We start from the raw sequence: 57,671 nt of genomic DNA, 5'->3' as shown, positions 1-57,671 counted from the left end.
ACCGACGGCACCCCGATCGACTCTGCCGTCGGTATCTCGCATCGTCGCGCCGGCCGTGAAATGGCCCGCGCCATCCTGCGGGCTGGCTATCGCAAGATCGGCTTCCTCGGCACCAAGCTCGGTGCGGATCACCGCGCGCGCAAGCGCTTCGAAGGGTTCACCCAGGCGCTCGCCAAGAGCGGCGTGGAAATATCGGAAACCGAGTTCTATTCCGAGGGCTCTGCCCTTGGGAAAGGTCGCGAAATGACTCAAAAGATCATGGCCCGACGTCCTGATCTCGATTGTCTTTACTATTCCAACGACATTGTCGGCGCGGGGGGGCTGCTCTGGATGATGGAGCAGGGCTATGACATTCCGGAAAAGATCGGCCTCGCCGGCTTCAACGACGTGGAATTGCTTAAAGGCCTGCCAAAGAAGCTGGCCACGATGGATTCCTGCCGCGATGAAATCGGGCGCAAGGCCGCGGAAATCATCCTCGAACGCGCGGCCACCCCCGACCAGCCCCCAGCCGGCAAGATCGAACTGAGCCCGCGCATCAACTTTGGCGACACGCTGCGGATGGGCTGACGTGAGCCTGCCGGTTCTCAGCAACGCCTCTGCCCGCCGGCTTTTCCTGCATCGACATGAACTTGGCACGCCCCCATCGGGCCCCGGCAAGGGCGAAGATCTGCTCGGCCTGATCCACCGGCTCGGCTTCGTGCAGGTCGATTCCGTGAACACTGTCGCACGTGCCCACGACATGATCCTCTTTTCGCGGCGTTCCGCCTACCGGCCTGCCAACCTCGCGCCGCTGCTGGAAAGGCAGCGCGCGCTCTTCGAACATTGGACCCACGACGCCGCCATTCTGCCGATGGAATTCCTGCCACATGTCCGCATGCGATTTGCACGGGATGCCGAACGGATGCGCCAGCGGTGGCCCAGGTGGCAGGGCAAGGCTTTCCTCGATGAATTGCAGAGAGTTCTCGATCACGTCACCGCACATGGCGAGGTCTGCTCGGCGGACATGAAGGCGGCCGAGGCCGAAAAATCCACCGGATGGTGGGATTGGCACCCGTCAAAGGCCGCTCTCGAGTATCTCTGGCGGAGCGGCGCCCTTGCCATTTCCCGGCGCCAGTCCTTTCGCAAGTATTATGACCTGGCCGAGCGGGTCTATGGCACCATGGGTCCGCCGCGGCCCGAGGCGCAGAGTATCGCCTGGCTGAACGATGCCGCCATGGACCGCCTCGGCTTTGCGACAAGCGGCGAGATTGCGGCCTTCTGGGATGTCGTTACCCCGGCTGAGGCCAGGGCATGGGCCACGGCTGCACTGGCTGCTGGCCGCCTGGAGGAAGTCGACGTTGTCGCAGCCGACGGGAAGTTGCGCAGATCCCTGGTACGGCCTGGAACACTGGAAAGCCTCTCACATCTGCCCGAGGTCCCCGGCAGGCTACGCGTGCTATCGCCTTTTGATCCTGCGTTGCGGGACCGGGCCCGTGCTGAACGCCTTTTCGGCTTCTGCTACCGCATCGAGATCTTCGTGCCGGAGGCACAGCGCAAATACGGCTATTACGTCTTTCCGCTGCTCGAAAAGGAACGGCTGGTCGGGCGGATCGACATGAAGGCAGACCGCAGCGCGCAGGTTCTTCGTATCACGCGCCTCTGGCCCGAGCGCGGGGTGAACTTTGGCACCGGAAGACTGCAGCGGCTCGAGGCAGAACTGGACCGAGTCCGACGCTTCGCCGGCCTCGACCGGGTGGAATTCGAAGCCGGTTGGCTTGCCACCCCGCTCTGAGTTGCGCACGCCTCAGTGTGCCGCCTTAACCGCCCTGGCCGTCATCACCTTTACCAAGTGGGCGCGATAGTCTCCCGATCCGTGCAGGTCGCTGATCATGCCACCCCCGGAGAGCGACAGACCGGCAATGGGATCAGGCGTAAAATCGGCCGAGAGCGCCTCCTCTGCCTCGGTCCACCGAAACACTCCCTCCTCCGAGGCACCAGTGACCCCGACACGCACGCCATCGGCAAACTTCGCCACGAATACCCCCGCCAGGGCAAAGCGCGACGCCGGCTGCTCGAACTTCTGATAGCTGGCGGCCTCCGGGATGGGGAAACGCACGGATGTGATGATTTCACCTTCTTCCAGATCTGTCGTGAACATCCCCTGGAAGAAATCATCTGCCGCAATCTCGCGCCGGTCCGTGACGATGGTCGCGCCAGAGGCCAGGGCTGCGGCTGGGTAGCACGCCGCCGGATCGTTGTTGGCAAGGCTGCCGCCTATGGTGCCACGGTTGCGAACGGCCGGGTCGCCGATGCCACCCGCCAGCGCCGCCAGCGCCGGATAGCTCCCTGCCTCTGCGGCAACCACGGCATGGGGTGTGGCCCCTCCGATCGTGACGGTTCCGTTCTCTGCCGTGACGCCTTTCAGGCTGTCGATTCCGAGCAGGCTGACCAGTTTCGATGGCATGTTCAGGCGCTGTTTCATCGTCGGAATCAGCGTTTGCCCCCCGGAGAGCGGCTGCGCCTCCTCTTCCTTCAGGGCGGCGACTGCCTCCTCCACCGTCGCGGGTTTCACGAATTCGAAATTGTACATTCTCTCTCTCCCTGCACGGCAGGCGGCTCCGTTCAGAAGACCACCGCCGCAGACCGTTCAACCGTTCATCGCTTCCCAGACTCTGGCCGGCGAGACAGGCATGTCAATATGATCGACCTTCCTGCCCGCCCGGTTCATGGCGTCCAGCACCGCATTGATCACCGCGGGGGGCGATCCGATCGCTCCGGCCTCTCCGCACCCCTTCACGCCAAGCGGATTGTGCGTGCATGGGGTCTGACAGGAATGATCGACCATGATCATCGGAACATCCGAAGCCCGCGGCATCGCGTAGTCCATGAAGCTGGCTGACAGAAGCTGCCCGTCCTCGTCGTAGATGCAATGCTCAAGAAGGGCCTGCCCGATCCCCTGGCCGACACCCCCCTGCACCTGCCCTTCGACGATCATCGGATTGATCACGTTGCCGAAATCATCCGCCGCGACAAAGCTTTCGATGGTCACCTTGCCGGTCTCAGGGTCCAGCTCGACCTCGCAGATGTAGCAGCCAGACGGATAGGTAAAGTTCGCCGGATCGTAAAAGGCCGTTTCCTCCAGGCCCGGTTCGATATCATCCAGCGGATAGTTGTGCGGCACATAGGCGGCGAGCGTGACATCGCCCCAGGCAACGGACTTGTCGGTGCCGGCGACGGTAAATTGCCCATCCTTCAGCTCGATGTCGCTGTCAGAGGCCTCCATCAGGTGGGCCGCGATTTTCTTGGCCTTGTTGATGATCTTTTCCGTGGCGCGCACCATGGCGGAACCACCCACGGCTATGGAGCGCGATCCGTATGTGCCCATCCCCATGGGCGTGTTCGCTGTATCACCATGGACAATCTCGACCTGCGAGGCCTCGATCCCGATCATCTCGGCTATCACCTGCGGAAAGGAGGTCTCGTGCCCCTGCCCGTGCGAGTGCGATCCGGTCATCACCACGATGCCACCGGTGGCGTTCACCCGCACGGTCGCAGATTCGTAAAGCCCCGCCCGAGCGCCCAGTTGTCCGACAAGGTTCGACGGCGCTATGCCGCAGGCCTCGATGTAATGCGACAGGCCGATGCCTCGCCACATACCCCGCGCCTTGGAGGCCTCTAGGCGCGTAGCGAAGCCGGCGTAGTCGGCCATCTCCATCGCCTTGTCGAGCGTCGCCTCGTAGTCGCCCGTGTCGTATTCCACGGCCACCGGGGTGGCATAGGGAAACTGGTCCTTGCGGATGAAGTTCTGCCGCCGGAGGTCCGCCGGATCCACCCCAAGTTCTCGCGCGGCCTTGTCGACCACCCGCTCCAGCTGGAAGGTGGCCTCGGGGCGCCCGGCACCACGGTAGGCATCCACCGGCACCGTGTTGGTGAACACGGCCTTGACGTTCACGTAGATCAGCGGCGTGCGGTAATTTCCGGCCATCAGCGTGCCATGCAGCCAGGTCGGCACCGAGGGAGCGAAGGTCGACAGATAGGCCCCCATGTTCGCATAGGTTTCCGTGCGCAGCGCGGTAAAGTTGTTCTCTTCATCCAGCGCCAGTTCGATGCGGGTCACGTGATCACGTCCGTGGGCATCCGACATAAAGGCCTCGGAACGAGAAGACGTCCATTTCACAGGTCGTTTCAGAGATTTGGCGGCAAAGGTGCAAAAGGCCTCCTCGGCATAGTGGAAGATCTTGGTACCAAAGCCACCGCCCACGTCCGGCGCCACCACCCTCAGTTTGTGCTCCGGAATGCCAAGGACGAAGGCCCCCATCAGCAAACGGATCACGTGCGGGTTCTGCGAGGTCGTATAGAGCGTGCTCTCGTCGCTGTGAGAGGCATAGTCGCCTACGGCCACACGCGGCTCCATCGGATTGGCCACGAGACGGTTGTTGACCAGGTCCAGCGTGGTCACATGAGCCGCCTTGGCAAAGGCCTCCTCGACGGCTGCCTTGTTCTCCTCCACGAACCCCCAGTCATAGCAGAGGTTGGACGTCAGATCGTCGTGCACCTTGGGCGCGCCGTCCTTAACAGCGGCCTTCATGTCGATGACGGCAGGGAGCTCATCGTGATCGACACTGATCGCCTCGGCTGCATCACGCGCCTGATCAAGAGTCTCGGCCACGACGGCAGCAATGATCTCTCCCACATGCCGGATCTTGCCCTCTGCCATGATCGGATGTTTCGGCTCCTGCATCGGCTGGCCATGCCTGTCGGTCACCTGCCAGCCGCAGGGCAGCCCCCCGACCGCATCGAAATCCCTGGCGGTAAAGATCCTCAGCACCCCCGGCATGCCCTCGGCAGCCCCTGTATCAATGGAGTTCAGAGTGGCATGGGCCACGTCCGCCCGGAGGAAATGCACATGGGCCTGCCCACGCAAATTGATGTCGTCGGTGTACCGGCCCTGGCCGGTAAGAAAGCGAATGTCTTCGCGCCGCTTCGTGCTGGCGCCGATGCCGTCCTTGGGCATGGTATCCTCCCTGAGATAGGTCGGGTCACGCGACCCTGCGCTTGGGTTAGGTCCTATTCTGCGGCAACGGCCGCCACCGGTTGCCCCGATGCGGCCATGATGGCCTTGACGATATTGTGGTAACCGGTGCACCGGCAGAGGTTGCCTTCCAGGTGGTGACGGATCTCCGCCTCGCTGGGCCTGGGGTTCTGCTTCAACAGCGCCGCCGCCGCCATGACCATGCCCGGCGTGCAGAAGCCGCATTGCAACCCGTGATAATCCTGAAACGCCTGTTGCAGCACCGAAAGTGAGCCGTCGGCGGTGGCCATGCCCTCGATCGTCACGACCTCGGCGTCTTCCGCCTCGACCGCAAACATCGTGCAACTCTTCACCTGAAGACCGTTCACATGCACGGTACACGCACCACACTGGCTGGTGTCACAGCCGATATGCGTGCCCGTCAGCCCCTGCCCCTCGCGCAGGAAGGCAGACAACAGTGTCCGCCCCTCGACATCGCCAGAGAGCAGCCGGCCATTGACCGTCATCGTGACCTTCATGATTTTCCTCCCGTCCTTGCGGTTTCGACAGGTCTCCCCTCCTGTCGAATCCCGCTCTCCTGCACTCAGGGTAGGCGCGGATGCCACTGGCTCGCTATGCGACCAAGGTCCTGTGATCGGACGCGTGTTGCGAAAAGGAGACTGGCACGGCAATATCCATTGGCCGGGCCGGGTGTCGCAAGGACGTCCGCTCGGGACGCGGTGGGAATGGAGGCTCTCTGCGGCCCGTGACAGGCCCGAAAGGGAGGAACGGAATGACCGATTACCTGTTGCGGTCGGCGCTGGTCGTCGACGACCACCCGCTGTTCTGCGAAGCACTCTCCATGACACTGGAAAGCGTCGCGGGTATAGAGGAAATCCGCACCGCTTCGACGCTGCAAGGCGCGCTCGATGACCTGCGGGCAGGGAGTATCCCCGACGTCGTCGTGCTCGACCTGCACCTGCCAGACGTTCGCGGCTTTGACGGGCTGATCCGCATCCAAAATGCGGCATCTGTGCCCGTGGTGGTGGTCTCGTCCATGTCCGAAGACCGGCTGATCACATCCGCCTTGAAGGCCGGAGCTGCGGGTTTCATCCCGAAAAACAGCGACCGGGAGGCTTTCCGCACCGCGTTTGCCGCGCTTCGGCAGGGCCGACCCTATACCCCGGAGGGCTACCTCGCCACCGATGACGACGATGGCCTCAGCCGGGACGAAACCCTGGCACGAATGGCGACCCTTACCAGTCAGCAGGCGCGGATCCTCGACCTGATCACCGACGGCAAGCTGAACAAGCAGATCGCCTATGACCTCTCGATCGCCGAGACGACGGTCAAGGCGCATGTAACGGCGATCATGCGGAAACTGGGGGTCCAGAGCCGCACCCAGGCCGCGCTGATGGCGAATGAAGCCAGCTTTTCCTCTGTCCTGCAACGAGAGGCGTGACGGAACGCCCCCCCTGCCCCGCAAGGAGGAACCAGCAAGATGACGGCGCAAGCCAACGGTCTTACCGAAGCCGCGCAAAACAGGATCATCAGGACGGCCTGCGTGCCCATCGATCATCCCCAACCTGCGCGGGCGCTGGTGCGCGAGCTTGGCTCCACTCCCTTCGACACCGTCATCCTCTTTGCGTCGCCACGCGCAGACACGGCACGACTTCTGTCCGAGATGTCGGCCCTGCTTCCGGCGACGCGCATTGCAGGCTGCACAACCGCGGGGGAAATCGGGCCGGAGGGCTATACCGAGGACACCATCCTGGCTCTCGGCCTCGCACCGGAAACATTCCGCAGTCGTGTTCTGCTTCTAGAAGATCTAAGCATTGCACCGACCGAAAGCCTCGTGCGCGACCTGCTTGCCGCCCGGCACGAGTTGATGCGCGAGGTCCCGGACTGGAATCACGAGTTCGCCTTCCTCATGGTTGACGGCATGTCACTGAGAGAAGACGAGCTGGCGATCCGTATTTCCTCTGCACTCGGGCCGGTGCCGCTCTTTGGCGGATCCGCGGGCGATATGCATCGTTTCAATCGCACCCAGATTCTTTCTGGCAACAGCATCCTCCAAGGCGCTGCCGTGCTGTTGATCCTGCGCACCCGCTGCCCGGTGAGGGTCTTTCGCACCGATCATTTTCACCCAACCCGCCGCCAGATGGTGGTGACCCGCGCAGCCCCGGAGAAACGCATCGTCTCCGAGATCAACGGCGCCCCGGCCGGACCTGAATACGCTCGCATTCTCGGCATGGACCCGCACCAGCTGGACACATTCACCTTTGCCTCGCATCCCGTTGTCGTCCGGATCGGAGACCAGCATCACGTGCGCTCCATTCAGCGCGTAGCTCCGAACGGAGACCTGCATTTTTTCTCGGCCATCGGAGAAGGGCTGGTTCTGACACTCGCCGACATGGAAGATATGGCCGGGCACCTGAGCCGCGAACTCACATCGCTCTCCTCTCCGACACCACCCGACCTGATTCTGGGATGCGACTGCCTGCTACGTCGCATCGAAGCCGAGGAAAAACAGGCCCTGCCGAAGCTTTCGCGGATCCTGTCAGGGCACCGGGTGTTCGGCTTTTCAACCTATGGCGAACAGTACGGTGCCATGCACGTCAACCAGACCTTCACCGGAGTTGCGATCTATCCGCCCACGCCAGAGAGGCGACCATGAGCTCGAGCGACCTGATCAACCCCGCCGATCCGCCGGCCCGGCAGATCGAAAAACTGCTGGTGATAGCCGATGCCCTCATGCGCCGGGTGGAAGATGACACAGAGAAATCCGGGGCGGCCTATGCACAGTTTCAACGCGCCGCGATGCTGGAACAGGAAGTGCGCGCGCGCACCAGTGACCTCGAAAAGGCCTTGGGCCTGCTGAACAAGTCCAACGAACGCCTGGCCGCTGCCAATGCGGCGACCGAGGCCGCGCGCGCAAATCTCGCCAACGCCATCGAAACGGTTCAGGAGGGCTTTGCGCTGTTCAACCCCTCGGAGCAACTCGTTCTCTGCAATTCCCGATTCGGCATGCACATGCCCGATCTGCGCCCGGCTCTTCTGCCGGGTCTGAGCTTTGTCGACTACGTGACCCGCGTCAGCGAAAGCCGCCATCTGTCCCTGCCCCCGGACGAAACGCCGGCACGCTGGCTGGAGCGACGCCTGCAGCGACACAAGGACACGCACGTGATGTTCAACGTGCGACTGAACCGCAATCGCTGGGTCCAGGTCAGCGAGCACCGCACGCCGGACGGCGGCACCGCCATCCTGCAGACCGACGTCACCGACATCATGCGGATCGAACGGCGCGAGCGGGAACGTATGCTGGACGACCAGGCCCGACTGATCCGCGCTACACTCGAGCATCTCGACCAGGGGATTTGCATTTTTGATCCGCGCGGCAGGCTGGTTGGTTGGAATCAGCGGGCCGGCACTCTGCTGCAGTTTCCCATGCGCAATTTCTACATGGGCATCCCTGCAGGGCAGTTCGTGGACTGGCTCGCCGACAACTTCGCCCTGTCAGCCAACGTCAACCGGCGGGAACTACATGACTGGATTCGGAACAAGGGAACACGGCGCCCTCTGGACCTCGAAATCATGCGTGGCAGCACCACAACCCTCACCGTCTTTGCACAACAGACGCCGGACCGAGGGTTTGTCATCAGTTTCAGCGATGTTTCTGCCGAGCGGGCAGCGGTGCGCGCCATCAGGGACGCGAATGAACAGCTGGAGCTGCGCGTGCGCGAGCGAACCGAGGAACTCGAGGCCGCGCTGGCCGAGGCCGAGCGCGCCAATGCCTCGAAATCGCGTTTCGTGGCCGCTGCTAGCCACGATCTTCTTCAGCCACTCTCCGCAGCGAAGCTCTTCCTGTCCTCCATCGAAGCCTCCGGCCCCGAAACGGCCCCCGTCCTCGGAAAGGCCCGCCGCGCATTGGAAAGCCTGGAACACCTGATGGGGGCACTGCTGGATATCTCTAAGCTGGATTCCGGACGGGCCGAGATCAACGTGACCAGCGTGCCGTTGCGTAGGCTGATGAGCCAGCTCGGCGACGAGATGGCGCATCAGGCTCGTGCAAAGGGGCTCTCGTTGCGCATCGTGCCGAGCTCGGCGATCATTGCGAGCGATCCGACCTACCTGAGGCGGATCCTTCAAAACCTCTTGAGCAACGCGATCCGTTATACTGACGAGGGACGGGTCCTGCTTGGCGCACGCATCAGTGGTGGCTGCGTGCTCGTACAGGTACATGACACCGGGCCCGGCATCCCGGAAGACCAGCGCAAGGTAATCTTTCGAGAGTTCCAGCGTCTGAACGCCGCCGTGAACCCGGAAGAGGGCATGGGCCTTGGCCTCGCGATCGTTGATCGTGCCTGCACCCTGCTCGGCCATGACCTGCGACTGCATTCCGAACCGGGGCGCGGCACCTGCTTCTCGGTCGAACTGCCGCTCCTGCGCTATTCCCGAACAATTCCCGGCACGTGAGCGCCCGGCTGCTTTGATCGCCGGCGCGTGGCGTCTGCGAGACAGATGATCCCTGTGCGGTCCGACAGTTCAGGCCCCTGCGGATCGGGCTTCGGACAGATCCTGTCCAAGTGCTCGCGCATGGACACGGCCCAGACCGGAAAGGAATAGCTTGCTTTCCAGCAGTCCCGGATCACGGATGACAGAGCCAGCCTGCGCGGCAGATATCCTTCGACCAACCCCACAATGCGAAGCGCATCCTCGGTTGGATCTTCGGCCTGATGGTCACCGCTCAAGGCCACGTGATACGGATGGCGGGACAGTATATCCTGAGTGCCGGCGATATCGGCCAGGGCGACCGGCAGGCCGGCTTCAAAGGCCTCGATTGCACCGATCGGCGCACCTTCGTACCGGGACGTCAACAGATAGCAATCTGCCGAAGCCAGCAAGGGCCGGACATCCTGAAGCGCCCCCGCAAAACTGACGCGTCGAATCTTTCCTGGTCCGAGGATACGACGCGCCCTGTTCCGAAATGCCTGGGCCGCAGTTCCGGGCCCGCAGAAGGTGAGATGGTAGTTTCCGGGCAAGGCTGCGAAAATCCGGAGCGCTCGCTCCGGATTCTTCTGCCAACCGTCGCGCCCGGTCATGACGATCCGCCGCAAAGGATCACGCCGGCCGGAGACGATCACCGGACCCAGATCCGAACAATTCGGTTGCACGAGCAATGTATGTTGCCCGCAAACCTCCGCCCCCACTGTTGCAATGAAATGATCTCGCGCGGCCTCGGAGAGAAAGATCAGCGCCTGCGCCCTTCTTCGGCACAAGGCAAGGCGCTCAATTCGGGCAGACAGTGCACCGAATCCAGCACGATGCCCCTGCTCGAATGGCAGGCCGTGATAGGTCACGGCCACCCTGACCCCAGGGTCCAGAATACCCGCAAGGATCATCATCCTGACAAGTACCACACCCATCCGTGAATGCGCCCACACAAGATCTGGCTGCTCACACGCAATGATCCGGGCCAGTCGACGCATAGCCGCCAGACAGCGCAGTGGCGACAGCGCGGTTGCGAGCCCATCCACTTCTGCATGACGTACTCCAAGTCCCCCGAGAAAGTTGTACCCCCCCTTGTTGCGATCACTGAGAACGAGGAAATCAGCCTGGTCAGCGCATGCGGTGACCAGGTGCTTGATATGCCGAGGCACGCCGGAAAACCCGCCATCCCCCCCGATCAGAACAATCTTGCGTGGCATCCTGTCACCGCTAGACCTTGCCCAGGGCCACGGCCCCCCAGAAGCCAATCCGCCCCTGGTAACTCTGGCGGTAGACGCCGGTCGCCTTCATTCCGGCAAAGCGCTGCCGCCACGGAGCCTGCCGCGCATGCAGGAATGCCTCGAGCAGCAATCGGTTCTCGGGCAGCAGAAACTCGGCCCCCCGGGCAAGGGCCTGCAATTGCGCATCGATCCTCTGGGCATAGTGACCGCGCATCACGTGAACTTTGCGCGAGAACCACTCGACAGCCCCTTGTCGGGCCCCAATAGCATTTGCAGCATGCTGGCGATAGAGAACGGAAGGCTCCCGATCAATGAGACAGATTGCACCAGCGCCCGTGAGCAGCTGATAGAGCCACCAATCATGCGAGTAGATGCCCTCTGCAGTGGGCGCCGCCGTCTTGGCAAGACGTGCGGCGGCCTTGTTCATCACGATGGTATTTCCAAAGGCGACATTCTCGACCAGGGCATTGGCGAAACTTGCCTGGGATCGAGGCAGAGCCGACATGCGCATATGCCTCGGATGCGGCCCCCAGTTGATCCGGCGCCCACAGACGAAGGCCGGGACATGCGCCGGCAGACGGTTCAACATACCCGTGGCCCGACGAAGGCGTTGCGGCAGCCAGATATCGTCCTGATCCGCAAGCGCGACCGGTCCGTGCAGATCGGGCAGGCTTTCCAGCATCGCGATGTAATTTGCCGCAAAACCCTTGCGCGGCCCCTGCCGGATCACGACGCGGCAGCCGGATGGAGCTTCGAAGTTGCCAAAATCTTTGAGGATCGCGATGCTGCTATCTGACGAACCATCGTCACTCGCCCATAACGTCCAGTTGTCGCAACCGCTGGAAAGCAGGCTCTTCAGCTGAGGCTGCAGAAATTGCGCCCCATTGTACACGCCCATCAGGATCAGCATCATCGCCTCCGAAACCTCGCTGGGCAAACCCTGCAGAGGCGGCGTTAAGATCTGGTAAGCCGAAGCGTTCAACGGCCGCGGCGGGCGAAATTTTTCCACGCCCTACTTCATACACCTTTCATTCACAGATTGCGCCCTATCACGGGACAGCTATCCAGAATGGAAGTACCATGGTGATCCGCAATATCTCCTTCCATCACATGCGTCGTGCGGCGTTCTTTCTGCGTGAGGAGGGCCTGAAGAGCACGTTGCGCCGAAGCCGCTTGTGGTTGCAGACAAACGGACGGGGGCAGGCACGATCCATCATTCCCTCGACGTCCGGGAAGCAAGCGGGGCCGGCCGGCTTTGGCGGAATCTCCGCGTTTTGGGCGGATATCGCGGCGCAATGCTCTTTTGACGTTTCAGCTCCCGATGTCCTGCGGCAACGCCGCAAGGTCGCCGTCATCGCTGATCTCAACCTGCCCCAATGTCGAAAATACCGCGTGGAGCAACTGGCTGAGATCTTTGCCGAAGCCGGGGCGGATTTCACCTATTCCCACCACGAGGACCTCCCCCGCTGCATGGACATCATGCAGGATGCGACGCATCTTCTGCTCTACCGCCTGCGCAGCACTCCCATGGTCACTCAGCACCTCTACGAAGCGCGGCGGCTGAAGCTGCCGATCCTTTACGACATCGACGACCCGCTGTTTTCCGTGCCCGCCTATGCGACCTATGGAAACATGGCTGCCCTGCCCGCCGATCTCAAGGCCCATTTCATGGCAGAAGCCCCGTTCTATGCCGACGTGATGAACATGGCCGATGCCATGTCGGTTTCGACACCGGCGCTACAGGAGCATGCCCGGTCTTTCACCTCACGGCCCGTGTTCCTGAGACGCAACTTTGCCGATCAATCCACCCTCGCCGCCCGGCCGGTTAGAGACGGCTCGTCAGGCGACGGAAAGTTCCGAGTGGCCTTCGCCAGTGGCTCGCACGGGCATGAGATCGACTTCGCCGAAATCGGCCGCGACATCGAGTGTTTCCTGGCAAACGACACGAAGCGTCGCCTGGTGATCCTAGGCCACTTCGACAAGTCACGCCTTTCCGAAGGGATCCGCGCGCAGGTCGAGATGCATCCTTTCTCCGGCTACGCAGATTACCTGGGACACCTTTCCGCCTGCGATGCTGCGATCATGCCGCTAGCCGATGATCTCTTCAATCGATGCAAGAGCGGCGTGCGTGTCATCGATGCGAGTTCCGTTGGTGTCGCGAGCCTGGTCGGAGACGTCTCCGATATGCCCGCCCTTGTCGAAGATGGACGAACCGGGCGCGTCCTGCCGAAAGGCTCGAATTGGGCAGAGGCCCTGGAAGAGCTTGCGCGCACCCCGGGCAGAGTACGCGCAATGGGTGACGCCGCACGGCAGCACCTCGAAAATCAATGGTCCGCACGTCTCGAAGCACCGGTCGTGGACGATGACATGGTCCGATGGGTGATGGCATGACCGGACCAAGCGTTCTCCTAGTGAACATTTTCTTTGCGCCCTACACCTACGGGGGCGCGACCGTCGTGGCCGAGGAGGTCGCGCGCCATCTGGCAAAGGATCACGGCTGGACCGTGTCGGTCCTCTCCGCAGTTAGCCGGTCTGACATGCCCGCCTATGCCATCCGCAAGATCGAGCAGGATGGTATTGCCAATTACATCGTGAACCTGCCCGACACCCGCCCGTTCGCCCAAATGTACGCGAACCCCGAAGTGGCAGAGGTCGCCAGCCGGCTTGTCCGTGCCCTGCGGCCTGATCTCGTGCATCTTCACTGCATTCAGGAGCTGGGTGTCGGTGCGCTCCATGCAGCACGCAGGGCCGGGGTGCCCACGATCGTATCCACGCATGATTTCTGGTGGATCTGCGAGCGGCAATTCATGATCCGCGCCGACGGCCGCTATTGCGGACAGGCGCCGGTGCGGATCGAGAACTGTCGGACATGCGTGGTCGACATGGCCCGCTCTGAGGCGCGTTTTCGACAGCTGCAGGACGATGCCACCGTTGCAGACCTGATGACATTTCCTTCGGCTTTCGCTCGAGATCTCTGCCTCAACTCGGGCCTCAGGCCACGGGCGGAAGCCGTTTGGAGCAATGGCGTCACACTTCCCGCGGAGGACTTCTTTGACAGGCAGGCGCAACGGCGTGCCGGGGACGCGCGCCTCGTTTTCGGGTATTGCGGGGGGCCGTCCGACATCAAGGGATGGCCACAGATACGCAAGGCATTTCAGGGTCTGGGCCGGGATGATTTTTCCGTGCGCCTGGCCGATGGAAGCCCGGATGGCAGCTGGTGGAACGATATCCGCCTGGCCGACCTGCCTGGCGCATGGGAAATCTATCCCCGCTTCGCGCAGTCGGAGATGGACGACTTCTGGGCCGGGATCGATGTGCTGCTCTTTCCGTCGCAATGGAAGGAAACCTTTGGACTGACCATCCGCGAGGCCCTAGCCCGGGGGATCCGGGTGATCCAGACCGACAGCGGTGGTGCAACGGAACACCTGGGACCGGACCGCGACCGCATGCTGCCGATCGGCGCCCCCGCCAGTGCATTGCGCGAGGAGCTTCTTCATGCGCTGGACCGCCCCGACCGCCACGCCACGCCGGTTGCGGTCACCAGCTTCGCCCAACAGGCCCGCAGTTTCATAGCCCTGGCCAGGCCGCTTCTGCAGGAACGGCAAAACCGGCAGAGATCCGTGCCGCTGCCTCGCAGCACCGAACGGCGGCGCGCAGTCTGAACGACTTCCAAGAAGCAGATACCGTCAAGGAGCGACACCTCGACGGTCATTTTCCTGACAGGATCGCCGGTGCCCCTTGGCATAAAACATGGCCATCCCGCCGCGCCATCGGCCTGAACAAAGTGTCAGCCGATCCAGGACTGCGGCGGTTCCAGCCCGTAGTCGCGGATCTCTGTCTTGATACGCGCGACATCCCCGGCAATCAGCTCCGGAAAGAAATCCGGCATGGGTATCGACGCCGATTCATTGACACTCCGGCTGACGAGGGCTTCCGGATAGTCGAACCTGCGAACCCCGAGAAAATCCTCGATCCGAGCAAGGCTGCCGCGCGGGTCGCTGCGCATGTCCTCGTAGAAAAAGGGCATGAAGCATTCCTGCGGCAAGGTCCGCCCGATGCGACGCAGGGTTTCACCGTATTCTGCATTTTCCCAGATGAACCGCTGCTTCATGAAATCATGAAACTGCCCGGGCGACCATGTATCCAGACGCCCCAACTGGTTTGTAACCTGAAGATGAAATTTCACATGGCTCCACAGACGTTTGACCGGATCACGCATGGTGTAGAGCACCTTCAGCTGCGTGCAGGAGTTGTGGATATGCGTCCAGGCCTCGGCCGGCAGCAGGGCGTGCAGGTTCGAAAAATCACAGCCGTAGAGCTCTCCGCGCGGGCGTGTGAACAGGTTGCGGTACCAAAGGTCATCGACGGGGCGTGACAGGTAATTCGCAACCCAATGCAGGTTCACCCGAACGCGATCCGGGTTCGCCCGTTGAGGATCGAACTTCGTGAGATAGCGGTCCCGAGCAAGTGTCAAACGCCTTACATCCGACAGGTGGTGCTCCTGGACGTAGCGGTGATAGAAGTAGTGGATCTCCTTCTCCGGCGTAAAGTTCAGCTCCGGGTGCCGCTCCAGCACGGTGAACAGCCAGGTGGTACCCGCCTTCATCGCGCCTACGCTTAGGAAGAGATGGCCAAAAACCCCGGGAGCCTTGCCGTCTGATGTCATGTCCGCCTGCCATTCTGAGCACGTGTCGACTCACGGTCTAGCGGCAAAGAATCAACCAATGGTTTACCGAGATGAGGAGCGGCCAAAGTGCCAACCGGTTCTGCCGCATTTCTGACAGGTTAACCGGATCACTAAAGATCTGTGGAAAGAACGACCGTTATGCCGCGCCTGTTGCGATGGCATTTACCTGTAGCATTTTAGGTTCCGGCGTCATCAATGACCGGAGGCCAAGATGCCAGTTGGCAGCAATTCCCTGTTCTCGAGCCAAGGCTATCTATCTCTTCTCGGAGGGCTGGAGACTGTCTGGAGAGACTTCACCGGCCAGGGCGTAACTGTCGCGATCTATGATACCGGAGTCGAGGCCTCGCATCCCGATCTCGTGGCAAACTACGATGCGTCGAGAGAGCTCACCTTGGTCGACGGTGCTCCCAACAGCAGCAGTGCCACTGCAGGACACGGAACGGCAATCGCAGGGATCATCGGCGCCGCCAATAACAGCATCGGCGGCGTGGGTGTCGCCTATGACTGCACCCTCGTCGGCATCGACTATCTCGGCGACGCGTTCTCGTTGCCCGCCAGCGGTTACGTCAGGGTCTTGCAGGCCATGTCCCAGTACGAGGTGGTCAACTGCTCCTGGGGCGTCTTTCCCAGCTACAGCGATTACAACAACATCGGCAGCACGGGCGTACAGGCCAGCTTTGAGCGGGACGCCGTAGAATACGCCGCGGCCAATGGTCGTGGTGGCCTGGGCACGATCATGACGAAGGCTGCCGGAAACTATGCAAACGACAGCTACATGGCCGATCTCGGCCTGCACGGCAACGCCCAGGGCGACGGCCTGAACAACCTGCACGAATTCATCGTTGTCGGTGCCACGGATGCACAGGGAAAGGTCGAGGACTACTCGAACTGGGGCGTGAACCTCTTGATCGCGGCCCCTTCGGCGAGCGTCACGACCGACATGAGCGCTACCGCCGGCTACACCAGTAGCGATTACGTTACCAATTTCAGCGGCACCTCGGCCGCGACTTCGGTGGTTTCTGGCGTCGTGGCCCTCATGCTGGAGGCCAATCCAGACCTGAACTGGCGCGACGTGCAGAGCATCCTCGCTTCCAGTGCCGCACAGACCGGATCCGCCTTTGGCAGGGATGCCGGGGGCTTCGAGGCCGATGCCTGGGTCGCAAACGATGCCAGCACCTGGAACGGCGGCGGCATGACATATCACGTCAACTACGGCTACGGCATGATCGACGCCCTCGCCGCCGTCCGCATGGCCGAAGTCTGGTCGCTGATGCGACCTGACACGGGCGATGCAATTGTCTCGCGCAGCGCTGAAAGTTCCGAGACGAACAGCGCGGCGATCAGAGATTTATCCTCGGCTTCGCTATCCGTGACCCTGGACGCTCCGACCATGTTCATCGACCACCTCTACGTCGATGTAGAGATAAGCCATTCCTGGCTTCAGGATGTAGCGCTTGTCCTGATCACGCCGGGCGGCACGGAACTTCCGCTCATGATCAACGACCTGCCCAACTTCGACAGCCATTGGACCTTTGGCGTCAGCGCCCTCCAGGGAATGACGGACGCCGGCACCTGGACGGTGCGCGCAACCGACAATGCCTCGGGCGACACGGGCATCCTCCACGGGATATCTCTACAGTTCACGGGACAGGCATACAGTCCGGACGACATTTATACCTTTACCGATGATTTCCTGTCTCTCGTCGCCCAGGAAAGCAGTCGTGCCGAATTGGCGGATACCGATGCCGGGGAAGACTGGCTGAACATCGCGGCACTCTCCGGTAACGTCCACCTTTCGATGCGGGGGACGACCTCCTATCTCAAGGTGAACCAGGCCGACTGGGCAACGATTAGCGGTGGGATCGAGCATGTCGTTGCGGGCGACGGACAGGACACGCTCAGCGGGAGCGCCGCAGACAATCTGTTCTACGGTGGCAGGGGCCATGACATCCTTATCGGAGCAGGCGGTCAGGATACCCTGGACGGCGGAGCCGGCGACGATAGCCTGGAAGGCGAAGAGGGTGACGACAGCCTGGAAGGCAACCATGGGAACGATACCCTCTCTGGCGGTACCGGGCGGGATCATCTCTACGGCGGTTCGGGGCATGACCTCCTATACGCGGGCGGCGACGATGACCAGGTTCAGGCTGGCACGGGTGACGATGACGTGCGCGGAGGGGGAGGCAACGACTCGATCACAGGCGACATCGGCATGGACACGCTTTACGGCGATGCCGGCAACGACGTCGTGAACGGCGGCAACAACTCGGATGTCCTCTACGGCGGCTCTGGCGACGACCGCCTTGTCGGCGAGAGCGGCTTCGATCACATGCATGGGGGTCGCGGGGCTGATGTGCTCCTCGGCGGCACGGAAAACGACTGGCTTTACGGCGATGGAGAGGGAGACATTCTCCGTGGCGGCACCTCGGAGGATCGCCTTTTCGGCGGCGCGGGAAATGACCAGTTGTTCGGCGAGGGAGGCTTTGACCGCCTCGAAGCCGGAAGTGGCGATGACTATCTTTCTGGCGGACGCCAGGCAGACAATCTCTTTGGCGGCGATGGCAGCGACCAGCTCTATGGCGGTGACGGCCTGGACCGGCTGTTTGGCGACGGCGACAACGATCTGCTCTGGGGCGAAGGCACAGGCGACGGCCTCTTCGGCGGCACCGGCGAGGACACTCTATATGGCGGCACCGGCGGTGACCGGTTCTTCGGGGGCCAGGGCAATGACGCGATCTACGGCGGCAGCGGTGACGATACCGTCTATGGCAGCGCGGGTTTCGACACGCTCTACGGCGGCGCGGGTGACGACTGGCTCATGGGCAATTTCAACGCCGATACCTTCGTCTTCCGAGAAGGCTTCGGCAACGACACGCTCGTCGATTTCGACAGCCTGAACCCCTTGGAACAGATCGACCTCTCGGGGATCGCCGCCATCACCGATTTCCAGGACCTGCGCGACAATCACCTGACCGATCTGGGCACAGATACGCTCCTGCATGATGGTGCCGGCAACACGATCCTGCTGTCAGGCGTATCGATCAGTGACCTGGACAACGGCGACTTCCTGTTCTGACCCTCAGCCAAAGATCTCCGCCCCGGAGAAGAGAAGGATAACCCCCTTTTCCGACTTGTCGTCGATGTCGCGCTCGAAGGGGACGGCCTGGATGGTAAGCTCGGCGTCGTTGTACTGCCCGGAATGGGTGGCCGGCTCTCCACTGTCCAGCACCTGCCGCACCAGGTTTGCCAGGTTCACGAAATCCGGTCTCGGCCCCACCACGCCCAGCGTCCGGTCCACGTCGTGCGACTCCAGCTTGAAGGCCTCGCTGACCAACTGCGAGAACCGCCTGATCCTCTGGTTCTCGTCGAGCGCAATCACGCCCACCTTCAGGATGCTCAGGATCAGCTCGGTGTCACGGTTCAGCTCGGAGAGCATCTCGATCTTGCGCTCATGCTCGGAAGAGACCGACAGGAGCTCCTCGTTCACGGCGTGCAATTCCTCATTCGAGCTGTGCAATTCCTCGTTGGACGCCTGCAGCTCTTCGTTGGACGCCTGCAGCTCCTCGTTCGACGCCTGAAGCTCTTCGCCGCTGGTTTCCAAGCGTTCGGTGACGTGCTGAAGTGTCTCCTCGGTCAGCCGAAGATCACGCTCCAGTTCCCGGATCCGGCGGGTGAGCAGGGACTGATCCTCGCTCGGGCTCGCCTCTTCTGGCCCACCAGCTTCGGCGGGGGTGCTATCCTGCTCCTCGTCCGAACCGTCCCGCTTCAGACCAACCAGCAGGAACCGGGTGGTGGCATAGAGCTCCAGCGGTTCGATATGAACGGTCAGGCGATGACGCTCGCCATTGCCCATGTCCACGGTCACGATCCGCTCATAGGTTTCCAGTTGGCCCTGGCGCAAGCGCTCCATGCCCACGTTTATCGTGAAATGCAGATCAGGATGGACAATGTCCTCGACGGTCCAGTCCGCCAGGTTGTTCATCGTATCGACATAGGCGCTTGCAGCGCCGAACCAGGCCAGCACGCTGCCGTCGGATGTCAGCAGGATCGAGGACGGCGCATAGCGTTTCAACAGAGCATCATAACTGCGGATCAGGTTCTCGCGGTCGCGTCGCCCGCCATATTCATGCATCGGGTGATCGTGGGCGGTTCTCTGGGGCATGCGGCGCTCCGGCATGACACTCTCGGCCTTTGCCGGCGACGTCCGGCTCGTCGACAGCATCGCCCGGTCGACGACACGCTTGGTCGAGGCATTTCGGAACAGCCGCCAGCGCCCGTTGATAACCTGGAATTCCTGAGCGTAGCGTCCTAGGCTCTCGGAGGGGCCCAACAGCAGATAGCCGGAGCGCCGCAGCCCGAATAGGAACATCGAGATCACCCTCAGCTGCGCCTCGTCGCTGAGGTAGATCATGAGGTTCCGACAGGAAATCATGTCGAGTTGCATGAACGGCGGATCGCTCAACACGTCGTGCACGGAAAAGATGATCGTCTGCCGCAGGACCGGGTCGATCACGAACTGGTCGCGATGGCGCGAAAAATAGCGCTCGCGGATATCTTGCGGCACCTTCTCCAGCGCGGAGGCCGCGAATATGCCAGCCGACGCCAGGTCGATCGAGCGTCGGTGCACGTCGGTGGCGATGATGCGGAACTTGCGTTCGACACCTGCTGCCCGCATCGCCTCGCTCAGCTCGATCGCGATGGTATAGGCCTCTTCCCCGCTGGCACAGGCGGGAACCCAGATCCTGAGAGAACTTTCCTCGGTGGAATTGGCCACCAACGGATCCAGCGCCTTTTCCCGAAGGATGGCGATTGCCTCCGGATCCCGATAAAATTCGGTCACGCCGATCAGCAAGTCTTGGTACAATTCGTCCAACGCGCCGGGGCTGGCCACCAAAAGGTCCCGATACTCCTCGATTGTCGCCATGCCGCGCAGGTGTTGCCGCCGCTCGATGCGCCGCAGGACGTTCTGTGCCTTGTAGGACGAAAAATCCACGTGATGCTGATGTTCGAGCAGTTCCAGGATGCTCTGTGCCGTATTCTTCGCCAAGCCGACTCTCGTGATATCTATCTTGCCGCCGCCTTCGATGCAGGCGCGGATCGCGTCCGGTATTTCGCGTGCGATGACCACCCGGTCAACCGCACCGGTGTTGAGGACCGAGTTCGGCATGGAACCGAAGCTCGCCTCCTTCGGAGATTGAACGATGACAGTGCCGCCGGCGGCGTGCAGGGTCTGCGCGCCGCGCATCCCGTCAGAGCCCGAGCCCGACAGCACGACCGCAAAGGTCCGGGCCGTGTCCAGCCGCGCCATGGACCGGAACATCGCGTCGATCGGCAGATGCGGCAGGGTTTCCTCGGGATCGAATGGCTTGACCCGAAAGGTGTCTCCCTCCAGCCACGACAGGGAGTTCGGCCGGTTCAGGAAAATCGTGTTCGGCTGAAGCACCTGTCCGTCCTCGATGTGGCGGATCTTCAGCCGCGAGCGCCGCCCGAGCAATTCATCCATCATGGAGCGGTAGTCCGGCGAAAGGTGCTGGATGATGACATAGCACCAACCATCGTCTTCCGGTGCAACGCCGAAGAAATCCTCAAGGGGCTCCAGCCCTCCCGCCGAAGCCCCGATCACGACGAGGGGCATTGCCTCCTCTCGCTCTTTCGATTTCGATCCGCTACTGTCCATTTGCCATCGCTTGCCCCGGGTTCCCCTGCACCGTCACATTTTTTCCGCCCGCGCCGCAACCTCGCCATTCAACGTTAAGGAGATTCGCATGGCACGCATTCTGATCGCCGACGACGATCCCGAATACCTTGCGGCATTCTGTGACGGATTGAAGGTGCTGGGCCATGAGGTTGTCGGCCTGAGGGACGGGCAGGACGTCGTCCCCAATCTTCAGTCACAGCCTTTCGATATCGTCTTTCTCGATGTCATCATGGAGGGCGGCGGGGCGATCACGCTGGTGCACCAGGTCCGGTCCGTCGATCAGAGAATTCCGATCGTGATCATTACCGGCAAGGTCGAGATCCTCGAATCGCCCATCATGCAGGAGGGCCTCCGGATGGCTCAGGCCAAGGTTCGCAAGACCGCGACCCTCGTCGAACTGGAGCGTCTCGTCCTGCAACTGACCAGCCGCTCGAAATGAAGCGTGGCGGCAACAGCCCACGCGTTGGCTCCGCGACCGCACTGTTCGGCCACCCCGGGGCCCCGGTCGTGCCTCCGTTGCGCGCGCCAGGCCGCCGCCAGAGCCTGGTCTGGTCGCTGGGCATCTCGCTCGGCGTTCTGCTCCTGACCCTTCTGGTCCTGCTCGGATGGTTCCTCGGCATAGACAGCCTGGTGCGCATCCTGCCCAGCTTTCCGGCGATGGTCCCGAGCACGGCAATCAATCTCGCCCTGATCGCCGTCGCACATCTGGTCCACCTGACCTCAGCCAACCCCAGATTGCGCCAGCTGGCCGTCTACTTCGCCGCTGCGGCAGGGATCTACGCGGCTTTCAGGCTTGGCCTTCAGGTCGCCTACCTCCTCATCAGCACGCCGCTTGCCCCCATCGAAGCGGGCGACAGCATGGCCTTCGGGACGGCGCTCGGCCTCATGATGGCCTCCTTCTGCGTCAGCACGCAGGCTGTGCCGGACCCGCAGATCAGGCGGATCGCCCGCGGCATGGCCACGACCGGACTACTGATGACGCTCTTGGCGGTGGACGGTTATCTCTTCAACGCACAGCTGCTCTTTTCGATCTTTGCCTATACGTCCATGGCGCTTCATACCGCTCTCTGCCTGTTCGCGCTGTTTCTCGCCGTGCTGCTGGCCCATCCGGAACACGGCTGGGTGTCAACGCTGCTCGGACGCGGGCCGGGCAGCCGCTTGGCGCAACGCATGGTCCCGATCGTCGTCATCGGCCCCACCGCCGTCTGCGTCATCGCCATTCTCGCCGATCCGGCCAGCCCGGGCGAACGCGCCTTCCTGCTCGTCGCCCTCACCCTGCTGCTGGTCACGCTGACCCTGATCGCCGTTCTCCGCTGTGCAGCGCGCGAAAACAGCGCCAGCCAGCACGACAGCGTCGCCCAAGAACAGATGCAGATGGTGCTGGATGGCCTGCCGACCGCGATCTTCGTGCTTGATCAGCTCGGCGATGTCCGCCTCTTCAACGGGGCGGCCAGCCGGCTCGCGGGGCAGCACCTCGGCCCCGAGCGCTGGCTCTATGAAACCCGCTTTCACATGGCCGACAGCCGCGCCGCCCTGCGGCCTTCCGAACGCCCGGCCTCGCGCCTGCTGCAAGACCCGGACCTCGGAGAAATCACCGTCGCCTATTTCGACGAGAACAGGACGGAGCGGGCGGTGAACTTTGCCGCCGGGCGCACGTCGGATGCGCTGGGAGAACCGCTCTGGATCATCGCAGTGACAGACGAAACCGATGCATGGACGCTGAAAACCCATGCCGCGCCGGCGCCTCTGCCGCAGGTGCAGGACCCGGACAAGGGCGCCTCGCACAAGTTCATCCACGATATCTCGAACATTTTCGGTGTGATCCGCCTGTCAGCCGACACCGGCGCCCTGGCCCGGGACGAGAGCGCCAAGCAGCGGCATTTTGCGGCCATTCGTGCGGCCTGTGATCGTGGCGTCCGCCTGATCACTCCCGGCCAACAGCCCGAACAGGCCACCATGCTGTTGGACGACCACCTTGCCCTCGCGCCCCTGCTACGGCAGGCGACGGACCTGGCGCGGCGCAGCCTGCCGGCCGGCGCCGAACTTACGCTGGCCCCCTTGCCCGAAGGTATCATGCTTGCCTGCGACCGCGAGGCCCTGCGCCGCGCCCTCCTCACGCTGATCAACGCGGCACACGGAGAGAGCCGCGGCCAAAGCAGCCGGATCACCGTGTCGGCGCGGCCCGAACGGGCCGAGGTTTCCATTCAGGTTGCCGGCAATGCCCCGGACAGTTTCGCGTCCGGCCGAACAACCGCCTGGCTGAGCGCGGTCGAAGAATTCCTGGAACAGGCCGGGGGCCGCCTTGTCCTGCACCAGGCGCCGGAGGCTGGTGGCAGCGCTGCTGCGCTGATCCTTCCCTGCACCCATGATGCGGCGACCTCGGACACGGCATCGCTCGCCGCAGATGCACCCAGGACGCTCGAAGGGCTTCGCCTCCTCGTGGCCGAGGACGACCCCCTCTTCGGCGACGTCCTGACGGATTCGCTGAGGATGCTCGGCGCCCATATCGCCTGGGTCGACAACGGGGCCGATGCCCTGGCTCTCGCCCGGACCGAAGAGCCCTTCGAGATGCTGATCACGGACATCCGCCTGGCCGGCGACATGAACGGCTACGTCCTTGCCCGCGATCTGGGCCGCCTCTGGCCTGACCTTGCGGTGATCTACCTGTCGGGCCAGGCAACACCTCCCTCAGCAGAGATGCCCGGGCAGGTCATGCCTGGGACGTTCCTGCGCAAACCCGTTGGCGTGGCCCTGCTGACAGAGACCATCGCACGACTGCGCGAGTCCCGGCAAACCACCTCCGTTCGCTGACACGCGCCCCTCAGACCGGGTGGATTGTCTCGTCCCGGCGATCAGTGACCTCACTCAGAAAGCTCTCCGCACCCTGCGGCTTTCCAAAGGCATAGCCTTGCGCAAGGTCGCAGCCCATCTCGCGCAGCACCACGATCTGGTCCTGGGTTTCCACGCCTTCCGCCACCACGCGAAAGCCCAGCTCCCGCGACAGGGTCACGATAGAGCCGACAATGGCACGGTCCCTGAAATCGGAACTCAGGTTGCTGACAAAGGACTTGTCGATCTTCAGGATATCGACCGGCCAGTTCTTCAAGTGGCGCAGGCCGCCATAGCCCGTCCCGAAATCATCAAGGGCAATCTCCGCGCCGCGGCGCCGAATTTCCTCAAGTGAACGAAAGATCTGGCCATTGGTCTCACCAAGGACGACGGTCTCTTGGACCTCCACGATCACCGCATCCCAGGTCAGCCCGCAATTGGCCAGAACGCTCTGGAAATCAAAGACGAACTCGCGGTCCATCAGGTCGAAATACGTCAGGTTGAGCGAGATCTTCTCGGTTCCGCCACTGGCGCGTCGCCTGGCTGCAAAGTGCTCCAGCGAAGTCTCCACCATCTGCCGGGTCAGCACTGTCGACAGTGTGTGATCGGTAAAGATCGACGAGAAATCCTGTGGCGACAGCAACCCGTGCTTGGGCGTATCCCAGCGACAGAGCACCTCGTAGGCCCGGATCTCGCCGGTCTGCAAGTCCGCCATGGGCTGGAAGTAAGGCACAACCTGCCCCTCCTCGCAGGCGCGCCGGAAACTGCGCGACAATTCGGAATAATCGAAGCGATCTCCGATCTGTTCCGAATAGATGTTCGAAACCCCGCGCCCCGAGGTCTTGGAGGCATAGAGCGCCAAGTCCGCCCGCCGGTAGAGCACATCGTATTCCGCTGCATGTTCGGGAAAGACCGCCGCCCCGATGCTGACCCGTCCCAGGTCGGGCTTGTTCAGATAGGCGGTGGCCCGCAGGATCGTGTTGCGACAGCGGGCCAGTGTGGCGCGGAGGTAGTTGCCGTTGCTGGACGGCAGCTCCATCAGCACACCGAATTCATCGCCACCCAGACGCCCAACCACGGCATCCCAGGAGAAGGAATCCACGATGGCCTGGGCCACGGTCTTCAGGAAAAGATCACCAAATTGGTGCCCATAGAGATCGTTGACGCTCTTGAAGTGGTCAATGTCGATCAGCACGAACGCCATCGGCGTTTCGGCCCCCCGCTGCGACAGCTTCTCCTTGACCTTGCCTTCAAAGGTCGTGCCATTGTCCAGCGCCGTCAGCGCGTCCAGCTCCGACAGCCGCTGCAGCCTGGTGATGCGCTTTTGACATGCAATGACCTCGCGTTCGAGGTCTACGCGCGCCATCCAGGTCGCGACGATGAACTCGATCGCCTGCACCTCTTCGCTCAGGTCACCCATCTCTTTGGGCGTCTTGCCGTCAGGGATCTGCATGCAGACACAGCCGAGGCAACGGCCGTCCGAACCGGTCAGTGCCCGCGCGATCCCCTCGGCGCCTCCGCCGGCAGAAATCGCGCCCGACAGCAACGGATCGCCAGAAATGTCGCGCGACGACGTGGTCAGGCGCCCTGCCCCCGGCCGATACCGTCGCATCAGTGCCGAGCCCAGGACCTGAAGCGCCGTGGCAACTTTCGTCTCGCCGAGCATCACTCCGGGCAGGCTCAGCCCATCCTCTTCTATGCCCGACAATTGCACCACGATCGCCTGAACCCCGCTGCGTGTGTGCAGATCCAGCACCGCAGCCCGCAGGGTTCGCAGGAAATCGCCCGTCGCGCCCCTGAGCTCGGAAGGATCGACCGGAGTATCAATGCGTATCATGACACGCGTGACCTCCACTGTGAGAGGCAGACGAGCGGACAGGCGCACGCGCCTTCCGGCGACAGCCAGTTGACTGTGCCGCGCCCCCCCATGGTCCTGCCAGAGCCAGACCTCCGCCTCTCACGATCCCGTCGCGTCATAACTACTGCTCACTCGTCCCGGCGCACACCACCCCGTCTGATCGCACCTGTACCGGCACCAGGCCCCGGGGTAGACATGCCCAAGGGGACCGTCCGCAGAATACGTTAACATTTGATTAATCCTTTGATTGCGCCGCTGCGGCGCAAATGCAACCCCGCCCTGCCCGCACTGCGCATTTGCAAACACGACAGTCGGTCAAAATCGGACACGGAACACCGCTTGGGCAGCTCGAATACCCCCTCTTTTACGGGACGAAGGCGCCGGCATTTCAGAAGCTGTTAGCTCTTTGGGTTCTTAAAGGAGATCATCCAGTCTTGATGAACATTTCGGGGGAATGATGCCCTTCAGGGAGAAATTCGGCATTTTGCCAGGCGCGCTTGTCGGCGGACAACACGCCGGATCGTCCGAGCGCGCGACTTCAAAGGACTGGATTTCTGCTGAGCTGGACATCGTCCATGGCATCTACACCGATTCCTCGCTGCTTGGCGTCGACGGCCCGATCCCCGCGGCCGCGCTTCAGGAAGGCGACCTGATCCACACCTTCGATCATGGTCTTCAGCCCATCAAATCCATCAAGAGCCTTCACTTTTCCATCTTCAAGTCTCCGCCGCCCGAGGAGACCTGGCCCTTGTCGCTGCCCATGGGTACGGTGAGAGGGGCAAACTATCGCACGCTTGCCCCCAAGCAGTGCCTCGTGATCGAGAGCGATACCGCCGAAGAGATATTTGGCGACCCATTCATCATCGTGCCGGCCACGGCGCTCGAGGTCCTGCCAGGTATCGAGAGGATCCAGCCCGGGCGTCACCGGTCCCTCTACCAGGTCCAGTTCGAGGAACCGCAACTCGTCCTGACCGATCAGGGCGGCGTGCTTCTGTTCGAATCCGACTCGCTCCTGGATCACTGGCGCAACATGCGCCAGGAGGACGACGGCAACCCGCTCGACTACACGGTTCTCACCTGCGAATACGCCCGCGAACTGATCCTGCGCGATCTGGCTCATGCGGGCGGTGTCGACGCCTACCTGAGCGCGAATATCATGAACGTTGCGCAAACCCCGCACTGACGACCAAGCGGCTATTCCGGCGCCCTCGCCTCGAAGGCGCGCGCCATGCCGAAAAATGCGTCCACGATATCCCCACCACCTACGGACAGCGCAAAGACCGTTTCATGGGTCTCCATGCCGTCCATTTCATCGATGCGCAGCCGCTGCACGCCGTCACTACGGCTGGTGCCATGGTGCCAGACGAAACCGACCCCCAATCCGTTGACCACCGCTTCATAGAGACCGTCCCGCGCGTCCAGCGTCAGGAATGGGTCGGGCACGCCTCCGGTCCGAGCAAACATGCGGTCCACGGCGCGCTGCGTCGAAGATCCTCTCGCCCGGAAGATCAATGGCTCCCGCCTCAGTTCCTCCGCCGTCACCTGGCGGCGATGGGCAATACGGTGCCCGGCCGGCACGATGGCCACCACGTCGTTGCGCACCAGATCCTGCCGCCGAAAGCGACGGTCGAGCGGCACCTCCGGAAGCACGCCGACATCCACTTCATGCACCATGACCGCGCGGGTAATCTTTTCATGAGAGCCGGTCTCCACCCGTATCGACACACCGGGATAGGCCCGGTGAAACGCCGCCACCAGGGCCATGCCCGGCATCACGTTGCCCAGACCTACGGTGATTTCCCCCTGTGCGAACGAAGACCGCCGGCGCAGCAGCCGTTCGGCTTCTCCGCGCGCCTCGGCCATCCGCTCGCCCGCATCGCAGATCCGCTGCCCCAGGACCGTCGGCACGAGGCGCAGGCCCTCGCGGCGAAACAGATGCACCCCGAACTCCGCTTCGAGCCCCCTGACGAGGGTCGAAACGTTCGGCTGCGTCACCCCCAGCAGCCTCGCGGCCCCCGCGTAGGATCCGGCTTCCGCGACGCAGCGCACCGCATTCAGACGTTCGATGGAGAGACTCACCCGGCTTCCCTTGGTCGTACTTTGGATTGGCCCAAGTTCGACTTTGCCTCGTCAATGTCACGTCACAGTGACAGGTCATTCACGGCTCCGAAGACGGCGGCGCACCACGGCCCGCCCAAAGGGAGCCCGAGCCTTGGACATCGCCACGCCGCCTGCACGTATCTGCACCACCCTTGATCCTGCCTTCGTCGCCGGGGCCCGTATCGTACTCTGCGACCTCGACGGGTGTTTGATCGCGGAAGGCCGTGCCTTTGCGGACGCCGCCGAATTCGTCCGGGGCTGCGGCAACAGGCTCTGGATCATCTCCAACCGGTCCGACACCACGGCCCGCGACCTCTCGCGGTTTCTCGCCACTCTTGCCCTGCCGGTACCGGAGGAACGCATCCTGCTGGCAGGCGAGATCGCGCTTGAACATCTCGCCCGCACCCGGGCCGCTGCGCGCCTGCGCCTGCACGCAACAGAGGCACTGGCTGCCCGCGCCGCCGCACTGGGCCTCGAAACCGCGGATGCCGCTCCGGATACCGTCCTGCTCTGTCGCGATCCGGCCGTGAACGTCGATCACCTGGGGGCACTTCTGGCCGACGTCAGTCGCGGCGCCGAGCTCTGGATCTCGAACGAGGATCTCTCGCACCCCGGGCACGACGGCCACCCCGTCGCAGAGACCGGCGCCCTCCTGGCGGCCCTGCGGGCCATCCGCCCCGAGCTGACCTGGATCAGCCCCGGCAAGCCCGATCCCCTGATGCTGCTCAGCGCCCTGCAACGCAGCGGCCTGTCTCCCCCAGACGCCATCTTCGTGGGCGACAATCCCCTGACCGACGGCCTGGCCGCGACGGCCGCGGGCATCGCCTTCCTGCACCTGCAAAGGAGTGCTTCCGCATGACCGCCTATCTGCTGCGCGTGCTGGTCAAGATGATCCTCACGCTCCTTGCCATCGTCACGATCACCTTCGTCGCCACGCGCCTTTCCGGCAACCCGGTCGACACCTTCCTCGGCGACGGGCTGACCGCCGAAAGCCGCCAGGCCCTGATCGAATATTACAAGCTGGATCAGTCGCTCTGGCAGCAATACCTCACCTACATGCGCGGCGCGGCGACCGGCGATTTCGGCATCAGTTTCGTGGAACGCCGGCAGGTCACGCAGGTGGTGGCCGAGCGGATCTGGCCCTCGGCCCAGCTGCTGCTGGCGGCCGTCGGCCTGACCCTCGCCGTGGCCATCCCGCTCGGCGTCCTGGCCTCGGTCTACCGGCGCAGCTGGATCGGCTCGGCGGTGATGGCACTTGCCTTTACCGGCTATGCGGTGCCCAATTTCATCCTCGCCATCGTGATGATCCTGATCTTTTCCTACTGGCTGAACTGGCTTCCGGTGGTGGGCAACGGCAGCCTCGCCCATTTCATCATGCCGACGATCGCCATGTCCGGTGTTCTGATCGCCGCTCTCACCCGCTTCACCCGCAATGCCATGCTCGACGTGCTGGGGCAGGAATACATCCGCACCGCCCGTGCCAAGGGGCTGAGCGAGTTCCGCGTCATCATGCGGCACGGTTTCGGCAATGCCTCGATCACCGTGATCTCGGTGCTGGGGCTGCAGATCGCGGCGCTGGCCGCCGCCGGCTCGGTCGTGGTCGAGAGCATCTTCTCATGGCCCGGCATCGGCCAGCTCCTCGTCAACGCCGCCATCGTCCGCGACTACCCCGTGCTGCAGTTCGGCGTGATCACCGTGGCCGTGGCCGTGGTGCTGATCAATGCCGCCACCGACATAGCCTATGCGCTGGCCGACCCGCGCATCCGCCTGGCCTGACGGCAGAAAGGACCCATCCCCATGGCAAGCCTCGCCGATCCGATCCCCGCAAAGCTCCGCCGCAGGGCGCCCGCCACCAACGTCATCCAGAAGATCGCCCTGGCGCTCGCCGCCCTGCTGGTCATCGCCGCACTCTTCGCCCCGCTGCTGGCGCCCTTCGATCCGCTGCAGCAGAGCCTGCTGGCCCGCCTGAAACCGCCCATGGGCTTTTCCGGCTACAGCCCCGGGCATTACCTCGGCACCGATCAGCTCGGCCGCGACGTGCTGTCGCGCGCACTCTACGGCCTTCAGCTGACCCTCGCCCTGGCCTTCGCCGGCGCGGTGATCGGGCTTCTGGTGGGCGGCACGCTCGGCCTCGTTGCCGGCATCCGCCGCGGCTGGGCCGAGGAAACGATCATGGCGCTCGTCGACATGCAGATCGCCATCCCCTTCACCCTGATCGCCCTGCTGGTGCTGTCACTTCTCGGCTCCTCGATCACCGTCCTCGTCATCCTGCTGGGCATCGCAGGGTGGGAGCAATACGCCCGCATCCTGCGCGGCGAGGTGCGCCGCCTGACCGCCCTGCCCTTTCTGGAGGCTGCCCGCACCGCGGGCGCCGGCACAGGCTACATCGCCCGGCGCCACCTGCTGCCCAATATCGTCTCGCCGCTGGTGGTGCAGTTCACCCTGTCGCTGTCGAACATCGTGATCCTTGAGAGCACGCTCAGCTTCCTCGGCCTCGGCGTGCAGCCCCCGCAACCTTCCCTCGGCTCGATGATCGGGCTGGGCCGCGACTACATGCCGATCGCCCCATGGATCGTGTTGGCCCCCGCGGCCCTGATCGTCCTGCTCACCTTCACCGTGCAGATCCTGGGCGACTGGCTCAGGGACCGGGCCGACGTCCGGCTGCAGGACCGCTGAGCGTGCCGGCGGGCCGCCCCGCCGCCGCGCATTCCCTTCACACACTCTCTCACCGAACGGAGAAAACCATGCTTCGACTGATGCTGACCACCGCCCTGGCCCTGGGCCTCGCGCCCGCCGCCATGGCCCAGACGCTGAACGTTGGTGCCGCCAACGTGCGCGACACTCTCGATCCCGGCGAGGACCATTCCAACTCCGGCTCGCAGTTCTACTACAACAGCTTCGACACGCTGATCGACCGCGACCATTCCAAGATGGAGCCGGTCTGGCAGCCGGCGCTCGCCACCGAATGGACGCTGATCGATCCCCAGACGATGGAGCTGAAACTGCGCGAGGGCGTCAAGTTCCACAACGGCGAGGACATGACCGCAGACGATGTCGTCTTCTCGCTGAACCGCATGTTCCAGGCGACCTACCCGCCCTATGTCGTGCGCTCCAAGGACCGTCTGAACAATTTCACCGACGCCGAGAAGATCGACGATTACACGGTGCGCATCCACACCGCCCGGCCGGAACCGCTCTGGGAAACACTGGTCTCGATGCAGCAGCTGATGATCGTCCCCGAGGACTACACCAAGGCCCTGACCGGTGATCCGGACGTGGCCGAGGACAGCGACTTCGAGGCCTTCTCGCTCGCCCCCGTCGGCACCGGCCCCTATCGCATCGCCGAGTTCCAGCCCGGTCAGAAGCTCGTCTGGGAACGGTTCGACGACTTCTGGGGCGACCCCGCGCCCTTCCAGACCGTCAGCGTGCAGCGCATCAACGAGAATGCCAGCCGGATCACCGCGCTGAAGACCGGCGAGGTAGACCTGATCACCAACCTGGCGCCCGATCAGCTGCCGCTGGTCAATGCCGATCCGAACCTCAAGACAGAGGGCTCGGCCACCGCGCTCTTCCACGTCATGATCATGAACCAGAACCACCCCAAGTTGCGCGATCCCCGCATCCGCCAGGCGATGATGCTGTCGATCGACCGCGATGCCCTGAACGCGGCCCTCTGGGACGGCAAGGCAATCGTGCCCTCGACCCACACGATGGAGGAAATGGGCGACCTCTACATGCCCGACCTGCAAACCTTCGAGTACAATCCGGAAAAGGCACGCGAACTGCTCAAGGAAGCGGGCTATGACGGCTTCGAGATCACCTATGACACCGCGGCCAACTATTACACCAACGGGTTGATCGCGGCCCAAGCCATCATGGAAATGTGGGCCAGCGTCGGCATCAACGGCAAGATCAACGTGCAGGACCAATGGTCGGGCGGCGACCCCGAGATGATGGCCCGCAACTGGTCCAACCCGATGTATTTCGCCGATCCCTTCGGCAGCTTCGGCGTGATGTGGGCCCCCGGTGGCCCCTCCGAAGGCCAGGGTCGCTTCAACACCGATGCGGCCTATGCCGACGCATGGGACCGCTTCCGCTTCTCCGAAGACGTCTCGGCACGCCGCGCCTCCTATGCCGAGCTGATGGAGCACATCAAGGAGGACCCGGCTGTTCTGCCGCTCTACCGCCCCTACGAGAGCTGGGGCATGACCAAGTCGCTCAACTGGAAGCCGCAGCCGGGTCACATCCCCTACGTGCTCGATTTCCGCGCCGGCGCCGTCTCCTACGACGCCGAGTAAACGCCTGATGACCGCCGGCCGGGCATCTCCCGGCCGGCCCCTCCCCCCTGTTTTCGGAGTGTCCAGATGACCCGGATCGCCATTGTCACCGATATTCACCACGGCGCCCCCTCGCTCACCAAGCGTGGCGATACCGCGCTGGAATTGCTGGCGGATTTCACCGCCTGGGCCAATGCCGAGGCGCCCGATCTGGTGCTCGACCTGGGCGACCGCATCTCCGACATCGACGCCGAGACCGACGCCCGGCTGGAGCGCGAGGTGCAGGCCGCCCTTTCCGGGCTCGCCGCGCCCCTGCATCAGGTCTGCGGCAACCACGACCGCGATCACCTCTCCGTTGCCCAGAACGAGCAGATCCTCGGCGCCACCCTCGGGCACGAGGTGATCGACCTCGGCCCCTGGCAGCTCGCCCTCTGGCGTGCCGATGCGAAAATCCACCGCGACCGGCCGCAGCCCGGCTTTGACCTGCCAGAGACCGACCTGCTCTGGTTGTCGCGCATGGTGCAGGCCGCCGAAAAGCCCACGCTGATTGCCAGCCACGTGCCGGTTTCGGGACTTTCCCAGATCGGCAACTACTATTTCGAATGCCGCCCCGGCCTGTCGCGCTATCCCCAGCACGCCCGGGTGCGCGACGTCCTGGCACTGGCGCGGGTGCCGCTGGCCTGCATCGCGGGCCACGTCCACTGGAACACGCTGACCACCGTCGGCGCAGTCCCTCACATGACCCAGCAGAGCCTGACCGAGAGCTTCACCACCGAAGGGGAACCCGCCCGCGCCTGGGGCATGCTCACCCTGGGCGAGGACATCCACTGGCAGGTTTTCGGCGATGATCCCTTCGAGGCTCGCGTACGTCCCGGTACCCGTAAATGGACGCCGCCGATGGTCCTGCCGCGCGCGGAGGTACGGGAATGATCGGCCTAGAAACGCCCCTCCTTTCGGTCCGCGACCTGTGCATCACCTTTGGCGAGACAGAGGCCGTGCGCGGGCTGTCCTTCGACATCCACCGAGGCGAAACCCTTGCCCTGGTTGGAGAATCCGGCTCAGGGAAATCCGCGACGGCGCTGTCGATCCTGCGCCTGATCGAGCGCGAAGGCGGTCGCATCGCGGGCGGACGCATGCTCTTCGGCACGCACGATCCCATCGACCTCGCCACCCTGCCCCAGGGCGCGCTCCGCCGCTTGCGCGGCGACCGGATCGCCATGGTGTTCCAGGAACCGATGACCTCGCTCAACCCGGTGATGCGCATCGGGGACCAGATGCTGGAGACGTTGAAACTGCACCGGGGCCTGCGCGGCGCCGCCGCCGAAGAGGCCGCCCGCGAGGCGCTGGAGCGGGTCCGCATCCCCGAGCCCGCCCGGCGCCTGCGGCAGTATCCGCACGAGCTTTCCGGCGGGCTGCGCCAGCGGGTGATGATCGCCATGGCGCTGGTCTGCGAGCCGGAACTGCTGATCGCGGACGAGCCCACCACCGCGCTCGACGTCACCACCCAGGCCGGCATCCTCGGGCTGATCCGAGAGCTGCAGGACGAGATGGGCATGGCCGTCCTCTTCATCACCCATGACCTTGGAATCGTGTCGAATATCGCCGATCGCACTCTGGTCCTGCAGCAGGGCGAGAAGGTCGAGGAGGGGCTGACCGCGCGCCTCTTCGCCGCCCCGCAACAGGCCTATACCCGCGCCCTGATGGAAGCGACGCCGCACCTCGGCGCAGGCGCCCCCCACCCCCTGCGGGCGCCCGCCGAAGTGCTGCGCGTCGACCGCCTCTCGGCAATCTACCCGGGCGGAGGGCTGATCTCCCGCAAGGCGCCGGTCATGGCGGTACGGCAGGTTTCGCTCTCGCTCGGCCAGGGCGAAACCCTTGGCCTGGTTGGGGAATCCGGCTGCGGAAAGTCCACACTCGCACGCATGATCATGCGGCTCGTGCCGGCATCCGAAGGGCAGATCCTGCTCGGCGGCAGCGATATCACGGGGCTTTCGAACGACCGGATGAAGCCCTGGCGGCGCCAGGTGCAAATGGTCTTCCAGGATCCCTATGCCTCGCTGAACCCGCGCATGGCGATCCGTGACGTGGTGACCGAACCTGCCTATCTTGCTGGGATCGTGTCACAAAAAGAGCGCAAGCCGTTGGCGGAATCGTTGCTGGAGCGGGTCGGCCTGCCCGCCGATTGCTCCGATCGCTATCCGCATCAGTTCTCGGGGGGGCAGCGTCAGCGCATCTGCATCGCCCGGGCGCTCTCGGTCCGGCCCGGGATCATCGTCGCCGACGAGGCGGTCTCGGCGCTGGATGTCTCGAACGCGCGCCGGATCACCGAACTTATGGCGCAAATTCAACAGGATGACGGCGTATCCTTCCTCTTCATCAGCCATGACATCGCCGTGGTGGAGCGCGTCAGCCACCGGATCGCAGTGATGAAGGACGGCGAGATCGTGGAGACCGGCCCAACCAACGAGGTGCTCGCGCGCCCCCAGCATCCCTATACGAAAGAGCTGCTCGCGGCGGTTCCGCAGATCCCGAACCAGGCGGCCCGGCAGCCCTATCAGGTGCGGGAATTCGCCCCCTCGGCCTGAGCGGAAAACCACGTTGGAATCGCGAAAACTGAATATGAATAAGTGCCTGAAAAGGCCGGATTCCAACGTCGGTATTACGTCGGTATCGCGTCGGTATTGCGTCGGTGCGAAATCGGGAAAATTCGGGCCGCGCAGGCGCGCCCCGAAGCCTCCGGCGGGGATATTGTGGAACGGGGAAACAGGGCTTTACCTCCCCTGTTTCCCTGTTTCCAAATATCCTGGGGGAGTCGCGCAGCGACGGGGGCAAAGCCCCCTCATCCTTCCGACCTGTCGCCCCGGGTCGCCGTCGGGGGCTCAGCCGAAGCAGACCCCCTCGCCGGGCTCCATGCCACCGATCTGCGTGGCCGCGGCAAAACCGTGACGGGCGAAACAGGCCAGCACCTCCGGCGCCGCTGCCTCCGAGCAGGAGACCAGCAGCCCGCCCGAGGTCTGGGGATCGCAGACCAGCGCCCGGTCGAGCGCGTCCAGCCCGTCGCCAAGGGTGATGCCTTCGCCATAGCTGGCCCAGTTGCGGCCGGAGGCGCCGGTGATGTTGCCGGCCTCGGCCAGGGCGCGCACGCCCTCGAGGAGCGGTACCGCGGACCAGTCGATCTGCGCCCGAAGCCCTGAGCCACGCGCCATTTCCAGCGCATGGCCGGCGAGGCCGAAACCCGTCACATCCGTCACCGCATGCACGCCCTCGATCCGGGCGAGATCCGGCCCCGGCGTGTTGAGCCGCGTCATCGTGTCGATCATCCGGGCATAGGCCGCCGCGTCCAGCGCCTGTTTCTTCAGCGCGGCGGAATAGATGCCCACGCCCAGCGGCTTGCCCAGGATCAGCACGTCGCCCGCCCGGGCCGTGTCGTTGCGCTTGAGGTGATCGGGATGGACGAGGCCCACCGCAACCAGGCCGTAGATCGGCTCGACCGAGTCGATGGTATGGCCGCCGGCGATGGGGATGCCCGCATCGCGGCAGGCGCCCGCGCCGCCCTCGAGGATGCCGGCGATGGTGTCCTCGGAGATCGTGTTGATCGGCATGCCCACCACGGCAAGGGCAAAGAGCGGCCGGGCGCCCATGGCATAGACATCCGAGATGGCATTGGTGGCCGCGATGCGGCCGAAATCCACCGGATCATCGACGATGGGCATGAAGAAATCCGTGGTGGCCACGATCGCCTGATCCGGGCCGAGCTGATAGACCGCCGCGTCGTCCGAACTGGCGATGCCCACCAGAAGCTCCTCGGGTACCGGCAGGGCCCTTGTGCCGCGCAGGAGGCCCGAGAGCACGCCCGGCGCGATCTTGCAGCCACAGCCGCCGCCATGGCTGAGCGAGGTGAGGCGCGGTTCGGCGGGAGTTACGACGTCATCCATTAGAAACCTCCTGAAGGGGCCGCTGTGCGATCATACCGGCCAGCCGTTCCGCCAGGCCCGGCAGGGCCTCGGGACGCAGGCTGTCGGTTTCGAGCGGCAGGATCGTGACCGGATCCATGCGCTTGCGGTGTCGAGTGTAGCCGGGATCATAGCGCAGCTCCATCAGGCTGCGGGCGAGGGGCGTGAAATCCCCTGCGCCGGCCAGCGCCTGCCAGGTCTCGATCTGTTCGGCGGAATGGTAGGGGCGCAGCGCCTCGATGGTGGCGGCCAGGCGCGCCGGGTCATCCGACATGTCGGCATAGGCGCGGGTCAGGTAGGCCGCGCGCTCGTCGAGCGGGGCGCGGATCTCGATCCGGGGTGCGGCGCGCATCGCCGCCCAGAGCGCGGGCGGCACCCGCAGGTCGCCGACCTTGGCGCTCTCGGCCTCGATCACCACCGGGCGGGTGGGGTCGAGGCGGGCGACCTGCATGGCAAGCGCCGTCTCGAAGCCGCGCTGCCGCGGCTGATCGCCCAGCGCGCCGAAGAGCGAGCCGCGGTGATTGGCAAGCCCCTCGAGGTCGAGCACCTGAAGCCCGAGCGCCGGCAGCATGTTCAGCAGCTCGGTCTTGGCCGAGCCGGTATTGCCGTCGAGCAGCACCACCGGGGCCGGAAAGGGATCGTCGTAGAGCGCCCGCACCACCAGGTGGCGGAAGGCCTTGTAGCCGCCCTCGACCGTCTCGACCCGCCAGCCGATCATCCGCAGGATGGTGGCAAAGGAGCCCGAGCGCTGACCGCCGCGCCAGCAGTAGACCAGCGGGCGCCAGGCGCCGGGCCGGTCGGCCAGCGGCCCCTCGAGGTGGCGCGCGGCGTTCCTCGAGACCAGCGCGGCGCCGAGTTTGCGCGCGTCGAAGGGCGAGACCTGCTTGTAGATCGTGCCGACGCGGGCGCGTTCCTCGTCATCGAGCACGGGCAGCGAGATCGCGCCGGGGATGTGATCCTCGGCGAATTCCGAGGGGGCGCGGACATCGATGATGTCGTCGTAGCCGGGGGCGAGCAGATCGGAGAGGGACGTGAGCGTGACGGGCATGTCATCGGGATAGCCGATTGCCGGGTGTGCGGGAAGTCCCTTGCACCTCAGACGGGAGGAGTGGCGGGCAATTCCGCGGGCGGGCTGTCCGCCGCCATCGCCGCAAAGGCCCGCGCGGCCGGCGACAGGTCGTGGCGGGCGCGGGTGTACTGCAGGAATCGGCGGCGGCTGGCGGCCCCCTCGAAGGGCAGGAAGACGATGCCGAAGACCGGCGCGAAGATCGCCGCATAGGCCGGGGCGACGGTCACGTAATCCTCGTGCCCGATGATGGCGAGGGCGCTCATCATGCCCTGCACGCGCATGTCGCCGGCCCGCAGGGCGGTGCCATGGCCCAGCAGCGAGCGGTGCAGCACCTCGCTGAACTCGTTCGAATAGGTGATCCAGCGGGCCCGCTCGACCTGTCCCATGTCGACCTGTCCCATGTCGGGCTGACCTGCTTTGGCGCCATTGGCACTCCGGGCCGGCCGGGCCAGCGCCGCCCCCTGCCGCGCGACGAGCTGCATCGGCACCTCCCAGAGCGGTTCGGCCGCCACCCCGGTGGGCAGGTGCCGCTCGGGCCCGATGCCGATCTCGGCCTCGCCCTCGGCCACGCTGTCGGCCACGGTATCGCCGGCGGCCTCGACGATGGAGACCTCGACATCGGGATAGAGCGCCCGGAAGGTGCCCAGCACCGGCGGCAGCCAGCAGCAACCCAACATCTGCGGCACCGCCAGGCGCAGGTGGCCGCGCTGCAGCGAGCGCAGGTCGGCGGCGGCGTCGGTGATGTTGTCGAGATCCTCCAGCACCCGCAGCACCGTGGGCCGGATCTGGCTGCCGAACTCGGTCAGCTGCGCGCCCCGTCCGGTGCGCTCGAAGAGGGTGACGCGCAGCTCGGTCTCGAACTGCCGGATCAGCATCGAGACGGCGGATTGCGTCAGGCCCAGCGCCTCGGCCGCGCCGGTGAAACTGGCCGCATCGGCCACCGCGCGGAAGGCCCTAAGCTGACGGAGGGATACGGACATCAGGAAACCTTATGGATTATTAAATTCATTTCATTTGTATTATTTCCCGGCGCCCGGAACAATTCCCCGGAACGAACAATCAGAAGACCGGGACGGGAATGCATATCGGAATTATCGGCACGGGCATCGTCGGCGCGGCCACCGCGGGGTGGCTGATGCGGGACGGGCACAGGGTGACCTTCATCGACCCGAAGGAGGCCGGCGAGGCCTGTTCCTTTGGCAATGCCGGGTCGCTGTCGCCCACTGCCGTGCTGCCGGTGGCGATGCCGGGCATGTGGAAAAAGGTGCCGAAATGGCTGCTTGATCCGGATGGGCCGCTGGTGATCCGCAGCCATTACATTCCCACCGTGCTGCCCTGGCTGATGCAGTTCCTGCGACATGCCAACGAGCGCGAGGTAACGCGAATCGCCACGGCCATGCGCGACCTGCTGGTGCCGGTCTTCGATGCCTATACGCCCCTGCTGCAGCGGGCGGGGGCGATGTCGCTGATGCGGCAGAACGGCTGCCTCTATGTCTATTCCACCCGGGAAATGGCGCAAAAATGGGCATGGGGCGCCAATCTGCGCCGCAGCCTGGGCGTCGAGATGCAGGAGCTGGAGGGCGAGGCGCTCTTCGAGATCGAGCCCGACCTGCGCGGCTCCTTCGGCTTTGGACAGTTCGCCCCCGAGAACGGATCGACCCCGGATCCCTCGGCGCTGGTCAAGGCGATCTATGGCCAGGCGCTGGCCGATGGCGCCACCCACCTGCGCGCGCGGGTCACCGGATTTCGTCGCAGCGGTGGCCGCGTCGATGCGGTGATCACCGATACCGCGGGCGAGGTTGCCGTGGACGGCGTGGTGGTGGCCGCGGGCGCATGGTCCGGCGTGCTGAGCCGCGAACTCGGCACGAAGGTGCCGCTGGAGAGCCAGCGCGGCTATCACGTGACGGTGCACGAGCCGGGCATCAGCCTCAGCCGCAACGTCATGGCGGTGGAGCAGAACATCATGTGCAACCCGATGTCGATGGGCCTGCGCCTGGCCGGCACGGTCGAGCTGGCGGGCCTGAAGGCCGCACCGAACTATGCCCGCGCCGAGGCGCTGCTGAACGTCGGCCGCAAGATGTTTCCGACGATGAACGCCGATCCGCACGACGTCTGGATGGGCCACAGGCCCTGCATGCCGGATTCCATGCCGGTGATCGGCCAGGCGCCGGGCGTCGAGAATGCCTGGCTGGGCTTTGGCCACGGCCACGTGGGCATGTGCGGCGGCGCCACCACCGGCCGCGAGCTGGCCAACCTGATCGGCGGCCGCGCGCCGGAGATCGACCTGACACCCTTTGCTCCCGACCGGTTCACCCGGGCCGGACGGGCCCGACAACAGGCCGCCTGAGCGCGGCCCTCCGGCCTCTCTCGCGGGAGCGTCGATGACGAAAAGGGCCCCCGCCACAGGGGGCCCCAAGACCAGAGGCCCGGCAAACGGGCACATCCGACAAGAAGGCCCGTCAAGGGCCACCTGACCAACAGTATGGAGACCCCAAATGAGCAAGCTTCCCAAGCGCACGTTCCTCTCCGGCCTCGCCGGCCTGGCCGTCGCCGCAGCCGCCAGCCTGAGCAGCGCCCCCGCCGCCCTGGCAGAGGGCACCTTTCCCGACAAGCCGATCACCATCGTCGTGCCCTTCCCGCCGGGCGGCTCGACCGACCTGCTGGCGCGCAAGATCGGCGAGAGCATGCAGGCCAGCCTGGGCCAGCCCGTGGTGGTGGAAAACCGCGGCGGCGCCGGCGGCACCGTGGGCGCCAACTACGTCGCGAAATCCGATCCCGACGGCTATACCCTGCTGATGGGCGTGACCGGATCGAACGCGATCAGCGCCGCCCTGCGCGACGACCTGCCCTATGATCCGGTGACCGATTTCGACCCGGTCAGCATCGTGATCTCCTCGCCGCTGGTTCTGGTGGTGAAGGCCGACAGCGATTTCAAGTCGGTCGAGGATGTCATCACATATGCCAAGGAAAACCCCGACACCTTCACCCATGGCACGCCGGGCGTCGGCACCTCGATGCACATGGCCGGAGAGCTCTTTGCGCTGAAGAGCGGCACCAAGCTGGTGCATGTGCCCTACAAGGGCAGCGCCGCGGCCCTGCAGGACCTGCTGGGCGGCCGGATCGACGCCATGTTCGGCGATATCCTGGTGACCTCGGAATACATCAACTCGGGCGACCTGCGGCCGCTGGGCGTGACCGGCACCCAGGAACACTTCCTGCTGAAGGGCGTGCCGACCATCGCCGACGCCGGCCTGCCCGGCTATGCCGCCTTCTCCTGGCAGGGCCTCTTTGCCCCCGCCGGCACCCCCGAGGACGTGCTCGACACGCTCTATGGCGCCGTCAGCGACGCGCTGACCACCGAGGACCTGCAGACGCTCTTCCGCGAGCGCGGCTTCCTGGTGGAGGGCATGGACCCGGGCGCCTCCAAGACGTTCATCGCCGACGAAGTGGCGAAATGGACCGAGGTTGTGGACGCGGCCGGCCTGAAGAACTGAGCCGGCGCCAGCCGCAGAGACAGCCCCCGCCCCCGCTCGCATTTCACCGGCTTCGTCCCGACAGACGGCAGTTGATGCAGGCGGCGGCCGGGGGCTCCCCGGCTCCGGGACCCCGCCCCGGAGCCGGCCTGAGCTTTCAGCCTTCCGCCCTCCACACCACCGAACCGGACCGCTCCCTTGCAGAAACATCCCCTGATCCCCTACCTGCCCGGCGCCGTCGTGGTGCTGGCCGGGATCGCCATCGCCCTGGTTGCTGCCAGCTATCCGCTGGGTACGCTGCTGCGCCCGGGGCCGGGCTTCTTCCCGATCGTCATCGCCGTCACCCTGTCGCTTCTGGGCCTCGGCGTGCTCTATGAAACCTGGGCCGCCCGCGGCACGCCGCTGCCGCAGATGGAGCCCTTTGCCTGGCGCGCGGTGATCTGCACCTGTGCCGGCGTTCTGATCTTTGCCCTGACGGTCGAACGCCTGGGCTACATCCCCGCCTCCTGCCTGCTGATCGGCATCACCGCCCTGGCCGAGCCGGGGCCGAACTGGCGCGCGCTGCTGCTGGTGGCGCTGTTCATGTCGGTCTTCGGCACGCTGATCTTCATCCTCGGGCTCGGCCTGCCCATCAGCGCCTTCGGAGCAAGCTGATGGACCTGATGCACGGAATTGAAATCGGGCTGCAAACCGCCTTTACCTGGCACGCGCTGATGTACTGCTTCATCGGCGTCTCGGTCGGCACCTTCGTGGGCGTGCTGCCCGGCATCGGGGCGCTGGCCGCGATCTCGCTGGCGCTGCCGCTGACCTATTACCTCGATCCCACCGATGCGCTGATCATGCTGGCGGGCATCTTCTATGGCGCGCAATACGGCGGCTCGACCGCCTCGATCCTGCTGAACCTGCCCGGCACCGCCACCGCCGCGATCACCTGCCTCGACGGCTATCCGCTGGCGAAACAGGGCAAGGCGCCGCTGGCCATCTTCGTGACCGCGATCAACAGTTTTGTCGGCTCGACCATCGCCATCATCCTGGTGATGGGCTTTGCCCCGGTGATCGCGCAATTCGCGCTGGAATTCGGCGCGGCGGAATATTTCTCGGTGATCCTCCTGGGCCTCGTCGCGGCCTCGACGATGACGCTCGGCTCGCCCTTCAAGGCGCTGGCCATGGTGGTCTTCGGCCTGGCGCTCGGCATGGTGGGCACGGATGTGAACACCGGGCAGTTCCGCTTCACCTTCGGGATGTTCGAGCTGGCCGACGGGTTCTCCGTGGTGGCGCTGGCCATGGGCCTGTTCGGCGTGGCCGAGATCATCGCCAATATCGGCCAGCCCGCCGGCGTGATGCAGGACGTGGGCAAGATCCGCTTCCGCGACATGCTGCCCACGCGCGCCGAGTGGAAGACGATCACCTGGCCCACCCTGCGCGGCGCCGGCATCGGCAGCTTCGTGGGCGCCCTGCCCGGCACCGGGCCGGGCATCGCCTCGCTGATGGCCTATGCCACCGAGAAACGTCTGTCGAAGACGCCCGAGCGCTTCGGCAAGGGCGCGCTGGAGGGGATCTCGGCCCCCGAGGCCGCCAACAATGCCAGCGTTCAGGCCGCCTTCATCCCCACCCTCAGCCTCGGGATTCCGGGCGATGCGGTGGTGGCGGTGCTGATGGGCGCGATGATCCTGCACGGCATCACCCCGGGCCCGAACCTGATCAACGAGCAGCCGCAGATGTTCTGGGGGCTGATCATGAGCTTCTGGGTCGGCAACCTGCTGCTGCTGGTGCTGAACATCCCGCTGATCGGCTGGTGGGTGAAGCTGCTGAGCGTGCCCTACCGGCTGCTCTATCCCTGCGTGCTGATCTTCATCTGCCTGGGCGTCTATTCCGCCGACAACAACGTCTTCGACATCTTCGTGGTGCTGGGCTTCGGCGTGCTGGGCTACCTGATGCGGCGCACCGGGTTTCCGGCCACGCCGGTGCTGCTCGGCTTCATCCTCGGCCCGATGCTGGAGGAGAACTTCCGCCGCGCGATGCTCTTGTCGAAGGGCGACCTGATGGTGTTCTTCGAAAGCCCGATCAGCGCGATCTTCATGGGGCTCAGCCTGCTCTTCATCGCCTCGGTCTTCCTGCCGGGGCTGAGGGCACGGCTGTCGAAAAGGGCGCCGGTTTTCAGCGAGGACGACGATTGATCCCCGTCACGTCCTCGCTGAGGGGGGGCCCGCGGTTCACGCCGCGGGCCTTTTCAGTTCAGGCCCAAAATGTTCAGGTCTCTGGCGTGCCGTATCCCGCCCCGCCCGAGCTTTCGATCACCAGGATGTCGCCCCGGTCGAGCGTCACCGCAGAGCGCGCGGTCAATTCGATGCGCTCTCCGTCCCTGCGGATGACCCTGGCCGCCGAGCCCACCGGCGAGCCGCCGCCCCGCGCGCCCTTGGCCACCCGGGCGAAACGCTCGCCCCGGATCGAGGCCGCCACGCCGTCGGTCAGCGCCTCGTAGACGCGCCGCACCCCGTCGCCGCCGCGATACCGTCCCGCCCCGCCGCTGCCCGGCCGGCACCCGGCCGAGAGCAGGCGCATCGGCACCAGCGATTCCAGCGACTCGGCCGAGATGTTCATCGCATTGCCCACATCGGTGGAAATGCCCGGCGCGCCATCCGCATGGGGCCCGCCCCCGGCGCCGCCCGCCACGATCTCGGTGGACAGGAAGGGCTGGCCCGCGTCATCCGTGCCGGAAAAGGCGATGACATAGGACATGCCGGAATTGGCCGCGGGCATGCGCTCGGCATCCGCCTCGGCCAGCGCCTGCAGCACCGCCGAGGTGATGCAGCGCACCATGTTCATCCGCGCGTTCACCGCCGCCGGCAGGCTGGCGTTGACCACGCTCGCCTCGGGCAGGCGCAGCTCGATCCGGCGCAGGATGCCGCCGTTGCGCAGCGCGGTATCGCCCACCAGCGTCAGCAGCCCATAGAAGACCGCCGAGAGCGGGCCGGAGCGCACGCAGTTCACCGGCGCCTTCACCTGGGGCGAGGAGCCGTCGAAATCGGCGATCAGCCGGCCTTCCTCCAGGGCGATGGCCACATGGGCCTCGCAGGGGCCCAGCTCGGCCACCGGGTCGAGCGCATCCATGCCGCGGAAAGGGCCCGCCGGCAGGGCGCGCAGGCGCTCGGCGGTTTCCTCCTCGGCGCGGTCCAGCAGCGTCTCGACCGAGTGCAGGAAATGCGAGGGCTCCAGGTCCTGCGCGATGCGGCGCAGCCCGTGGGCGGCGCTGCGCCCGGCGGCAAGCTGGGTTTCCAGATCGCCCATCACCACGTCGGGCGCGCGCGAGGCAAAGCGCACCAGCCGCTCGAACTCGGCGCTGAAGCCGCCGGCGGATCCGGCCCGCATCGGCGGGATGCGCAGCCCCTCGTGATAGATCTCGGTGGCATCGGGCGGAACCGAGCCGGGCCGCGTGCCGCCGATGTCCTGATGGTGCAGCAGGCTCGCCGTCATGGCGATCAGCGTGTCACCCTCGAACACCGGCTGAACCACGGCAATATCGGGCAGATGCGTGCCGCCCGAAAAGGGATCATTTGTGACGAAGATATCGCCCGCCACCATCTCCTCTGCGGGATAGGCGCGCAGGATCGCCCCCACCGCGCCGGGCAGCGCGCCCAGCAGCAGCGGGATCGCCTCGGCCAACGCCAGCAGCTCGCCGCGCGCGGTAAAGAGCGCACAGGAGGCATCGGCCCCCTCGCGCACCACGGGCGAGACGGCAACGCGCAGCAGGGTCTGCTGCATGCCCTCGGCCAGCCCGTCGAGGCGCAGTTGCAGAATCGAGAGGGGATCGTTCATGACGCGCTCCTTTCCAGCACATAGGCGTGATCGGTGACGCCGAGGGCCCAGCCCTCGGGGCACCAGATCGCGCCGGCCTCGGTGGCGATCAGCCCGGCGGTATCGGGCGCGGCAGCGGCCATGGCGGGCACCGGCGTCAGGGCATCGCGGTGCACCGTCAGGGAAAAGAGATGCCCCGGCCCCGGCGGCGCGATGCCGAACTCGGCGCGGAAATCGCGGGCAAAGGCCGCGGCAATCCCGGCGCCGCTCTCCGGGCGCGAGGTCAGCACCATCTGCATCGCATGCATCTGCGGGCGCGCGGCCAGCGACAGCGTATAGACCGGCGCGGCCTCGCCCCGGGTTTCGGCCTCGAGCCCGTCGAGCAGCGCGCCGAGCGCCTCTGCCGTCACCTCGGGCAGGGCCCTGTCGACGCGGGCCGTGGCCTCGCTGCGGCGGGGCGCCTGCATCAGGCCCAGGGCGCCCGCGGCCCCCGGTGCGCGCGGCAGCAGCACCCGGGGCAGGTCCATGGCGGCGGCGATATCGGCAGCGAGCAGCGCGCCGCTGCCGCCCATCACGGCAAGCGTCGCGCGGCTCGGGTCGATGTTGCGGCGGGTGGCATAGCGGGTGAGCGCATAGGCCATGCGGTCGGCGGCGGCAGAGACGACCTGTTCGGGGGCGAGATCACTTGTCCATTCGGCACCGTCCGGAATGCGCCCCAGCGCGGCAAGCGCATCGTCGAGGCGCGGCGCCTGCGCGTCGGTCGCATCAAAGGTCAGGCCACGGGCGCCCGGCTGCACCCGGCGCAACCCGCCAAGCGCGATGCTGTCGATATCGGTGCAGGCCTCGCGCAGGGGCACGCCGGCCAGCAGCCCGGCCTCGGCCATGCCCGGCTGGCCGGCGCGGGCGCGGGTGATATCGGCAGAGAGCGAGCCGATGTCGGCCGCGATCACTGTCTCCTCCGTGAGACCGGCGGCGGCACGGGCGGCGGCGGCCGGCGCCCCGGAGAGCAGGATCGCCCGGTGGGCCGATACGGCAGCGTCCGGCACCAGCACGCCACGGCCATCGCCCCAGAGCAGCTCTCCGGTGAAACCGTCGCCCGCGAGGGTCTCGCGCAATTTGGCAAGGGCGCCATCCATGCAGGCGGCAAGCCAGGCATCGGTCAGCACCGAGACGGTGCGCTCGTATTCGCGCGGCGCCGGATCGACCACATGCGAGAGGCTGATCGAGAGGCCCGGCAGCGCCGCACGCAGCGCCCCGGCCAGCGCCAGTTCGTGGGCCGGGTTCACATGGGCAAAGAGCAGGCAGAGCGCGACCGAGCGGATGCCCCGGGCACGCAGGGCGGCAATGGCGGCGTCGATATCGGCGGGGTCGAGGGGGGCCAGTTCGTCGCCATTCGCGGCAAGCCGCCCGCCGACCTCTTGAATGTCCGACGGGCCGACGAGGAAGGCCGGCGCCGGGGATTTCGCCACCGGATCATAGAGCGCAGCGCGGTTCTGACGGCCGAGCCGCAGGGTATCGGCAAAGCCACGGGTGGTGATCAGCGCCACTGGCTGGGGCGCGCGGGCCAGCAGGGCATTGAGCGGCGCGGTGGTCACCAGGCGCAGCTCGCTCAGGGCGCCGGCGGTGAGGCCCATATCGGCGAGGCCCGCCATCAGGTCACCGGTCAGGTCGCCGGTCACGGGGCGTTTCAGCAGGCGCAGGCCGGTGTCGTCCCAGGCCGAGAAATCGGCGAAACGGGCACCGAAGTCGACGGCAAGGCGGGTCATGCCATGGGCTCCGCTTCTGGCTCCGCATCAGGCCCCAAATCAGGCCCCAAATCAGGCCCCGAATCAGGCCATGTCACCCCCCAGGGCGCATCGAGGGTGAGGAACTCGGTGTCGATCGCCGGGTCGCCCTTCTTCCACATGAAGGAGGAGAAACAGGTGGGCCGGTCCAGCGCCGCGATGCCGTGATGCCAGAGGCCCGGCGCATAGGTCACCACGTCGAGCGGGCCGGCCACGAAGGCCAGCGGCGCGCCCTGCGGCCCCTCGGGCCAGACCACGACCAGCCAGCGGGACGCGTTCATCGGGCTGAACATCTGCGACGAGAAGATGTGCCGCTCGATCACCCGCGCCTCGAGCATGCCGACCTCGGGCGGCACCTCGTAGAAATCCAGTTTGCCATCGGGCGAGACCGGCTGATGGTCAAAGGCGGTGTCGCTCTTCGACAGGCGCACGGCGCCGCCGCGGATCTGCTTCACGTCGCCAAGGCCGGGCCGCGCCACGTGGCCGAAGGGAGCGAAGGCCTCGGGCGTGAGGGGCTGTGCCACGATCCTGCGGCCGGCGGGGATATCTGTCATTGTCTGGTCCTGGGTCTTGCTCAATTCGTATCCGTATGGCGCCTAGTGCAGCACGCCCGCGATCTGGCCGGCATAGCGCTGCAGCACCTCGGTGACGGCGGCGTGGCGCTCGGGCGGCAGTTCGCTCGGCGGCTCGGAGAGGCCGAGCGCCGCCTGGCTCGCGCCCATCCGCCCGATGGGCACGGAGATGCCCGTGGCGCCGGCCTCGAACTCGCCGTTCACGATGCTCACGCCGCTGTCGCGGATCTCGGCCACCAGCGCCGCGATCCGGTCGCGGTCCATCTCGGTCTCGGCGGTGAACCGCTCCAGGGGGGCGCTCTCCAGCATGTCCTCGGCCCAGTCCGCCTCGCCCCAGGCCAGCAGCATCCGCCCCATGGCGGTACTGAGCAGCGGCAGGCGGCTGCCGACAGTGAACCCCAGGGTATACCGGGTGTTCTGCTGCGCGCTCTGCGCCACGTAGACCGCGGCATTGCCGTCGCGCATGGCCAGGCCGACGCTGTAGCCGAGCTCGCGCCCGCACATTTCGAGGAGCGGCTGCACCAGCCGCCCGAACTGGTTGCCGCGCAGGAAGCCGCCACCCAGCACCAGCACATGCGGCGTCAGGGAATAGCGGTTCTCGTCCTTGCGCACATATCCCATGTGCACCAGCGTCAGCACCAGGCGGCGCACCACGGCGCGCTCGATCCCGGTGCGGCGGGCGATCTCGGCCAGGGTCAGGCTGTTGTGGTCTTCATCGAAGGCCCGGAAAACGGTCATCCCCTTCAGAAAGGTCAGCGAAATGTCCTTCGTCGGGATCTCTGTCTGCACCTGCGGCCTCGTCCTTTGCGGCTGTCGCAATCCATGTTCAGAATATGAGCGACGTTCAGAATGTGAGCAGTCGATACATTTTTCCCGGGGCAAGGGAAGAGTGCCGCGGGGAATCCATTGACCCGTTCACAACTCCGTGCACGGTTTGATGCATTATCGCACAAATGAAACAAAAAGAAACTGTGCGTCTCGCTTCACCTCAGCCATCCGCAACAGGGAGACTGGATAGCATGTTGAAAACGATCGCCCTCACGGGCGCAATGGCGCTCGGCCTGGCCGCGCCGCTCCAGGCCAAGGACACCGTGCGCTTCGCACATTTCATGTCCGCCAACAGCTGGCAGGACCAGAAGATCTTTGATGACTGGGCCGCCGCCGTCGAGGCAGAGGCCGGGGACGGCGTCATCGACGTCCAGGTCTTTCCCGCCCAGACCCTGGGCAAGGCAGCCGCGGGCTACGACAACGCCGTGAACGGCATCGCCGACATCGCCTGGACCGTGCAGGGCTATACCGCCGGGCGCTTCCCGCTCAGCCAGATCATGGAGCTGCCGGGCCTCTTCGAGACCGGGGCCGTGGGCTCCTGCGCCTTCCAGAAACTCTATGACAGCGGCGCGCTCGACGAGGAATACGAGGACACCCACGTGATCTTCGTGCACACCCATGATCCGGGGCACCTGCACACCGCCGACACGCCGGTGCGCACGCTCGAGGACCTCAAGGGCCTGAAGCTGCGCCGCCCCACCACCGTGGTGGGCAACCTGCTGACGGAACTGGGCGCCGAGCCGGTGGGCATGCCCGCCCCCAACACCTATGAATCCCTTCAGCGCGGCGCCATCGACGGCTACATGCTGCCCTGGGAGAGCGTCGACAGCTTCCGCCTCGACGAGCTGACCGATTACCACACGCTCTTCGGCTTCTACGCGCTGGCCTTCGTCGCCACGATGAACAAGGCCAAGTACGAGGCCCTCTCGCCGGAGGCAAAGAAAGCCATCGACGACAACACCGGCATGAAATGGGCCGTGACCGCCGGCCAGGGCTATGACGATGCCGGCGCCGAGACCCTCGCCCGCCTGCGCGAAACCTCCACCGTGATCGAGCTCGATCCGGAAGAGCGCGCCAAGTGGGACGCCGTGGCCCAGAAGGCCTCTGCAGACTATATCGCCGAGCTCGACGCCGAGGGCCTGCCCGGCACCGAGACCTACGAGGCGGTCAAGGGCTATGTCGCGGAATGCAAGTCCGAGCTGAACCCCAGCTGACCAGACCTGACCCGATCTAACCTGACGGGGCGGGCCCTGACGGTCCGCCCCCTCCCCCAAGCTTTCGGACAGCCTCATGCCAACCAGAGCCCTTTGCCGCCTGGCCGACCGGGTCGAGACCGCCTGCCTCCTGCTGGCCTCGGCCGCGCTGGCCTACCTGTTGTTCACGGTCGCCTTCAATGTCGCCGCGCGCATCGTCTTCGATGCCACCGACACCGCCCTGAACCTGATGATCCCGGGCGCCATCGAACAGGCCTCCTACCTGCTGGGCGTCATCGCGCTCGCCGCGCTGGCCGCCTCGATGAAGAGCGGCATGATCGCGGTCGACATCGTGACCGGGCGCTTTCCGAAACCGGTGCAGAACGTGATCTCGCGCCTCTGGTACATCGGCATCCTGGCCTTTGCCCTGACCCTCGCCTGGCTCTTCTGGCAAGAGACGCTCGCCACCTTCGGCCGCGGCGAGGAAACCCAGGACCTGCGCCTGCCGATGTTCCTGATCTACGGCCTCTATACCCTCGAATCCCTGGCCCTCGCCGTCGTCGCCCTGCGTGAGGCGCTGATCCATGCCGGCCAGCACGCGGAGCTTTCCTGATGACGCCCCTCCTCGTCGGCTATACCTCGATCGCCGTTCTTTTCGTGATCGTCCTGCTGGGCTGCCCGATCGGGCTGGCCATGATCACCGTGGGCTTCGCCGGCTTTGCCGCCATCATCGGCCTGGCCCCGGCGCTCAGCGTGCTGAAAACCGCCAGCTTCGAGACCGTCACAAATTATTCCTACACGCTGATCCCGCTGTTCCTGCTGATGGGCAACCTGATCTCGCGCTCGGGCGTGGCCGCCGACCTGTTCCGCGGCTCTCAGATGCTGACGCGCGGCTGGGCCGGGGGCCTCGCCGCCGCCGGCGTGACGGCCAGCGCGATCTTCTCCACCGTCTCGGGCTCCTCCCTCGCCACCGCCTCGACGATGACGCGCGTGGCCCTGCCGGAAATGCGCGCCCATGGCTATGACCTGCGCCTTGCCACCGGCTCGCTCGCCGCGGGCGGCACCCTGGGCATCCTGATCCCGCCGTCGATCGCGCTCATGCTCTATGCGCTGATCACCGAGCAATCGGTGGGCACGATGTTCCTGGCCGGCATCCTGCCGGGCGTGCTGGCCTATGTGCTCTACATGATCACCATCCTGATCATGGCGCGCATCTGGCGCCCCGATCCCGCGCTGATCGAAACCGGGGCCGGGAAAGAGGAGGTCGAGCAGTCCCCCGCCCGCCGCTTCGAGACCCTGCGCCTCTTTGCGCCCTCGCTGGTGCTCTTCGGCCTGGTGATGGGCGGGCTCTACGGCAATTTCTTCACCCCCACCGAGGCCGGCGGCGTGGGCGCGGCCCTTGCGCTGATCTTTGCCCTTGTCCGCCGCATCCCGCGGCAGGAGCTGATCGCCGCCTTTGCCGAGACGATCGTGACCACCGGCACGATCTTCCTGATCCTGATCGGCGCCGAGGTCTTCGGCTTCGTGCTCTCCACCTCCCAGCTTTCCTATGCGCTGGTCAGTTTCCTCACCGACAACGGCTTTGCGCCCTGGCAGGTGATGGCCGGCATCCTGATCTTCTACGTGGTGCTGGGCTGTTTCATGGAGAGCCTGGCGATGATCCTGCTGACGGTGCCGATCTTCTTTCCGGTGATCGAGGCCAATGGCTTCGATCCGATCTGGTTCGGCGTCATCGCCGTGGTGACGGTGGAGCTGGGCCTGATCACCCCGCCGGTGGGCATGAACCTCTTCATGGTGAAAAGCGCCTCGCCCGCCACGCCGCTGGGCAAGATCATGACCGGGGTGATTCCCTTCGTCGTCACCGACCTGGTGCGGCTGGGCATCCTGCTGGCCTTCCCGGCGATTTCCCTGCTGCTCACCGGGCGCCTCTAGCGCCCGGCCCCCTCGCCCCGCCCCGGAACTGATCCCGAAATGGGCGTTCGTGGCCCGGCCGGGCTGCAGACGGGCCCAAAAGCGGCCAAAGGGGCATCACGGTCATTTCTTTATTTCACCACTTGGGCGATAATACACCAAAGTCGGCAGAGCCGATGCCAGTGCAGCCCGATCCGCCAGAGGAGATCCCGCCCCATGATGAGCCAAAGCCTGAACGACAGCCTGACGCGTGTCGGCCCCGACAACGACGCCGGCAAGGTCCTGCGCTATTACTGGCAGCCCGCCGCGCTGGCCGAGGAACTGAACCAGAAACGCCCCGTGGTGCCCGTCCGCCTGCTCGGCGAGGATCTGGTGCTGTTCCGCGACGAGGACAACAAGCTGGGCCTGATCCAGCGCCACTGCCCGCACCGCGGCGCCGACATGTGCTTTGGCCGACTCGAGGACAACGGGTTGCGCTGCCCCTTCCACGGCTGGCACTTCAACCGCGACGGCCAGTGCGTGGAACAGCCCGCCGAGCCCGAGGGCTCGCGCATGCACGAGAAGATCCGCGCGCGCTCCTATCCCGTCGTCGAAAAGGCCGGCATCGTCTGGGCCTACATGGGCCCCGGCGAGGCCCCCGATTTCCCCGACTTCGACTGTTTCCGCGCCCCCGATGACCACGTCTTCGCCTTCAAGGGCCTGTGGGAATGCAACTGGCTGCAGGCCATGGAAGTGGGCATCGACCCCGCGCACGCCTCCTTCCTGCACCGCTTCCTGCAGGACGAGGACCCCAAGGACAGCTATGGCAAGCAGTTCCGCGACACCGCCGCGGATACCGAGATCCCGATGACCAAGCTGCTGCGCGACTACCCGCGGCCCGACGTCACCGCCGATGAAACCGACTTCGGCCTGAAAATCACCGCCCTGCGCCACATGGAGGATGGCCGCATCCACGTGCGCATCACCAACCAGATCTTCCCCGAGGCGATCTGCATCCCGATGTCGCGCGAGATGACGATCACCCAGTGGCACGTGCCGATCGATGACGAGAACTGCTACTGGTACTCGGTCTTCACCAGCTTCAACAACCCGGTGGACAAGGTGAAGATGCGCGAGCAGCGCATCAAGGAGCACCACCTGCCCTCCTATGCGCCGAAGAAGAACAAGGCCAACAACTATGGCTACAACCCTGAGGAGCAGGAAACCGAGACCTACACGGGCATGGGCATGGACATCAACGTGCACGACCAGTGGGCGGTGGAGAGCATGGGCGCCATCCAGGACCGGACCGACGAACATCTGGGCAAATCCGACGCCGCCATCATCCGCTATCGCCGGATGCTGCGCGCCGCCATTGCCGCGGTGAACGAAGGGCGCGAGAGTGAGCTGCCGATGCAGGGCGGCAGCCTCGGCCATATCCACGGGCCGATCTCGATCGATGCGATCGCCGGCGACGGCGATGTCGACAAGGCCTATCACACCGAGGATCTGGCCCGCCGCTCGAACTGCAGCTGGGACGCCATGATCAAGGCCGAAAAGGCCTGATCCACGGAACACCACATCATCGGCGGGCCCCCGGGTCCGCCGTTTTACGTTGAATGCCAGATTCCTTTGTCGCTCCCCGGTCGCCATGATGACCCCGACAAAGACCCAAAGGACCAAGCGAAATGACATCCGAATACCTCGATCGCATCAACAGCGGCCGGCTCGCCCGCGAAGGATTGCTCAGCCCCGATGCCGCCGAACAGGCCGCGGCCCTGCTGACCCGGCTGCAAGGCGAGGAGATCGAGACGGTGCGCGTGGTCTTTGCCGATCAGCACGGCCTGCTGCGCGGCAAGACGGTGACCGCGAAATCGCTGGAATCGGTCTTTCGCTCGGGGCTGAACCTGCCCGGCACGCTGCTGTTGAAGGACACCTCGAACCGCACCGTCTTTCCGATCTGGGATGGCGTCACCCCGGGGCTGATGGCCAACATGGCCGGTGCCCGCGACATGATGCTGGTGCCCGATCCCGCCACCTTCCGGGTGCTGCCCCATTCGCCGCATTCGGCCTGGATCTTCTGCGATCCGGTGGCCAGCGACGGCAGCCCGCTGATGTTCGCGCCGCGCCCGGTCCTGCGCCGCGCCATCGACCGGCTCTCGGGCCTTGGCTACAGCCTGACCGTGGGCCTCGAGGTGGAATTCCACGTCTTCGAGCGGGTCGAACAGGCGCTGGAGCACCACGAGACCGGCATGCCCGGTGCGGCGCCGCAAACCCGCCTGCTCGACCAGGGCTATCAGTACCTGGCCGAGAACACCTATGACCGGCTGGAGCCGGTGATGGACAAGCTGCGCCGCAACGCCGAGGCCCTCGGCCTGCCGGTGCGCTCGACCGAGGTCGAGATGGGCCCCTCGCAGTTCGAATTCACCTTCGAGCCCGCCGATCCCCTGACCCATGCCGACAACATGATCATGTTCCGCACCATGGTGAAGGAGGTCTGTGCCCGCGACGGGCTGCACGCCACCTTCATGTGCCGTCCGCAGGTGGCCAACAGCGCCTCCTCCGGCTGGCACCTGCACCAGTCGCTCTGCGATGCCGAGGGGCGCAATGTCTTCATTCCGCAGGCCGAGGGCGTGCTGCCGCGAGAGGCCAGCGCCTGGATCGCCGGCCTGCTGACCCATGCCGCCGAGAGCTGCCTGCTGACGACACCCACGGTCAACGGTTACAAGCGCTATCAGCCCTTCCAGCTCGCGCCCGACCGCATCGAATGGGGCGAGGACAACCGCGGTGCGATGATCCGTGCGCTGATGCGGGCCGGCGACGGCGCCAGCCGGATCGAGAACCGCGTGGCCGAGCCGGCCGCCAACCCCTATTTCTACTTCGCCTCGCAGATCCTGTCGGGCGCCGCCGGCCTAGAGGCCGGGCTCAGCGCCCCCGCCCCGGTCGAGACGCCCTACAACACCGACGCCCGCGCCCTGCCGCCCAGCCTGATCGCCGCCATCGAAAGCTTCGAGGAAGGCAGCCTCTACGCCGCGACCCTGGGGCAGGATTTCGTCGACTACATGTCGGTGATGAAGCGGGCGGAGTGGAAACGCTATCTCTCGACCGTCTCGGAATGGGAACAGCGCGAATACTTCGGGATCTTCTGAGATGCCCCATTTCATCATCGAGTATTTCACCGAAAACCCCGCGGCCTTCGATCGCCAGGCGGTACTGCAAACGGCGCTGGCCTGTGGTGCCGAGAGCGGCATCATGCAGCGCGAGGACATCAAGGTGCGCCTGCTGCCCGCCGAGGCGATCCTCTTCGGCGATGGCCGGCGCAGCTTCATCCACGTGACGATCTCGCTTCTCGCAGGGCGCAAGGATGCGGCCAAGCTGGCACTGGCGACCGAGTTGACGGGACGGTTGCGGGCGCTCTGTCCGCAGATCGAGGCGATCAGCGCCGATGTGCGCGACATGAACCCCGAGGCCTACAAGAAGTCGCTGGCGTGACAGGAAATCGCGGCCCCTGGCCGCGATGGCTCCGGTGGGCGTATTTTCCGGAAAGATGAAAAGGCGGCGGTGGGGCAGAAAAGTGTCGCTATCGCCTTGCACCTGCGCGGCGGGCGCGGTAGGTGGACGGACCGCCCGAAAGGGCGATTGTCGCGGGGTGGAGCAGCCCGGTAGCTCGTCAGGCTCATAACCTGAAGGTCGTAGGTTCAAATCCTACCCCCGCAACCAATCTTCCAGACAGATCAGCCATTTTCCCATCGGCCGGGCACGTCCCGGAACCGGACCTGTTTCGCATCCCGGCTCTCCGCACTGCCTGGGATCTTTCCGCGTGGCCTTCTCGCTGGTTGCGGGCAGATTTGCGGGATGCGGAGTTTCGCTTTTGCGGGGCCGGGGGAAGGGTGGCGTCGGCTTATGGGCGCTGGCGGTGTGCGGAGACTTGTTATGTCTGTGCGTTTATGCCGGGTCTGTGCGTTGATGCTGCATCGGGGTTCGGACCGACGTTATACCGCCGCAATACCGACGTGATACCGACGTTGGTTTCCGGTGATATCAGAGGGTTGCAAAACTGCACATCCAGGGGCGGCCTGGTCGGTTTCGGGCGTGTCGTGTCGTGTGTTTTGGCGATTTGCAGACAACAAAAAACCCCGCGACCAATTTGGCTGCGGGGTTTTTATTATTTGTCATCGTTGTCGGATTTTTACTAGGTCTGGCGGCGACTTACTCTCCCACGTCTTGAGACGCAGTACCATCAGCGCGACGGCACTTAACGGCTGGGTTCGGGATGGGACCAGGTGTTTTGCTCGTGCTATGACCACCAGACCGAGTAAAAATCCGACGAGAGATACCGATCATGTTGTCCATGATTTAGTTGATACACTGTTATGTGTGTATGCTTTTGATTTGGTAGGAGATTTCTGTCTACTACTGGATCAAATCAAGCCTATCGGGCCATTAGTACCGGTCAACTGAATGCATTGCTGCACTTACATCTCCGGCCTATCGACGTGGTGGTCTACCACGGCCCTCAGGGATACCTTGTTTTGAGGGGGGCTTCCCGCTTAGATGCCTTCAGCGGTTATCCTGTCCGAACATAGCTACCCAGCACTGCCGTTGGCACGACAACTGGTCCACCAGTGGTTCGTTCACCCCGGTCCTCTCGTACTAGGGGCAACTCCTCTCAAGTATCCTACACCCACGGCAGATAGGGACCGAACTGTCTCACGACGTTCTAAACCCAGCTCACGTACCTCTTTAAACGGCGAACAGCCGTACCCTTGGGACCTGCTCCAGCCCCAGGATGAGATGAGCCGACATCGAGGTGCCAAACACTGCCGTCGATATGGACTCTTGGGCAGTATCAGCCTGTTATCCCCGGCGTACCTTTTATCCGTTGAGCGATGGCCCTTCCACTCGGGACCACCGGATCACTATGGCCGTCTTTCGACTCTGCTCGACTTGTCAGTCTCGCAGTCAGGCTGGCTTCTGCCATTGCACTCAACGAGCGATTTCCGACCGCTCTGAGCCAACCTTCGCGCGCCTCCGTTACGCTTTAGGAGGCGACCGCCCCAGTCAAACTACCCGCCACACAGGGTCCCGGCACCGGATAACGGTGCGCGGTTAGACATCAAGCAGAACAAGGGTGGTATCTCAAGGGAGACTCCACAGGAACTGGCGTCCCTGCTTCGAAGTCTACCACCTATCCTGCACATGTTCGGCCTAATGCCAGTGTGAAGCTGTAGTAAAGGTGCACGGGGTCTTTCCGTCTAACCGCGGGAAGCCTGCATCTTGACAGGCAATTCAATTTCGCTGAGTCGATGTTGGAGACAGCGGGGAAGTCGTTACGCCATTCGTGCAGGTCGGAACTTACCCGACAAGGAATTTCGCTACCTTAGGACCGTTATAGTTACGGCCGCCGTTTACCTGGGCTTCAATTCGGAGCTTGCACCCCTCCTTTTAACCTTCAGGCACCGGGCAGGCGTCAGACCCTATACGTCGTCTTGCGACTTCGCAGAGCCCTGTGTTTTTAGTAAACAGTCGCCACCCCCTGGTTTGTGCCCCCGGCTCCAAGTTGCCTTGGAACCGGGCCTCCTTCTCGCGAACTTACGGAGGTATTTTGCCGAGTTCCTTCAACATCGTTCTCTCAAGCGCCTTGGTATTCTCTACCAGTCCACCTGTGTCGGTTTAGGGTACGATCTCATGTAGGGCTATTTCCAGGAACCTCTAAGCGGCCCACCCAATCCGATAAGGGTGAACAACCTTCGAGATCCGTCACGTCCTACTGGCTCAGGAATATTAACCTGATTCCCATCGACTACGCCTTTCGGCCTCGCCTTAGGGGTCGGCTTACCCTGCTCAGATTAGCTTTAAGCAGGAACCCTTGGACTTTCGGCGAGAGTGTCTCTCACACTCTTTGTCGCTACTCATGTCATCATTCTCGCTAGTGATCTCTCCACCGGATGGCTCACGCCCCGGCTTCACAGAAAGCTCCTTGCGTCCAATCCTTCCGAAGAAGGTAAGGACGCATGGAGCTATGTCACACTACGCTCCGCTACCATATGCTATGCATATCCTCAGCTTCGGCTCATGGCTTGAGCCCCGTTACATCTTCGCCGCAGGACGTCTTGATTAGACCAGTGAGCTGTTACGCTATCTTTAAAGGATGGCTGCTTCTAAGCCAACCTCCTGGTTGTTTTGGACATCCCACCTGCTTTCCCACTTAGCCATGAATTGGGGGCCTTAGCTGGAGGTCAGGGTTGTTTCCCTCTCCACTACGGACGTTAGCATCCGCAGTGTGTCTGCCATCTAGTACTCCCGGGTATTCGGAGTTTGGTTAGGATCAGTAAGCCTGTGGGGCCCCATTACCCATCCAGTGCTCTACCCCCCGGGGTATTCGGATGACGCTCTACCTAAATAGATTTCGCGGAGAACCAGCTATCTCCGAGTTTGATTGGCCTTTCACCCCTAGGCACAACTCATCCCGACCTTTTTCAACAGGTGTGGGTTCGGACCTCCAGTAAGTGTTACCTTACCTTCATCCTGGTCATGCCTAGATCACTCGGTTTCGGGTCTGATCCCACGAACTCGACGCCCTATTAAGACTCGCTTTCGCTGCGCCTACACCTATCGGCTTAAGCTTGCTCGTGAGACCAAGTCGATGACCCATTATACAAAAGGTACGCTGTCAGGCCGCAAGGGCCCTCCAACTGATTGTAGGCGTTCGGTTTCAGGTACTGTTTCACTCCCCTCGTCGGGGTGCTTTTCACCTTTCCCTCACGGTACTGGTTCGCTATCGGTCAGTAAGGAGTACTTAGCCTTCGAGGGTGGTCCCCCGATCTTCAGACAGGATTTCACGTGTCCCGCCCTACTTAATACGTCCTGTCATGCTTCATATACGGGACTGTCACCCACTATGGTTGGCCTTTCCAGACCATTCTATTCACACTCAAGGCTCGGC

The 57,671-nt window shown here is 64.5% G+C and carries 42 protein-coding genes, 1 tRNA gene, 2 rRNA genes and 1 pseudogene (2 of these 46 only partly in view); 28 read left to right on the top strand and 18 right to left on the bottom strand.

The annotated features are described in order from the left end of the window. A protein-coding gene (locus tag AC0WR5_RS01255) for a LacI family DNA-binding transcriptional regulator (protein ID WP_475866227.1) crosses the window boundary here: on the top strand, positions 1-567 show its 3' portion. Its footprint begins 459 nt before the window's first position; 567 of the gene's 1,026 nt are visible here — the last part of the coding sequence; the start codon falls outside the window, past its left edge; it ends in the stop codon at positions 565-567. 1 nt (position 568) lies between these two features. Continuing rightward, complete coding sequence (locus AC0WR5_RS01250) at positions 569-1,771, top strand: winged helix-turn-helix domain-containing protein (RefSeq protein ID WP_475866225.1); 1,203 nt, start codon at positions 569-571, stop codon at positions 1,769-1,771. Positions 1,772-1,783: 12 nt separating this feature from the next. On the opposite strand, the gene AC0WR5_RS01245 is transcribed toward AC0WR5_RS01250, so the two are convergent. From AC0WR5_RS01245 to AC0WR5_RS01235, 3 genes are read right to left on the bottom strand one after another with little or no spacing between them, the layout of a single operon-like run. Then, positions 1,784-2,569: an FAD binding domain-containing protein gene (locus AC0WR5_RS01245; RefSeq protein WP_475866223.1), complete on the bottom strand. Its 786-nt coding sequence runs from the start codon at positions 2,567-2,569 to the stop codon at positions 1,784-1,786. 57 nt (positions 2,570-2,626) lie between these two features. After that, positions 2,627-4,993, bottom strand: coding sequence for a xanthine dehydrogenase family protein molybdopterin-binding subunit (locus AC0WR5_RS01240; protein WP_475866221.1), 2,367 nt, complete (start codon positions 4,991-4,993; stop codon positions 2,627-2,629). 53 nt (positions 4,994-5,046) lie between these two features. Continuing rightward, positions 5,047-5,532, bottom strand: a complete 486-nt coding sequence (locus AC0WR5_RS01235) for a (2Fe-2S)-binding protein (protein ID WP_475868852.1) — start codon at positions 5,530-5,532, stop codon at positions 5,047-5,049. Between the two features lie 251 nt (positions 5,533-5,783). Between AC0WR5_RS01235 and AC0WR5_RS01230 the strand changes: the two genes are divergently transcribed. The 3 genes and pseudogenes from AC0WR5_RS01230 to AC0WR5_RS01220 all read left to right on the top strand — a co-directional run. Further along, on the top strand, positions 5,784-6,452 hold the full coding sequence (locus tag AC0WR5_RS01230) for a response regulator transcription factor (RefSeq protein WP_475866219.1): 669 nt from the start codon (positions 5,784-5,786) through the stop codon (positions 6,450-6,452). Between the two features lie 39 nt (positions 6,453-6,491). After that, complete coding sequence (locus tag AC0WR5_RS01225) at positions 6,492-7,667, top strand: FIST N-terminal domain-containing protein (protein ID WP_475866217.1); 1,176 nt, start codon at positions 6,492-6,494, stop codon at positions 7,665-7,667. Next, positions 7,664-9,430: pseudogene (locus AC0WR5_RS01220) on the top strand (PAS-domain containing protein); the annotation flags it as partial. The gene AC0WR5_RS01225 and the pseudogene AC0WR5_RS01220, both read left to right, overlap by 4 nt. Before the next feature lie 8 nt (positions 9,431-9,438). Here AC0WR5_RS01220 and AC0WR5_RS01215 read toward each other — a convergent pair. Beyond that, entirely contained in the window at positions 9,439-10,698 is a 1,260-nt protein-coding gene (locus AC0WR5_RS01215; RefSeq protein ID WP_475866215.1) for a glycosyltransferase family 4 protein, read from the bottom strand. A 10-nt stretch (positions 10,699-10,708) separates the two neighbouring features. Continuing rightward, entirely contained in the window at positions 10,709-11,632 is a 924-nt protein-coding gene (locus AC0WR5_RS01210; protein ID WP_475866213.1) for a glycosyltransferase, read from the bottom strand. Positions 11,633-11,799: 167 nt separating this feature from the next. Here AC0WR5_RS01210 and AC0WR5_RS01205 point away from each other — a divergent pair, with 167 nt between their 5' ends. Then, entirely contained in the window at positions 11,800-13,110 is a 1,311-nt protein-coding gene (locus AC0WR5_RS01205; protein ID WP_475866211.1) for a glycosyltransferase, read from the top strand. Beyond that, on the top strand, positions 13,095-14,381 hold the full coding sequence (locus AC0WR5_RS01200) for a glycosyltransferase family 4 protein (protein WP_475866209.1): 1,287 nt from the start codon (positions 13,095-13,097) through the stop codon (positions 14,379-14,381). The genes AC0WR5_RS01205 and AC0WR5_RS01200 overlap by 16 nt, the downstream gene beginning before the upstream one ends. A 125-nt stretch (positions 14,382-14,506) precedes the next feature. On the opposite strand, the gene AC0WR5_RS01195 is transcribed toward AC0WR5_RS01200, so the two are convergent. Then, positions 14,507-15,385, bottom strand: coding sequence for a sulfotransferase (locus tag AC0WR5_RS01195; RefSeq protein WP_475866207.1), 879 nt, complete (start codon positions 15,383-15,385; stop codon positions 14,507-14,509). Between the two features lie 232 nt (positions 15,386-15,617). Between AC0WR5_RS01195 and AC0WR5_RS01190 the strand changes: the two genes are divergently transcribed. Next, entirely contained in the window at positions 15,618-18,482 is a 2,865-nt protein-coding gene (locus AC0WR5_RS01190) for a S8 family serine peptidase (RefSeq protein WP_475866205.1), read from the top strand. A gap of 3 nt (positions 18,483-18,485) precedes the next feature. Here the strand turns inward: AC0WR5_RS01190 and AC0WR5_RS01185 are convergent, their stop codons facing one another. Then, on the bottom strand, positions 18,486-21,041 hold the full coding sequence (locus tag AC0WR5_RS01185; protein ID WP_475866203.1) for a CheR family methyltransferase: 2,556 nt from the start codon (positions 21,039-21,041) through the stop codon (positions 18,486-18,488). A gap of 130 nt (positions 21,042-21,171) precedes the next feature. On the opposite strand from AC0WR5_RS01185, the gene AC0WR5_RS01180 reads away from it, so the two are divergent. Both AC0WR5_RS01180 and AC0WR5_RS01175 read left to right on the top strand, forming a co-directional pair. After that, positions 21,172-21,543 (top strand): response regulator, encoded by a 372-nt coding sequence (locus AC0WR5_RS01180; protein WP_475866201.1) that lies wholly within the window; start codon positions 21,172-21,174, stop codon positions 21,541-21,543. Between the two features lie 77 nt (positions 21,544-21,620). Beyond that, complete coding sequence (locus tag AC0WR5_RS01175; RefSeq protein ID WP_475866199.1) at positions 21,621-23,915, top strand: response regulator; 2,295 nt, start codon at positions 21,621-21,623, stop codon at positions 23,913-23,915. 10 nt (positions 23,916-23,925) lie between these two features. On the opposite strand, the gene AC0WR5_RS01170 is transcribed toward AC0WR5_RS01175, so the two are convergent. After that, positions 23,926-25,770, bottom strand: a complete 1,845-nt coding sequence (locus AC0WR5_RS01170; RefSeq protein ID WP_475866197.1) for a putative bifunctional diguanylate cyclase/phosphodiesterase — start codon at positions 25,768-25,770, stop codon at positions 23,926-23,928. Positions 25,771-26,245: 475 nt separating this feature from the next. On the opposite strand from AC0WR5_RS01170, the gene AC0WR5_RS01165 reads away from it, so the two are divergent. Further along, positions 26,246-26,974 carry a Hint domain-containing protein gene (locus AC0WR5_RS01165; protein ID WP_475866195.1) on the top strand — a complete coding sequence of 243 codons (729 nt, stop codon included), beginning with the start codon at positions 26,246-26,248 and terminating at the stop codon, positions 26,972-26,974. An 11-nt stretch (positions 26,975-26,985) separates the two neighbouring features. On the opposite strand, the gene AC0WR5_RS01160 is transcribed toward AC0WR5_RS01165, so the two are convergent. After that, positions 26,986-27,870 (bottom strand): LysR family transcriptional regulator, encoded by an 885-nt coding sequence (locus AC0WR5_RS01160; RefSeq protein ID WP_475866193.1) that lies wholly within the window; start codon positions 27,868-27,870, stop codon positions 26,986-26,988. A 133-nt stretch (positions 27,871-28,003) separates the two neighbouring features. Here AC0WR5_RS01160 and AC0WR5_RS01155 point away from each other — a divergent pair, with 133 nt between their 5' ends. The 6 genes from AC0WR5_RS01155 to AC0WR5_RS01130 all read left to right on the top strand — a co-directional run bounded on the left by AC0WR5_RS01155 (position 28,004) and on the right by AC0WR5_RS01130 (position 34,753). Beyond that, positions 28,004-28,750, top strand: a complete 747-nt coding sequence (locus tag AC0WR5_RS01155) for an HAD hydrolase-like protein (RefSeq protein WP_475866191.1) — start codon at positions 28,004-28,006, stop codon at positions 28,748-28,750. Further along, positions 28,747-29,667: an ABC transporter permease gene (locus AC0WR5_RS01150; RefSeq protein ID WP_475866190.1), complete on the top strand. Its 921-nt coding sequence runs from the start codon at positions 28,747-28,749 to the stop codon at positions 29,665-29,667. The genes AC0WR5_RS01155 and AC0WR5_RS01150 overlap by 4 nt, the downstream gene beginning before the upstream one ends. Positions 29,668-29,688: 21 nt before the next feature. Further along, the gene (locus AC0WR5_RS01145) at positions 29,689-30,567 is read left to right on the top strand and encodes an ABC transporter permease (protein ID WP_475866188.1); all 879 of its coding nucleotides are present in this window, start codon (positions 29,689-29,691) and stop codon (positions 30,565-30,567) included. A gap of 68 nt (positions 30,568-30,635) precedes the next feature. Continuing rightward, positions 30,636-32,189: an ABC transporter substrate-binding protein gene (locus AC0WR5_RS01140; RefSeq protein WP_475866186.1), complete on the top strand. Its 1,554-nt coding sequence runs from the start codon at positions 30,636-30,638 to the stop codon at positions 32,187-32,189. A 66-nt stretch (positions 32,190-32,255) separates the two neighbouring features. After that, positions 32,256-33,098, top strand: a complete 843-nt coding sequence (locus AC0WR5_RS01135) for a metallophosphoesterase family protein (RefSeq protein ID WP_475866185.1) — start codon at positions 32,256-32,258, stop codon at positions 33,096-33,098. Further along, on the top strand, positions 33,095-34,753 hold the full coding sequence (locus tag AC0WR5_RS01130; protein ID WP_475866184.1) for an ABC transporter ATP-binding protein: 1,659 nt from the start codon (positions 33,095-33,097) through the stop codon (positions 34,751-34,753). The genes AC0WR5_RS01135 and AC0WR5_RS01130 overlap by 4 nt, the downstream gene beginning before the upstream one ends. Before the next feature lie 294 nt (positions 34,754-35,047). Here AC0WR5_RS01130 and selD read toward each other — a convergent pair whose 3' ends face one another. From selD to AC0WR5_RS01115, 3 genes are read right to left on the bottom strand one after another with little or no spacing between them, the layout of a single operon-like run. Beyond that, positions 35,048-36,103, bottom strand: a complete 1,056-nt coding sequence (selD, locus tag AC0WR5_RS01125) for a selenide, water dikinase SelD (RefSeq protein WP_475866182.1) — start codon at positions 36,101-36,103, stop codon at positions 35,048-35,050. After that, a complete protein-coding gene (mnmH, locus tag AC0WR5_RS01120) occupies positions 36,096-37,169 on the bottom strand; it encodes a tRNA 2-selenouridine(34) synthase MnmH (protein ID WP_475866180.1) in 1,074 nt (357 codons plus the stop codon). The genes selD and mnmH overlap by 8 nt, the downstream gene beginning before the upstream one ends. Positions 37,170-37,216: 47 nt before the next feature. Further along, the gene (locus AC0WR5_RS01115) at positions 37,217-38,170 is read right to left on the bottom strand and encodes a LysR family transcriptional regulator (protein ID WP_475866179.1); all 954 of its coding nucleotides are present in this window, start codon (positions 38,168-38,170) and stop codon (positions 37,217-37,219) included. Positions 38,171-38,268: 98 nt separating this feature from the next. Here AC0WR5_RS01115 and AC0WR5_RS01110 point away from each other — a divergent pair, with 98 nt between their 5' ends. The 4 genes from AC0WR5_RS01110 (at position 38,269) to AC0WR5_RS01095 (ending at position 42,840) form a co-directional block, all read left to right on the top strand. After that, the gene (locus AC0WR5_RS01110) at positions 38,269-39,537 is read left to right on the top strand and encodes an NAD(P)/FAD-dependent oxidoreductase (RefSeq protein WP_475866178.1); all 1,269 of its coding nucleotides are present in this window, start codon (positions 38,269-38,271) and stop codon (positions 39,535-39,537) included. A 148-nt stretch (positions 39,538-39,685) separates the two neighbouring features. Further along, the gene (locus AC0WR5_RS01105; RefSeq protein WP_475866176.1) at positions 39,686-40,684 is read left to right on the top strand and encodes a Bug family tripartite tricarboxylate transporter substrate binding protein; all 999 of its coding nucleotides are present in this window, start codon (positions 39,686-39,688) and stop codon (positions 40,682-40,684) included. A gap of 177 nt (positions 40,685-40,861) precedes the next feature. Continuing rightward, the gene (locus AC0WR5_RS01100; RefSeq protein ID WP_475866174.1) at positions 40,862-41,317 is read left to right on the top strand and encodes a tripartite tricarboxylate transporter TctB family protein; all 456 of its coding nucleotides are present in this window, start codon (positions 40,862-40,864) and stop codon (positions 41,315-41,317) included. Further along, positions 41,317-42,840: a tripartite tricarboxylate transporter permease gene (locus AC0WR5_RS01095; protein ID WP_475866173.1), complete on the top strand. Its 1,524-nt coding sequence runs from the start codon at positions 41,317-41,319 to the stop codon at positions 42,838-42,840. Before AC0WR5_RS01100 ends, AC0WR5_RS01095 begins: the two co-directional genes overlap by 1 nt. A 73-nt stretch (positions 42,841-42,913) precedes the next feature. Here AC0WR5_RS01095 and AC0WR5_RS01090 read toward each other — a convergent pair whose 3' ends face one another. Genes AC0WR5_RS01090 through AC0WR5_RS01075 form a run of 4 tightly spaced genes read right to left on the bottom strand, consistent with a single transcriptional unit; the run spans position 42,914 to position 47,603 of the window. Then, on the bottom strand, positions 42,914-44,479 hold the full coding sequence (locus tag AC0WR5_RS01090; RefSeq protein WP_475866171.1) for a hydantoinase B/oxoprolinase family protein: 1,566 nt from the start codon (positions 44,477-44,479) through the stop codon (positions 42,914-42,916). Then, the gene (locus AC0WR5_RS01085) at positions 44,476-46,224 is read right to left on the bottom strand and encodes a hydantoinase/oxoprolinase N-terminal domain-containing protein (protein ID WP_475866170.1); all 1,749 of its coding nucleotides are present in this window, start codon (positions 46,222-46,224) and stop codon (positions 44,476-44,478) included. Before AC0WR5_RS01085 ends, AC0WR5_RS01090 begins: the two co-directional genes overlap by 4 nt. Next, on the bottom strand, positions 46,221-46,796 hold the full coding sequence (locus AC0WR5_RS01080; protein WP_475866168.1) for an ureidoglycolate lyase: 576 nt from the start codon (positions 46,794-46,796) through the stop codon (positions 46,221-46,223). Before AC0WR5_RS01080 ends, AC0WR5_RS01085 begins: the two co-directional genes overlap by 4 nt. A 42-nt stretch (positions 46,797-46,838) precedes the next feature. After that, complete coding sequence (locus AC0WR5_RS01075; protein ID WP_475866166.1) at positions 46,839-47,603, bottom strand: IclR family transcriptional regulator; 765 nt, start codon at positions 47,601-47,603, stop codon at positions 46,839-46,841. A gap of 230 nt (positions 47,604-47,833) precedes the next feature. On the opposite strand from AC0WR5_RS01075, the gene AC0WR5_RS01070 reads away from it, so the two are divergent. The 7 genes from AC0WR5_RS01070 (at position 47,834) to AC0WR5_RS01040 (ending at position 54,445) form a co-directional block, all read left to right on the top strand. Then, positions 47,834-48,856, top strand: coding sequence for a TRAP transporter substrate-binding protein (locus AC0WR5_RS01070; RefSeq protein WP_475866165.1), 1,023 nt, complete (start codon positions 47,834-47,836; stop codon positions 48,854-48,856). Between the two features lie 76 nt (positions 48,857-48,932). Beyond that, positions 48,933-49,448, top strand: a complete 516-nt coding sequence (locus AC0WR5_RS01065) for a TRAP transporter small permease (RefSeq protein ID WP_475866164.1) — start codon at positions 48,933-48,935, stop codon at positions 49,446-49,448. Next, a complete protein-coding gene (locus tag AC0WR5_RS01060; RefSeq protein WP_475866162.1) occupies positions 49,448-50,767 on the top strand; it encodes a TRAP transporter large permease in 1,320 nt (439 codons plus the stop codon). The genes AC0WR5_RS01065 and AC0WR5_RS01060 overlap by 1 nt, the downstream gene beginning before the upstream one ends. A 195-nt stretch (positions 50,768-50,962) precedes the next feature. Then, the gene (locus tag AC0WR5_RS01055; protein ID WP_475866160.1) at positions 50,963-52,291 is read left to right on the top strand and encodes a Rieske 2Fe-2S domain-containing protein; all 1,329 of its coding nucleotides are present in this window, start codon (positions 50,963-50,965) and stop codon (positions 52,289-52,291) included. A 122-nt stretch (positions 52,292-52,413) separates the two neighbouring features. Beyond that, the gene (locus AC0WR5_RS01050) at positions 52,414-53,874 is read left to right on the top strand and encodes a glutamine synthetase family protein (protein ID WP_475866158.1); all 1,461 of its coding nucleotides are present in this window, start codon (positions 52,414-52,416) and stop codon (positions 53,872-53,874) included. A 1-nt stretch (position 53,875) separates the two neighbouring features. Next, positions 53,876-54,217: a 5-carboxymethyl-2-hydroxymuconate Delta-isomerase gene (locus tag AC0WR5_RS01045; protein ID WP_475866156.1), complete on the top strand. Its 342-nt coding sequence runs from the start codon at positions 53,876-53,878 to the stop codon at positions 54,215-54,217. Between the two features lie 151 nt (positions 54,218-54,368). Continuing rightward, a tRNA-Met gene (locus tag AC0WR5_RS01040) sits at positions 54,369-54,445 on the top strand. A gap of 476 nt (positions 54,446-54,921) precedes the next feature. On the opposite strand, the gene rrf is transcribed toward AC0WR5_RS01040, so the two are convergent. Beyond that, positions 54,922-55,036 (bottom strand): 5S ribosomal RNA (gene rrf / locus AC0WR5_RS01035). Positions 55,037-55,147: 111 nt separating this feature from the next. Continuing rightward, positions 55,148-57,671: ribosomal RNA gene (locus AC0WR5_RS01030) — 23S ribosomal RNA — on the bottom strand (it continues 304 nt past the right edge of the window).

Source organism: Pseudooceanicola sp. DL12, assembly GCF_056270665.1.
The sequence above is the reverse complement of the archived record's forward strand: the minus strand, read 5'-3'. Positions and strand labels throughout refer to the sequence as shown.

What these genes read in the sequence shown, in the direction of transcription:
- AC0WR5_RS01245 (WP_475866223.1), bottom strand. Translation starts at nt 2,569, where the DNA reads ATGTACAATTTCGAATTCGTGAAACCCGCGACGGTGGAGGAGGCAGTC.
- AC0WR5_RS01240 (WP_475866221.1), bottom strand. Translation starts at nt 4,993, where the DNA reads ATGCCCAAGGACGGCATCGGCGCCAGCACGAAGCGGCGCGAAGACATT.
- AC0WR5_RS01230 (WP_475866219.1), top strand. Translation starts at nt 5,784, where the DNA reads ATGACCGATTACCTGTTGCGGTCGGCGCTGGTCGTCGACGACCACCCG.
- AC0WR5_RS01225 (WP_475866217.1), top strand. Translation starts at nt 6,492, where the DNA reads ATGACGGCGCAAGCCAACGGTCTTACCGAAGCCGCGCAAAACAGGATC.
- AC0WR5_RS01215 (WP_475866215.1), bottom strand. Translation starts at nt 10,698, where the DNA reads ATGCCACGCAAGATTGTTCTGATCGGGGGGGATGGCGGGTTTTCCGGC.
- AC0WR5_RS01210 (WP_475866213.1), bottom strand. Translation starts at nt 11,632, where the DNA reads ATGATGCTGATCCTGATGGGCGTGTACAATGGGGCGCAATTTCTGCAG.
- AC0WR5_RS01205 (WP_475866211.1), top strand. Translation starts at nt 11,800, where the DNA reads ATGGTGATCCGCAATATCTCCTTCCATCACATGCGTCGTGCGGCGTTC.
- AC0WR5_RS01200 (WP_475866209.1), top strand. Translation starts at nt 13,095, where the DNA reads ATGGGTGATGGCATGACCGGACCAAGCGTTCTCCTAGTGAACATTTTC.
- AC0WR5_RS01195 (WP_475866207.1), bottom strand. Translation starts at nt 15,385, where the DNA reads ATGACATCAGACGGCAAGGCTCCCGGGGTTTTTGGCCATCTCTTCCTA.
- AC0WR5_RS01190 (WP_475866205.1), top strand. Translation starts at nt 15,618, where the DNA reads ATGCCAGTTGGCAGCAATTCCCTGTTCTCGAGCCAAGGCTATCTATCT.
- AC0WR5_RS01185 (WP_475866203.1), bottom strand. Translation starts at nt 21,041, where the DNA reads ATGCCCCTCGTCGTGATCGGGGCTTCGGCGGGAGGGCTGGAGCCCCTT.
- AC0WR5_RS01180 (WP_475866201.1), top strand. Translation starts at nt 21,172, where the DNA reads ATGGCACGCATTCTGATCGCCGACGACGATCCCGAATACCTTGCGGCA.
- AC0WR5_RS01170 (WP_475866197.1), bottom strand. Translation starts at nt 25,770, where the DNA reads ATGATACGCATTGATACTCCGGTCGATCCTTCCGAGCTCAGGGGCGCG.
- AC0WR5_RS01165 (WP_475866195.1), top strand. Translation starts at nt 26,246, where the DNA reads ATGATGCCCTTCAGGGAGAAATTCGGCATTTTGCCAGGCGCGCTTGTC.
- AC0WR5_RS01150 (WP_475866190.1), top strand. Translation starts at nt 28,747, where the DNA reads ATGACCGCCTATCTGCTGCGCGTGCTGGTCAAGATGATCCTCACGCTC.
- AC0WR5_RS01145 (WP_475866188.1), top strand. Translation starts at nt 29,689, where the DNA reads ATGGCAAGCCTCGCCGATCCGATCCCCGCAAAGCTCCGCCGCAGGGCG.
- AC0WR5_RS01140 (WP_475866186.1), top strand. Translation starts at nt 30,636, where the DNA reads ATGCTTCGACTGATGCTGACCACCGCCCTGGCCCTGGGCCTCGCGCCC.
- AC0WR5_RS01135 (WP_475866185.1), top strand. Translation starts at nt 32,256, where the DNA reads ATGACCCGGATCGCCATTGTCACCGATATTCACCACGGCGCCCCCTCG.
- AC0WR5_RS01130 (WP_475866184.1), top strand. Translation starts at nt 33,095, where the DNA reads ATGATCGGCCTAGAAACGCCCCTCCTTTCGGTCCGCGACCTGTGCATC.
- selD (WP_475866182.1), bottom strand. Translation starts at nt 36,103, where the DNA reads ATGGATGACGTCGTAACTCCCGCCGAACCGCGCCTCACCTCGCTCAGC.
- mnmH (WP_475866180.1), bottom strand. Translation starts at nt 37,169, where the DNA reads ATGCCCGTCACGCTCACGTCCCTCTCCGATCTGCTCGCCCCCGGCTAC.
- AC0WR5_RS01115 (WP_475866179.1), bottom strand. Translation starts at nt 38,170, where the DNA reads ATGTCCGTATCCCTCCGTCAGCTTAGGGCCTTCCGCGCGGTGGCCGAT.
- AC0WR5_RS01110 (WP_475866178.1), top strand. Translation starts at nt 38,269, where the DNA reads ATGCATATCGGAATTATCGGCACGGGCATCGTCGGCGCGGCCACCGCG.
- AC0WR5_RS01105 (WP_475866176.1), top strand. Translation starts at nt 39,686, where the DNA reads ATGAGCAAGCTTCCCAAGCGCACGTTCCTCTCCGGCCTCGCCGGCCTG.
- AC0WR5_RS01095 (WP_475866173.1), top strand. Translation starts at nt 41,317, where the DNA reads ATGGACCTGATGCACGGAATTGAAATCGGGCTGCAAACCGCCTTTACC.
- AC0WR5_RS01090 (WP_475866171.1), bottom strand. Translation starts at nt 44,479, where the DNA reads ATGAACGATCCCCTCTCGATTCTGCAACTGCGCCTCGACGGGCTGGCC.
- AC0WR5_RS01085 (WP_475866170.1), bottom strand. Translation starts at nt 46,224, where the DNA reads ATGACCCGCCTTGCCGTCGACTTCGGTGCCCGTTTCGCCGATTTCTCG.
- AC0WR5_RS01080 (WP_475866168.1), bottom strand. Translation starts at nt 46,796, where the DNA reads ATGACAGATATCCCCGCCGGCCGCAGGATCGTGGCACAGCCCCTCACG.
- AC0WR5_RS01070 (WP_475866165.1), top strand. Translation starts at nt 47,834, where the DNA reads ATGTTGAAAACGATCGCCCTCACGGGCGCAATGGCGCTCGGCCTGGCC.
- AC0WR5_RS01065 (WP_475866164.1), top strand. Translation starts at nt 48,933, where the DNA reads ATGCCAACCAGAGCCCTTTGCCGCCTGGCCGACCGGGTCGAGACCGCC.
- AC0WR5_RS01060 (WP_475866162.1), top strand. Translation starts at nt 49,448, where the DNA reads ATGACGCCCCTCCTCGTCGGCTATACCTCGATCGCCGTTCTTTTCGTG.
- AC0WR5_RS01055 (WP_475866160.1), top strand. Translation starts at nt 50,963, where the DNA reads ATGATGAGCCAAAGCCTGAACGACAGCCTGACGCGTGTCGGCCCCGAC.
- AC0WR5_RS01050 (WP_475866158.1), top strand. Translation starts at nt 52,414, where the DNA reads ATGACATCCGAATACCTCGATCGCATCAACAGCGGCCGGCTCGCCCGC.
- AC0WR5_RS01045 (WP_475866156.1), top strand. Translation starts at nt 53,876, where the DNA reads ATGCCCCATTTCATCATCGAGTATTTCACCGAAAACCCCGCGGCCTTC.